We start from the raw sequence: 57671 nt of genomic DNA, 5'->3' as shown, positions 1-57671 counted from the left end.
GCTGCGGTTTAGGGGCCCCGGTGGCCTGCTCGGTCATCGTCTGTCTCTTCTCGGAGAGTGAGGGTTGACGCTCGTAGCGCGCGGTTGACGCTCGTTTCGCGCGGTCTGCGGTCTGGATAGCGGGTGGTGCTCGAGTGCTGGTGCAACAAAAAACCCCCCGTGCCGGATGGCAAGCGAGGGGAGCGCGCCGCTGGGGACGCGGGACTTCATGGGGTCCCGGTCAGCAGACGCGCTGTCCAAGTACGAGAATTCGGGTGCGCATGGCACTGACCTTCCTCCGGCAGGCCACAGGGTGTCAAGTGGGTGGGACAGTCGTCTCACTATTTGAGCGCAATGGGGGATGTGTCACAGGGTCGGGCCCGGACACTCCCCCGCGCCTGACCGGCAGCGATCCCGCCACCACGACCGAACGGCTGCCCGCCGCGCGCTCGGCGGCCACCCGGTCCGCCGCCACCCGTTCGGCACCGGCCCGTTCGGGCGCGGGGCGGTCGGCGGCTGGGCCGGCGGCGGCGCGGTCGGACGTGGAGCGGTCCGCGGCGGCCCGGTCCGCGCCGGCGGGCGCCGGCCCGTCGCCGGGCACGGGGAAGCCGCCGCGGGCCAGCGCCCGGCGCAGCCGGTGCTCGTCCAGCGCGCCGGAGAACGCCGCGCCCTGGCCGTGCGTGCAGCCCATCGCGCGCAGCACCGTGACCTGATCGGGCAGGTCCACGCCGTCCGCGATGGACATGAGCCCGAGGTCGCCTGCGATACGCAGCAACCCGGCGGTGATCTTGCGCAGCCGTACGGACTCGGCGATGCCGTCCACCAGGCCCCGGTCGAGGCAGAGGATGTCCAGCGGCAGCCGCCGGAGCGCGGCCATCGCGGCGTACCCGCTGCCGAACCCGTCCAGGGCGATGCGCACGCCGAGCTTGCGCAGGGCGTTCAGCCGCTGCTCCAGCTCGTCCAGCGGTATGCGCGGGTCGCTGTCGGACAGCTCCAGGATGAGCGAGCCGGGCGGCAGCCCGTGCCGGCCGAGCAGCTCCTCGACGCGGTTGAGCGCCAGCGAGCGGTCCGTGACGCGCCCCGCCGACAGCCGTACGGTCACCGGCGCCTCTATCCCCGCGCGGTGCCGGGCGGCGGCCTGCGAGACCGCCTCCTCCAGCAGCCAGCGGCTCATCTCGGCCGCCCGGTCGCCCTGCGGCTCGCCGCCGGCGCGGCCGCCGGCGCGGCCGTCGGCACGGAGGAACTCGGCGGGCGTGAAGAGGATGCCCTGCGCCGACCGCCAGCGCGGCTGCGCGGCGACGCCGGTGACGGTCCCATTGCCCAGCTCGACGATGGGCTGGTGGAGCAGCGCGAACTCGCCGCGGTGCAGCGCCCCGCGCAACTGGTCCGCCCGCTCGGTCCGTTGGGCCACGTCCGTCTGCATCTGCGGGGCGTAGAGCTCCACCCGCGCCTTGCCGGCCTGTTTGGCGCGGTACATCGCCAGATCGGCGTTGCGCAGCAGGTCGGCCGGGGAGATGCCCGGCTCGGCGAAGGCTACGCCGATGGACGCGGCGACCCGCATCTCGTTGCCCTCCACGCGGTACGGCTCGGACAGCGTGAGCCGGAGCCGGTCCGCGATCTCGCGGATACGGTGCTCGCGCGCGGCCGGGTCGCGCGGGCCCGGCTCGCCGAGGATCAGCGCCGCGAACTCGTCCCCGCCGAGCCGCGCCGCCGTGTCCCCGGCGCGTACGGACTCCTGGAGCCGGTGCGCGGCATGGATCAGCAGCTCGTCGCCGGCCTGGTGGCCGACCGTGTCGTTGACCGCCTTGAAGCCGTCCAGGTCGATGAAGAGGACGGCGGCCTCGCTGTCGCCGCCGCGGCGCCCGGAGAGCGCCTGCCGCACCCGCTCGGTGAACAGCGCCCGGTTGGGGAGGTCGGTCATCGGGTCGTGCGAGGCGTTGTGCTGCAACTGCGCCTGGAGTCTGACCCGTTCGGTGACGTCGCGGCAGTTGAAGATCAGCCCGCCTTGGTAGCGGTTGACGGTGGACTCGATGTTGAGCCAGTGCCCGGCTCCGTGCCGGAAGCGGCACTCGATACGGGTCGAGGGCTCCGCGCCGGGCGCGGCGGCGAGGAACCGGCGCACCTCGTGGAGCACGCGTGCCAGGTCCTCCGGGTGGATGAGCGCGGCCAGTTCGGACCCGATGAGCTCGTCGCTGTCCCGGCCGTAGACACCGGCGGCGGCGGGCGACACGTACCGCAGGGCACCAGTGGACGCGGCGATCATGATGACGTCGCTGGAGCCCTGCACCAGGGAGCGGAAGTGGTTCTCCTTGTGCGCCAGCTCCTGGGTGAGCGCGATGTTGTCGAGGAGCATGATGCCCTGCCGCACGACGAGGGCGAGCACGACCGTGCAGCCGGTGAACAGCACGACGCGGTCCAGCTCGCGGCCGTCCAGCGAGTTGTAGATGATCCCGAGGGTGCAGACCGCGGCGGAGAGGTACGGCGTGAGCGCCGCCAGCGAGCTCGCGATCGGACGCCCGTGGTGCGGTGTCGCCTGCCGCGCCTTCTCCTTGCCGGACATGCCGGCTTCGGGCCGTACGGGCGCGGGGGGCACCGAGCCGTCGCGGCGGCCGACCCAGGGCGCCCACGCCAGCAGCAGCGAGCCCGCGAACCAGCCTGCGTCCAGCAGGTGACCCGAGCTGTAACTCTCGCGCAGCAGCGGGAGGGTGAACAGCGCATCGCACAGCACCGTCAGACCGAGGGCGCTGACCGCCGTGTTGATGGCGGGCCGGCTGGTGCCGGCGCCCCGGAAGTGCAGCACGAGAGCTATGCTCACCAGCGCAATGTCGAGCATGGGATAGCCGAGGGTCAGCGCGGCGCGTGCCACGTTGCCGTCCTGCCAGGCGCCCGTGTGCGCCAGGGCGAGCGACCAGCTGAGCGTGAGCAGTGAGCCGCCGATCAGCCAGGCGTCCAGGCCGAGGCAGACCCAACCGGCCCGTGTGACGGGGCGTTTGGCCAGCACCAGCAGCCCGATCAGCGCGGGCGGCGCGAACAGCAGGAAGCAGAGATCGGCGGCGGACGCGGCCGGCACGGGCCGTCTGAGCACCACCTCGTACCAGCCCCAGATGCCGTTGCCGATCCCCGCCATGGCCGAGGAGAGGCCGAACAGGAACCAGGCGGGCCGAAAGCGGCTGCCGCGGTGCGTCTTCGCGTACCAGAAGCAGGACGCGGCGGCGAGCAGCGCCGAGGCGCTCAGCCCGAAGTCGCCCATGATGAGCGCCACCATCTCCGAACCCCAGCCGAACGCGGCCCCGGTGGCGTACGCCCCGCAGACGGCGACAAGCACGAGCTGCGGCACGGGACAGGCCCGCGCCTGTCCGTCCGCGCCGGCGTCGACTCGCTCGGCCCGCACCCGGAAGCCGAACCGGGAGCCGGGCCGCGCGCGGGCCTGCGCGCCCGTGCCGGGCCGGGCCTGGCGGGACCCCAGCTCCGTCCGCATGTCGGTCCGCCCCCAGCAGCTCTGCCGCGGAGTCGCTCCTTCAACGCTCATCGCACCCCCAGCAGGACGGCGGGCGCCGCACGGGCTCGCGGTGCACGTCGCACGGTGCGTGCCGCTTCCGGCGGATAGTCCTTTGGCCGCGCATTCGCCCGTCGCCCCCCTCGTGTCCTGGTTTCGCCCCGGTCGGGACGATACACCAGTTGGTCACACACCGGAATAGGTTCGATACAGACCGTGACGACCAGGGATAATGCCCCACTCAGTCCGCGACGGCGACCACATTCCCGACCGGATCGCCCGCCGCCCAGAGGTTCAACTGCCGCCGCAGCAGCCGCTTCGCGCGGGGCCGCAGCGCCGTCGTGGCACCGCCCACATGCGGGCTGATCAGGGCACCCGGGGCCTGCCAGAGCGGATGGCCGGGTGGCAGCGGCTCCGGGTCGGTTACGTCGAGCGCCGCCCGCAGCCGCCCGCTCTCCAACTCGGCGAGCAGCGCCTTCGTATCCACGACACCTCCCCGCGCGACGTTGACGAGCACCGCGCCGTCCTTCATCCGGGCGAGGAAATCCTCCCCCGCCAGGCCACGCGTGTCCGCCGTGAGCGGGGTGCAAAGGATCACGACGTCGGCGCACGGCAGCAGTCGGGGTAGCTCGGTGAGCGCGTGCACTCCGCCGCGCGCCGTCGTACGGGACGTACGTGCTACGCGCAGCACCTCCTCCACCTCGAAGGGGACCAGGCGGTCCTCAATCGCGCTGCCGATGGATCCGTAGCCGACGATGAGCACGGTCCGGTCGGCGAGCGCCGGATGGACGGCCTGCCGCCACTCGCCGTCCTGCTGGGCCCGCACGAACTCCGGGATCCGGCGGAGCGAGGCGAGCGTGAGGGCGAGGGCCAGCTCGGCGGTGCTGGCGTCGTGGACGCCCCGCGCGTTGCAGAGCCGGGCGCCCCGGGGCAGGTCCGGCAGGGCGGGGGTGACATGGTCGACGCCGGCCGTGAGAGTCTGCACCACCCGCACACCCGTCATGTGCCGGAGGGGGCGTACGGAGACTTCGGGACCCTTCATGTACGGCACGACGTAGAAGGCGCAGTCCGCCGGGTCGGCGGGGAAGTCGGTGTCGCCGTCCCAGTGGTGGTAGGTGAGGGATTCCGGAAGGCCGTCGATCTCGTCGGCGGGGATCGGCAGCCATACGTCCGCGGCGGCCCGTGGCGCGGTTCCTGCGGGGCCGGTTGTTGCTGAAGCCATGGCCCGAGGCTATGCGAAACGCTGTCAGAGGCACCCGTTACTTTGGGGACCTCGCGGGAGGGAGCACGTCCAGGTGGAGCGCAGGACTGTTGGTGCGGCGGCACTCGGAGTGGGGGCGATCGGGCTCGGCTGCATGCCGATGAGCTGGGCGTACTCCGCGTCGGAGCAGGACGGCGAGTCCTCGCTGCGCGCTGTCCACAGGGCGCTCGACCGCGGCACGACGCTGCTGGACACGGCCGACATGTACGGCCCGTTCACCAATGAGCTCCTGCTCGGCAGGGTGCTCAAGGAGCGCCGTGCGGACGCGTTCGTCGCCACGAAGGGCGGGCTGCTCGCCGGCGAGCAGCACATCGTGGCGAACGGCCGGCCCGGGTACATACGGCGGGCCTGCGACGCGTCGCTGCGCCGGCTCCAGACCGACTGCATCGACCTCTACCAGCTGCACCGCGCCGACCCCGAGGTGCCCGTCGAGGAGACCTGGGGCGCGATGGCCGAGCTGGTCTCCGCCGGGAAGGTGCGCGCGCTGGGGCTGTGCGCGCTCGGAGCGCGCGCCGACCGGCGTACGGGCGCGTCGATCCACGCGACGACGCTGCGGCAGCTGGACCGGGTGCAGCAGGTGTTCCCGGTCAGCAGCGTGCAGGCGGAGCTGTCGGTCTGGTCGCGGGAGGCGCTGGACGGGCTGCTGCCGTGGTGCGAGGCGCGCGGGGTGGGCTTCCTGGCGGCGATGCCGCTGGGCAACGGTTTTCTGACCGGCACGCTGACGCCCGGCGGCGGCTTCGAGCCGGACGACGTACGGGCGCGGCACCCGCGCTTCACGGCCGAGATGATGGCCGCGAACCAGCCGATCGTGGCGTGCCTGCGTCGGGTCGCCGAGCGGCACGGCGACGCCACCCCGGCCCAGGTGGCGCTGGCCTGGCTGCTGGCGCAGGGGCGGCACGTGGTGCCGGTGCCGGGCACCAAGAAGGAGACGTGGGCGGCGGAGAACGCGCGCGCCGCGGACCTCGTGCTGGCGGCGGATGACCTGGTGGAGATCGGCGCGCTGCCGGACGCCCAGGGCTCGTGGGACTGAGCGGGCCGTACGGGCCGCGCGTACACATACCTGCAAAGGCGCGGTTCCGGTACGGGTCACGGGTACGGGTCCCGGCTTCGGGTTCCGGTACGGGCTCGGGCGGGCGGATCCCGTTGCGGGCTCGGGCTGATGTGATGTGCTGAGAGGAACGGGTTCGGCCCGTCGTGGCGTGAGTTCTCATGCCTCGGTGGGGTGTTGGCGATTTCGGGAGGCGCTGATCGTGCTCAGGCATCCGCTGGCCGTACGGCCGGTCCGGGCGGCCGTCGTGACGCTCGTGGCGGGGTCGCTTTTCGCGGCCGGCTGCTCGTCGGACGGGGGCTCCGGGGACGGTTCGGAGAAGGAGTCGCGCATGCCGTCGGCGAGTGGCGAGGGCTCCGACGGTCCGGGCGGCAGCGCGAGCGGCCCGCCCCCGAAGGGCTCCGTGAAGGTGGAACGCACTGTCGCGACCGGACTCGACTCGCCCTGGGGCATGGCCCCGCTGCCGGACGGTGACCTGCTGGTCTCCTCCCGTGATTCGGGGAAGATCCTCCGGGTGGACGGCGAGAGCGGCAAGAAGACCGAGCTGGGCTCCGTGCCCGGCACGGCGCCCGGGGGCGAGGGCGGCCTGCTGGGCATCGCCGTCCCGGCGGGCGACGACGACATGGTCTACGCGTATCTGACGACGGCGTCCGACAACCGCATCGTGCGGATGCTGTACGACCCGCGGAAGAAGCCCGGCGGCCAGCTCGGCGCGCCCGACACCGTCTTCAAGGGCATCCCGAAGGGCTCGATCCACAACGGCGGCCGCATCGCGTTCGGGCCGGACAAGATGCTCTACGCGGGCACGGGCGAGGCCGGCGACCGCGAGCAGTCGCAGGACAAGGACTCGCTGGGCGGCAAGATCCTCCGGATGACACCGGACGGCGAGCCGGCCGGACACGGCAGCCCGGAGCCGGACTCGGTGGTCTACAGCTACGGGCACCGCAACGTGCAGGGCCTGGCCTGGGACGCGGACAAGCGGCTGTGGGCGTCCGAGTTCGGCCAGGACACCTGGGACGAGCTGAACCACATCCGGCCCGGCCGCAACTACGGCTGGCCGGAGGCCGAGGGCAAGGGCGGGGGCGACGGGAAGTTCACGGACCCGGTCGAGCAGTGGGACGTGGCCGACGCCTCACCGAGCGGCATCGCGGTGGCGAAGGGCTCCGTGTGGATGGCGGGGCTGCGCGGCGAACGGCTCTGGCGCATCCCGCTGAACGGCACGAAGCCGGTGGCCGGGCCGCAGGCGTTCCTGGAGGGCGAGTACGGGCGGCTGCGTGCGGTGGTCTCGGACGGCGGCGACGGGCTGTGGGCTGTGACGAACGAGACGGACTCTCGGGGCACACCGGAAAAAGGGGATGACCGTATCCTGAAGCTGAAGGTGAGCTGACACGGCGGAGCCGTTCCGCGGGCTCACCGGCGCGGTCGCCACCGCGCGCCGATCCGCTCCGCGCACCGTCCGCGGGCGGCGGGAAGAGGGGTCAGACGATGCTCGGTCCGGTCGATGAGCTGTTCAACCCCGCCGCCAAGCACGCCGACGACGAGCGGGAGCGGCTGGAGCACACCCGGGTCGTCGAGGGCGACCACGGGCCGGGGTGCGGCCCCGTGGACCTGGAGTCGGGGCGCATCCTGATCGTCCCGCAGCGGCAGGACGAGGCCGTCCTGCCGGCACGGCCGCGGGTCGAGGGCGCGCCCGAGGCGGACGAGCGCCGCACGGTCTGAGCCGCGGCCGGTTCGTACGGCCTGGGTCGCGTCAGCCGGTCGCCCCCGCACCTGCCTCCTCGACCAGCCGCAGCCGGTGCGCCATGGCCGCCGCCTCTCCGCGGCCCGTGACGCCCAACTTGGCCAGGATGTTGGACACATGCACGCTCGCTGTCTTCGGCGAGATGTACAGCGCCTGGGCTATCTGCCGGTTGGTGCGCCCGTCGGCGACCAGGCCCAGCACATCCCGTTCGCGTGCGGTGAGGCCGAAGACCTCGGCCGGCCCGGCCGCACCGCCGGCCGTGTCCGGCGCCGCGGCCCTCTCACCGCCGTCCGCCGTGGCCCCTGCCGCGCGCAGGTCGACGCGGGCCCGCGCCGCCAGCTGCTCGCACTCCTCCCGCAGCGGTGCGGCCCCGAGCCGTACGGCCACCGCGTGCGCCGCCGCGAGCAGCTCCGCCGCCCTGGCACGCGCGTCCGCCGCCGGCGGCCCGCCCGCGGAGGGGCCGGCGCCCGCGCCGGACAGCAGCGCCTCGGCCCAGCCGCACCGGGCCTGCGCCAGCTCGTGCGGCCGCTCCAGCGGCTCGAACTCCGCGACCGCCTCCGCCCACTTCCCCGGGTCCGACTCCCCCGCCGCACGCGACAGTTCGGCGGCGACCAGCCGCGCGTACGCCTGCCATACGGGCACGGGGTGCGGCAGCCGGCGGGCCGCCGCGCGGATCCGCTCCAGCGACGGCGCCCGCCCCGCCTCGGCGGCGGGCAGCCCGCGGAGCCGGGACTCGATGGCGGCCGCGGTGTGCAGCAGCGGCCACAGGTGGCTGTGCATGCCCTGTGGGAAGTCCAGATCGGTCTCGGCGACCCGTGCCAGCTCCGCCCGCGCCTCCTCGTACGCGCCCCGGCGCGCGGCCAGTGCCATCGTGAAGTGGTGCAGGGGGATGTCGCTCTGCGGCTGGCGCAGCCGCGGCGTGTGCTCCCGCACCCGCGCGTACGTCTCCTCCAGCGCCGTGAAGTCGCCGCGGCCCAGGGCGAGCTGGCCGGCCATCAGGTCCTGCCAGCCGCGGGTGACGGGCCAGGCCGCGAGGCGGCGCGCTTCCTCCAGCTTCGCGGCGGCTTCGTCCCAGCGGCCGAGTGAGCGCAGCGACTCGGCCTGGTTCCCCAGGGCGAACGCCTGCTGGTCACGGCGGCCGTGCTCGGCCGCTCTGCGGGCGCCCCGCGCCGCCTCCGCCACCGCCTCGGTGGAGCGGCCGACCAGCTCCAGCTCCGCGGCGAGGTTGACGTCGGCCCGCACCACGAGGGAGTACGCGCCCGTCTCCAGTGCGCGGGCGCGGGCCGTGGCGATCTCGTCGAGGCCGGCCTCGATGTCGCCGGAGTGCACCATCAGCACGCCCAGCGTGATCCGCGCGCTCATCTCCGTGTCCTCGGCGCCCACCACGCGGGCCAGTTCGACCGCGCGCTCAGCCGTGGCCAGTGCGTCCCTGCCGGGCGCGTGAATCATGCCCCAGCCGGCGGCGGCCGTCAGCACGGCGGCGTGCACGGGGGACGGTGCGAGGCCGCGGACCAGCTCCTGGGCGCGGCCGATCTCGTCCCAGCCGTCGCCCCGTCCGAGGGCGTCCTCGACCAGCGAGCGCTGCGTCCAGAACCAGGCGGCGCGCAGCGGGTCCGCGCGCTCGTCCAGCAGGTCGAGGGCGCGTCTGGCGATGGCCATGGCGCGCTCCATCTCGCCGCCGTAGCGCGCGGCGACCATCGCCTCGGCCAGCAGGTCCATGAAGCGGAGCGAGTCCTCGGCGGGCTCGCTGCCGCAGGCCGGATAGACCTCGGCGTGGTCGATGGGCCGCAGCCGGGCGCGTACGTCCTCCGGGACCTCGTCCCACAGCTCGATCGCCCGCTCCAGCAGCTGGTGCTGCTCGGCGTACGCGTGCTGGGCGCGCGCCTCCACCGAGGCGGCCAGCACGGCGGGCAGGGCCTTGGCCGCGTCCCGTCCGCGGTACCAGTGGTGCGCCACCCTGGTCGCCCGCACCTCGGCACGTACGAGCCCGGGGTCGGCCTCCAGCGCCTGTGCGTAACGCCGGCTGAGCCGGGCGCCCTCGCCGGGCAGCAGGTCGTCGCTGACGGCCTCGCGCAGCAACGCGTGCCGGAAGCGGTATCCGCCGTCGGGGCCGACGTCCTCGGCGGGCACCAGCACGTTCGCCCCCACGGCGGCGCGGAGGGCATCCAGCAGCTCGGTCTCGGGCAGCTCGCAGACGGTGGCGAGCAGCGCGTGCTCGACCTTCGAGCCGCCCTGCGCCGCGACCCGTACGACATGCTGCGCCGTCTCCGGCAGCGCCTCGACGCGGACCAGCAGGAGGTCCCGCAGCGTGTCGCTGATGCCGCAGGTGGCGCACGTCTCGGTGAGCTCCTCGACGAAGAAGGGGTTGCCCTCCGACCGTTCGAAGACGCTGTCCACGAGCCCGGCGTCGGGCTCGTCGACGCCCTGTATCCCGGCCATCTGGGCGCGCACCTCGCCGCGGCTGAGCCGGGGCAGCTCGATCCGGCGGACGGTGCGCAGCCGTTCGTGCTCGGCCAGGAAGGGGCGCAGCGGGTGCCGACGGTGGATGTCGTCGGCGCGGTACGTGGCGAGCAGCACCAGCCGGGACGACTGGACCGAGCGGTAGAGATAGCCGAGCAGCTCGCGAGTGGAGCGGTCAGCCCAGTGCAGGTCCTCGATGGCGAGGACCAGGGTGCGATCGGCGGCGAGCCGCTCCAGCAGCTGGGCGGTGAGCTCGAACAGCCGCACGCGGCCGTTCCCTTCGTCGTACGCCTCCCGGAACGCGGGCAGTTCGGGGGCGTCACGCGGGGCGAGGTCGGGCAGCAGCCGGGCCAGCTCGGCCTCGCGGCCCGGGATGGCCGCCGACAGGGCGGCGCCGCCCAGGGTGCGGTGGAGCGAACGGAGCGCGGTGGCGAAGGGCGCGAACGGCAGTCCGTCCGCGCCGAGCTCCAGGCAGCCGCCGAGCGCGGTGACCGCTCCGGCGTCCCGCGCCGCCGACAGGAACTCCTCCAGCAGCCGCGTCTTGCCGACCCCGGCCTCGCCGCCGACCAGCACGGCCTGGGGCTCGCCCGCTGCGGCGCGGGCGAGCCCGTCAGTGAGGGCGGCCAACTCCTCCGTGCGGCCTACGAAGACCGGGCTGACGGCGGTTCTGTTCTCCACGCCGGACAGCATGACACCGGCCACTGACATCAGTGCGGGGGTATTTCCCGCCGGCGGCCCCACCGGCGGGACTACCGGCAGCCCCGTCTGCCGCCCCACCGGACCCGCCTGCGCCACTGCCGACGTCACCGCTCTCGCCCCCGGCACCCTTCCCGGCACCTTCCGGCCGCCTTACGCGGCTCTGGCCCACCGGACGCGGTGCCGTCTCACCCGCCCTTCCGCTTCTTCCTCGCGCCGCTGCCGCCTGCCCTCGTCGACGGCCCGCCGCGCACGCCGCTCGGCGCCGGCCTCACGGCGCAGGTCGTCGATCTTCAGCAGGTGCGCCCGGTACTCGTTCTCGTACATCGCGGTCTCCCTCGAGAGTGGCGGGGCGCGTCCCCTGACGCGCTCCCTTGATGCCTCCACTCTCGTCGTCGAGGAGGGTCCGCCACATCGGGAGACTGACCGGTCTTCCTGGTCAGCGGGGCCTTAGACGCGCAGCCGTACGCCTTAGGGACCGGGCGTACGAACGTCCCCGCGCTGCTCCGGGACAAGGCCCCCTGCCGCGGTGTCCGCGGCGGAGTCCCCGTCAGCGGCCGCGGGCACCGCCGCAGGCACCGGCACCGGTTCCGGCTCGATGCTGAACCGCGGCAGCCGGCGTTCCAGCCAGCCCGGCAGCCACCAGTTCGCGCCGCCCAGCAGGTGCATCAGGGCGGGCACGAGCAGGGTCCGCAGCACGAACGCGTCCAGGGCGACGGCCACGGCCAGCCCGATCCCGAACATCGCGATGATCCGGTCGCCGCTGAGCACGAACGCGCCGAAGACCGCGATCATGATGGCCGCCGCCGAGTTGATGACCCGGCCCGTCTCCGCGAGCCCGACCCGTACGGCCCGGCGGTTGTCCCCGGTCAGCCGCCACTCCTCGTACATCCTGCTGACCAGGAAGACCTGGTAGTCCATCGAGAGCCCGAACAGCACCGCGATCATGATCACTGGCAGGAACGGTTCGATGGGCCCCGCGCCGCCCAGGCCCAGCAGTCCGCTGCCCCAGCCCCACTGGAACACGGCGATGACGACGCCGAACGACCCCGCCACCGCCAGCACGTTCATCACCGCGGCCTTCACCGGGATGCCGATGCTGCGGAACGCGACCAGCAGCAGCACCGAGCCCAGCGCGACCACCACGCCCAGGAACAGCGGCAGTTTGCCCAGGATCACGGTCGCGAAGTCGTCGTAGCTGGCGGTCAGTCCGCCGACCCGTACGTTCAGCGTGCTGCTCTCCGTCGCCTGCGGGACGACGTCGGCGCGCAGCCGTTCCACCAGCCGGGAGGTGGCGCGCGCCTGCGGGGAGGTCTCCGGGACGACGGTGATGACGCCCGTGTCGCCGCTGCCGTTCAGCGTCGCGTCGGTCACCGCGGCGACCCCTTTGGTGCCGCGCAACCGGTCCGGCAGGTCGTCGAAGGCGAGCTTGCCGGGAGCGCCGTCGATCTCCGCGACGAGCGTCAGCGGGCCGTTGGCGCCCGGCCCGAAGCCGTCGGAGAGCATGTCGTACGCCTGCCGGGTGGTGGCCGTCGCGGGCCCGTTGCCCTGGTCGGACGTGCCGAGGTGGAGGCCGAGCACGGGCAGCGCCAGCACCGCCATCACGGCGGCGGCGACGCCGCCCAGCAGCTTGGGGTGCCGTTCGAGGAACGCCGACCAGCGCGCAGTACGCCCGCCGCCCCCGCCCTCGGCCGCCTCCGTGTGCCCGGCGGCCAGCCGCGCGCGCTCGCGGCGGCTCAGCGCCCGCATGCCGATGGCGCCGAGCAGCGACGGCAGCAGCGTGACCGAAGCCAGTACGGCGAGCACGACGGTGAGCGACGAGGCGACGGCCACGCCGTTCAGGAAGTCCAGCCGCAGCACCAGCATGCCCATCAGGGCGATGCAGACCGTCGCGCCCGCGAACACCACGGCCCGGCCCGCCGAGGCCACCGCGCGCTCGGCGGCGACGGCCACGGGCAGCCCCTGCTTCAGGCCGCGCCGGTGCCGGGTGACGATGAAGAGGGCGTAGTCGATGCCGACGCCCAGCCCGATCAGGGTGCCGAGCATCGGCGCGAAGTCGGCGAGCGCCATCGCGTGCCCGAGCAGCCCCGTCCCGAGGTACGCGGTCCCAACGCTCACCAGCGCGGTGACCAGGGGCAGCAGCATCGCGGCGAGCGATCCGAACGCCAGCAGCAGCACCACGGCCGCGGCGGCCACCCCGACCAGCTCGCTCAGATGGCTCGTCGTGCCCTCCGTGAGCGCGACGCCCGCGCCGCCCAGCGCGACGTCCAGCCCGTCCACGTCGTCGGCGGCGGCACGCGCCGTGGCCACCACGGCCCCCACCTGGGCCTTGTCGAGGTCCTCGGCGGGCTCGGCGAAGTGCACGGTGGCGTACGCGGTGCTGCCGTCGTCGCTGATCCGGCCGCCCGCGGCGCCCGCCCCGTACGGGCCGGTGACCTGGGCGACGCCCGGCAGCTCCGCGATCTCGTCGAGGGCCTCGCCCATACGGTGCTGTACGGGACGGTCCGTGACGTCGCCGCCACCGCCCCTGCCCCCGTCCGCGTGCCATACGACGGTGCCGCTGTCCCCCGCCTGCTGCGGGAAGCCCTCGCTCAGCAGCTCGCGCGCCTCCACGGACTCGGTGCCGGTGACGCCGTAGTCGTTGGAGTAGACCGCGCCCGCGGACAGGACGGCGGCCCCCGCTCCCGCGAGCGCGGCGAGCCAGAGGGCCACGACGACGAGGCGGTGGCGCAGACACCACCGGGTGAGACGGGCCATAAGCAGCTTTCTGGGCTTCCCCGACCGCTACGGGGGTCGTGCCGTGGTCTTCCGGGCAGTCCCTGACCGGAAGAACGCCTGCCGACGAAGCCGGCAATGGGTGGCAGCCTGTCAGCGAACGGAGATCGTTCGGGCGTTTCGTGCCGATCCTCACACGGCAATTTGTTCACATCCGGGGCCGCTCGGCCGTGTACGGACCGACCACGGCGTACGTGAAAAGCGGCTCGTCAGACGACCGTCTGCCCCATCTGTTCGAGCAGCAGCCGTACTTGCTCCGTGGAGACCGTCTCGCCGGGGTCCTCGCCCGGACGGCGCTCCCGCAGCGGGTGCGCCCGCGTCACGGTCGGCCCGGCGGGGCGGCCGGGGTCCGCGAGCGCGGCCTGCTCCAGGAAGACGAGGTTCCCGGACATCTCGTGCCGCAGTGCGGACAGCAGCGCCGGCGAGTGCGTCGTGGCGAGCAGCTGCCGGAAGCCGCGTACGTGGGCGGCGCGGCCGGGGATGTCTGCGTAGTCGTCGACGCCGTGCCGCAGCAGCCGTACGAGCTCCGCGAGCGTCGTCGGGTGCAGGCCGTTCTCCAGCTCCTCCACCGCGAGCAGTCCGGCGCGCGCGTCGTCGCGCCAGGCGGCGAGCAGGGCGAGCACCCGCAGCGTGCCGCCGGCCAGCATGGGCGGGGACGTCCAGCCGAGGTGGCGGACGCGTACGTCGAAGTCGTACTCGCCGCGCCGGTCGTCGAACAGCGGCCGGATACCGGATGATTCGGGCACCAGCGCGGCCAAGTTCTGCTCCAGCCCCTCCTGTCCCTCCGTGCAGAGCCGGTGCAGTACGGCGGCGAGGTTGCTGCCGTCCGCCAGCAGCGGCGCCATCTCGCTGCCGCCGGACGCGCGGCGCATGGCCGCCGGGTCGAGGGTCACGGGCTGCCATGTCTCGCACTCGCGGTGCAGCAGCTCCAGCAGTTCGCCGTCGCCCTGCCCGTTGACCACCGGGCCGTGGCCGGCCGAGGGGGCGTGCGCGCCGTCGAGCGGCACCCAGTCCGTACCCGTGCGCCGTACGAAGCTCTCGCGCGCCTCCGCGAGCGCCGCCCGCAGCTCCGTCGGGAGGCCGAGCCGCCGCATCCAGCCCGTACGCTCCATGCTGCTGACCCACACGCTGCCGCGCAGCAGCGGAGCCGCCCCCGGCGAGCGCGGCGCCTCCGCGCGCTCCACCTCCAGCCAGACGACCATCGGCAGCGGGCCGTCGGCGGACGGGACGATCATTCCGACCTTGATGCTCATGACGGCGGCGGTACGGCCGTCTGCCCGGTGGAAGAGGTGGCGCGGCGCGAGGGGCGTGTCCGCGCCGGGCGTGACGGGGAAGCCGGTGGCGACCGTCTGCCGTACCAGGTCGAGGGCGCCGAGCAGGTTGGACTTACCCGCTCCGTTCCCGCCCACCAGGATCGTGCACGGCTGCACGTCCAGTTCGAAGCCCAGGAAGGACTTGAACCCGTCGATCTCGATACGGGTGATCATGATTCCCGCCTCCCCGGCGCGGCCCTGCGTACGGATGTGCCGGAGGCAACGGTAGTCGGAAGCGTGCCGTCCCGTCAGACCCCGCGCGGGGGGAACACGCTGGTGCGGGCAACGGGTACGGAAAAGGGCGGCACCACCACCGGCGGTGCCGCCCTTCCTCGCGTGCGGCGTCTCAGCGCGTACGGCCCCTGCGAACCGTACGGCCCGTACCGCGCGTCAGCCCTCGACGCCCAGCTTCTCCAGGATCAGTTCACGCACCCGGGCCGCGTCCGCCTGCCCGCGCGTGGCCTTCATGACCGCGCCGACGAGCGCGCCCGCCGCCGCTACCTTGCCGCCGCGGATCTTGTCGGCGACCGCCGCGTTCTCGGCGATCGCCGCGTCGACGGCCGCGCCGAGCGCGCCCTCGTCCGAGACGACCTTCAGGCCGCGCTTCGCGACGACGTCGTCCGGACCGCCCTCGCCCGCCAGCACGCCCTCGATGGTCTGCCGGGCCAGCTTGTCGTTCAGCGAGCCCTCCGCGACCAGTTCGCAGACGCGCGCCACCTGCTCGGGGCTGATCGGCAGCGCGGCGAGCTCGACGTCCTCCTCGTTCGCCCGCCGGGCCAGCTCGCCCATCCACCACTTGCGGGCCTGGTCGGCCGGGGCGCCCGCGTCGATCGTGGCGACGATCAGGCCGACCGCGCCCGCGTTCAGCGCGGACTGCATCTCGAACTGCGAGATGCCCCACTCCTCCCGCAGCCTGTTGCGGCGCAGCCGCGGCAGCTCCGGCAGGCCGGCGCGCAGCTCCTCGACCCACTCGCGGGACGGTGCGACCGGTACGAGGTCGGGCTCCGGGAAGTAGCGGTAGTCCTCCGCCTCCTCCTTGACCCGGCCCGAGGTGGTGGAGCCGTCCTCCTCGTGGAAGTGGCGGGTCTCCTGGACGATCGTGCCGCCCCCGCCGAGCACCGCGGCATGCCGCTGGATCTCGAACCGGGCGGCGCGCTCCACGGAGCGCAGCGAGTTGACGTTCTTGGTCTCCGAACGGGTGCCGAACCGCTCGGTGCCCTGCGGCCGCAGCGACAGGTTCACGTCGCAGCGCATCTGGCCCATCTCCATGCGGGCCTCGGAGACGCCGAGCGCCTTGATGAGCTCGCGCAGCTCCGCCACGTACGCCTTCGCCACCTCGGGCGCGCGGGCGCCCGCGCCGGTGATCGGCTTGGTGACGATCTCGATCAGCGGGATGCCCGCGCGGTTGTAGTCGAGCAGCGAGTGCGAGGCGCCGTGGATACGGCCCGTCGCGCCGCCGACATGGGTGGACTTGCCGGTGTCCTCCTCCATGTGGGCGCGCTCGATGTCGACCCGGAAGACCTCGCCGTCCTCCAGCTGGACGTCCAGGTGCCCCTCGTACGCGATGGGCTCGTCGTACTGCGAGGTCTGGAAGTTCTTGGGCATGTCCGGATAGAAGTAGTTCTTCCGGGCGAAGCGGCACCACTCGGCGATCTCGCAGTTCAGCGCGAGGCCGATACGGATCGCGGACTCGACGCCGGTCGCGTTGACGACCGGCAGCGAGCCGGGCAGTCCCAGGCAGGTGGGGCAGGTCTGGGAGTTCGCGTCGGCGCCCAGGCCGGTGGAACAGCCGCAGAACATCTTGGTCCTGGTGCCGAGTTCGACGTGGACCTCGAGGCCCATGACGGGGTCGTAGGAGCTCAACGCGTCCTCGTACGACACCAGTTCAGTGACGGTCACGGAATCTCTTGCCTCTCAGTCGTCCGCGAGGACATCGTCCACGTCCAGCCGCCGGAGCTCCCGTACGAGCAGCGCGACACCGGTGGCGATACCGGCGGCGGAGACGGCCACGTCCAGCAGCTGCAGCCGGTCGCCGTCCCGCCGGGCCTGCTTGCCCCGCTTCACCGTGCTGACCACGCCGAAGAGGGAGGTGGCGATGGACACGTACATGCCGGTCTTTGACTTCTTGAACCCCTTGGCCTTCTGCAGCTTGCCACTCACAGCGACGGTGCCTCCTCGATCAGCGGGTGACCCCAACGTGCCTGGAAGGCGGTCTCGACCGCCGCACCGACACGGTAGAGCCGGTCATCGGCCATGGCGGGGGCGATGATCTGCAGCCCCACAGGAAGTCCGTCCTCCGGCGCCAGCCCGCAGGGCAGCGACATGGCGGCGTTGCCCGCCAGGTTGGACGGGATGGTGCACAGGTCGGCGAGGTACATCGCCATCGGGTCGTCGGCGCGCTCGCCGATCGGGAAGGCGGTGGTGGGCGTGGTCGGCGAGACCAGCACGTCCACGCTCTCGAACGCCTTCGCGAAGTCGCGGGTGATCAGCGTCCGTACCTTCTGCGCCGATCCGTAGTACGCGTCGTAGTAGCCGGAGCTCAGCGCGTACGTGCCGAGCATGACGCGGCGCTTCACCTCGTCGCCGAAGCCCGCCTCGCGGGTCAGCGCGGTGACGTCCTCGGCGGAACGGGTGCCGTCGTCGCCGACCCGCATCCCGTACCGCATCGCGTCGAAGCGGGCCAGGTTGGACGAGCACTCGCTCGGGGCGATCAGGTAGTACGCGGCGAGCGCCTTCGTGAAGGTCGGGCAGGAGACCTCCACGACCTCCGCGCCCAGCTCGCGCAGCAGCTCGACGGACTCGTCGAAGCGCTGCATCACGCCCGCCTGGTAGCCCTCGCCGCGGAACTCCTTGACGACACCGACCCGCAGGCCCTTGATGTCGCCGTTTCGCGCGGCGGCGACCACGTCCGGCACCGGCTGGTCGATGGACGTCGAGTCCATCTCGTCGTGCCCGGCGATCACCGAGTGCAGCAGCGCGGCGTCCAGCACCGTACGGGCGCACGGCCCGGCCTGGTCGAGCGACGAGGAGAAGGCGACCATCCCGTACCGGGACACCCCGCCGTACGTCGGCTTGACGCCCACCGTGCCGGTCACGGCCGCGGGCTGGCGGATCGAGCCGCCGGTGTCCGTACCGATGGCCAGCGGCGTCTGGAACGACGCGAGCGAAGCGGACGAGCCGCCGCCGGAACCGCCCGGGATACGGGTGAGGTCCCACGGGTTGCCCGTCGGCCCGTACGCGCTGTTCTCGGTGGAGGAGCCCATCGCGAACTCGTCCATGTTCGTCTTGCCCAGGATGACCACGTCGGCCTCCTTGAGCCGGCGCGTCACGGTGGCGTCGTACGGCGGGATCCAGCCCTCGAGGATCTTCGAACCGGCCGTGGTCGGCACGCCCTCGGTGGTGAAGATGTCCTTCAGCGCGAGCGGCACTCCCGCCAGCGGGCCCAGCTTCTCGCCGCGCTCCCGCTTCGCGTCCACCGCGCGCGCAGTGGCGAGGGCGCCCTCGCGGTCGACGTGCAGGAAGGCGTGCACCTTCTCGTCGACGGCCTGGTTGCGGGCCAGATGCGCCTCGGTGACCTCGACGGCGGTGACCTCGCCGGAGGCGATCTTCGCCGCGGTCTCCGCGGCCGTGAGTCTCGTCAGATCGCTCATATCGGTCACTCCTCCCCCAGGATCTGCGGCACCTTGAAACGCTGCTGCTCCTGGGCCGGGGCGCCGGACAGCGCCTGCTCGGGGGTCAGGCTCGGACGGACGTCGTCCGGGCGCATCACGTTGGTCAGCGGCAGCGGGTGGGAGGTGGGCGGTACGTCCTCGTCGGCGACATCGGAGACTTCGGCGACGGCGCCGATGATGTCGTCGAGCTGTCCGGCGAAGTGATCGAGCTCTTCGTCCTTCAGCTCAAGACGTGCCAGCCGTGCGAGGTGGGCGACCTCCTCGCGCGTGATGCCAGGCATGCGGTCCTCGTGGGTGAGTGCGGGCGTTCTTCTCGGTTCGCCCGGCCGGGCGAACCGGGCGGCCCGGCGGCCGGGTTCCCGGCCAATCCTATGGGGCGGCGGCGCGTGGCCGCGAAGCGGTTTGCTTTTCGCCCGCGCCTGACCCTGCGCGTACGGTCCCGTGCGGTCCGGTCTCGGCCCGCGCGATCCAGCCCGTCCGGGGCCTGACCGACCGGCCTCAGCCCGCACAAACCAGCCTGTCCGGCGATTGAGGACGAACCGGGGCGGCCACCGTCAGCCAGTGGGCCAGCATGCCCGCGGCAGAGCGCGCCTCCGCCGTGGCCGAGGGCCGTCCTCAAACGCCGGACGGGCTGAAGATGTGGCTGAGGCCGTCCTCAAGCGACGGACCCGGTTTGGCGTGCGGCTCAGGCCTGGGTGCACGCCGCGCAGATGAGTGGTCGGCGAAAAGGCTACGTGACCGGCTGGTCCGCGCCCTCCTCCGCGGGGGCCGGGACCGCCCGGCCCGGCGGCTCCAGCGCGGCGGGGGCCTCCTCCCCCGCGGCCCCCGCCGTCCCCGCGGACCGTACCGGCGCGCGGCCCGCGGCGCGGGAGCGGAGCCAGGCCGTGGCCTCGTGCGGCGGCATGGCCGCCGCCACGAGCCAGCCCTGGACCGCGTCGCAGCCCAGGTCGCGGAGGCGTTCCCAGGTCTCGTCGTCCTCGACGCCCTCGGCCACCACCAGCAGGCCGAGGGAGTGCGCGAGGTCGACGGTGCAGCGGACGATCTCCGCGTCCTCGGCGTCCACCGCGAGCCGGGCCACGAACGAGCGGTCGATCTTCAGCTCGCTGACGGGCAGCCGCCGCAGGTGCACCAGCGAGGAGTAGCCGGTGCCGAAGTCGTCGAGCGACATCTTCACGCCGTGCCCGGTCAGTCCGGCAAGCGTGTCCGCGGCGCGCTGCGGGTCCTCGAGGAGGACGTGTTCGGTGATCTCCAGCTGGAGCGCTCCGGGCGGTACGCCGTGCCGGGCCAGCCGTGCGGCGACGGCGCCCGCGAAACCGGGGCTGTGGACGTCGCGGGGCGACACGTTCACCGCCACGGGAACGGTCAGGCCGTTCCGCCGCCAGTGTGCGACCTGTTCGAGCGCGGTCTCCAGGACGTACTCGGTGAGCTGCGGCATCAGTCCCGAGGTCTCGGCTATGGCGATGAACTCGTCCGGCGGCACCTTGCCGCGTTCCGGATGTGTCCAGCGCACCAGCGCCTCCAGCCCGGCGACGCGGCCGTCGAAGCCGACCTTGGGCTGGTAGTGCAGCTCCACTTCGCACGCGTCGAGCGCCCGCCGCAGGTCGGCGAGGAGACCCAGCCGGTCGGGCGTGTTGCCGTCGCGGGCCGCTTCGTAGACCTCGACGCCCGTACGGTCGCGCTTGGCCTCGTACATCGCGACGTCGGCGCGCCGCAGCAGGCCCTCCGCCTCCAGGGCGTGTTCGGGGAAGACGGCGACGCCCGCGCTCGCCTCCAGCACCAGCGTGAGCCCGTCGAGGTCCAGCGGGGAGCCGAGGGCGGCGACGAGCGTACGGGCGACGCGCTGCGCGCTGGTCGTCGAGTCGGTGGCCGGGAGCAGCACGGCGAACTCGTCGCCGCCCAGCCGCGCGGCCTCGGCGCCCCGCGGGAGCGCCGTACGCAACCGGTCCGCTATCTGCAACAGCAGCCTGTCGCCCGCGAGATGGCCGAGAGTGTCATTGACCGAACGGAACCGGTCGAGGTCGATCAGTACGAGGGCGGACCGCATACCGGCCCGGTCCGCGTCGTCCAGGGCCGACCAGGCCCGCTCCATGAGCCACAGCCGGTTGGGCAGCCCGGTGAGCGGGTCGCGCAGCTGCTCCTCGGCCCGCGCCCGGGCGATCCACAGCGTGGAGTCGAGGGCGATCAGCGGCACCGCGAACAGCGGGAGCAGCAGCGGCTTGTGCACGGCGACGACGGCGATCAGCGGGGAGATGCCGAGCAGCGCCACCGCGACCAGCGCCTGCCGTACGAGCGCGGTGCGGGCGACCGTCGACAGGGTGGCGGCGGGGCCGGCGAACGCGTACCAGATCAGCGTCCGCGTCAGCACGAGATACGTGAGGGCCGCCACGCCGATCTCCGGCAGCGAGGCGAGGGTCCAGGAGCCGGGCTCCCACGGGTTCTCGACGGAGGGCCGGGTGCCGAACGCCAGCAGCGTGAGCGCCGAACCTCCGATGCCCACGATGTCGACCGCGCCGTGCACGAGCGCCTGCCGCCACCGGCGCCGCCGCGCACCGCCGACGAGCACCACCACGGCGAGCGAGACGAGCGCGGCGGCCATCCAGCCGTACAGCAGCAGGATGGCCAGGGTTAACGCCGCGCCGGACCCGGTGCCGCCCCACCACCGGTCTCTGCCCAGTGCCACCAGATGTCCGACGATCACCCCGGTCAACACGGCGAACGACCAGCCCACCGTGCCGTCCGGGAAGAGCGCACGATTCTGATCGAGCGCCCTCAACGCCCCGGCCGCAAGCGCGATCGCGGCGAACGCAACGATCACCGCCCGCGTCCCGGGCATCCTGGCCGACACGAGCCGATGCAGCCATGGCGTCGCGTCGGCACCGCGGGTTTCCTGCATGCCCGTCCCTCTCACCACGTCCGCACCTGACGCCGCCACGACAGGCTCACACGTCAACAGTAGGCGGGGGCCGCTGCCAGGGGCAGCGATCGGCCGTGGTTGCCTCAATGCAAACCGGCCCCGTGTGGCCATCTGCTATGCGCCGTACGGGTGCTGGGCGGTGCCCACCGGGACCGTTCACGGAGGTGGACGGCGTACGGGCCCACCAGGCGTTCCCTGTACGGGCGTTCGGGCGGAGGCGCGTCCGAACGGGTGGCGGAGGGGCGCTATTCGGGTGGCTGAAGTGCGGCGTCCCGGGCCGCGTCCGGGCCCTGTGCCAGCAGCACTTCGAAGCCCTCATCGTCCAGAATCGGCACTTTCGCCTGCACTGCCTTGTCGTATTTCGAGCCAGGGTTCTCGCCGACAACGACGAATCCGGTCTTCTTCGAAACGGATCCGCTGACCTTCGCGCCCAGCCGCTGCAGCGCCTCCTTCGCACCGTCCCGCGTGTGCGACTGCAGCGTCCCGGTCACCACGACGGTGATGCCCTCCAGCGGTCTCGGGCCTTCCTCGCCTTCCGCCGGCTCCTCCTCCATCCGGACGCCGGCCGCCCGCCAGCGCTCGACGATCTCCCGGTGCCAGTCCTCGGCGAACCACGCCTTGAGCGACGCCGCGATGGTCGGCCCGACGCCCTCGGCCGCGGCCAGCTCGGCCTCGTCCGCCTCCATGATGCGGTCGAGCGAGCGGAACTCGCGGACGAGCGCCTCCGCCGCCACCGGTCCGACGTGGCGGATCGACAGCCCGGTGATGATGCGCGCCAGCGGCCGCTGCTTGGCGGCCTGGATGCCGTCCAGGAGGGCCAGCGTGTTCTTCTTGGGCTCGCCCTCCTTGTTGGCGAAGAAGGTGACGACCTTCTCCTCACCGGTCTCCGGGTCGCGCTTGGGCAGGCCGCTGTCCTGGTCCAGGACGTGCGACCGGATCGGCAGCAGCTGCTCCAGCTCCATGTCGAACAGCTGGCTCTCGTCCTTCAGCGGCGGCTCGGCGGGCTCGAGCGGCTGGGTCAGGGCGGCCGCCGCGACATAGCCGAAGTGCTCGATGTCCAGGCACTTGCGCCCGGCCAGATAGAAGATCCGCTCGCGCAACTGCGCCGGGCAGAACCGGGCGTTGGGGCAGCGGAGGTCGATGTCGCCCTCCTTCATCGGGCGCAGCTCCGTGCCGCAGTCCGGGCACTCGGCGGGCATCACGAACTCCCGCTCACCGCCGTCCCGCAGGTCCGCGACCGGGCCGAGGATCTCCGGGATGACGTCCCCGGCCTTTCTGAGCACGACAGTGTCCCCGATCAGCACGCCCTTGGAGCGCACCACCTCCTGGTTGTGCAGGGTCGCGAACTCGACCTCCGAGCCGGCCACCGTGACCGGCTCCACCACCGCGTACGGCGTGACGCGGCCGGTGCGGCCGACGCCGACGCGGATGTCCACCAGCTTGGTGTTGACCTCCTCCGGCGCGTACTTCCAGGCGATGGCCCAGCGGGGCGCGCGGGAGGTGGAGCCGAGCCGGCCCTGCAGCCGGATCTCGTCGAGCTTGACGACGACGCCGTCGATCTCGTGCTCGACGGAGTGTCTGTTGTCGCCGTAGTGCGCGATGAACTTGCGCACGCCCGCGAGCCCGTCCACCACTTTCGTATGCGTGGACGTCGGCAGGCCCCACTCGCGCAGCAGGTCGTACGCCTCCGAGAGGCAGTCGATGTCGAAGCCCTCGCGGGCGCCGATGCCGTGCACCACCATGTGCAGCGGCCGGGAGGCCGACACCTTGGGGTCCTTCTGGCGGAGTGAACCGGCAGCGGCGTTGCGGGGGTTGGCGAACGGCTTGTCGCCGGCCTCCACCAGCCGCGCGTTCAGCTCCTGGAAGCGCTCCATCGGGAAGAAGACCTCGCCGCGGACCTCGACCAGCTCCGGCACTCGGTCCCCGTGCAGCCGCTCGGGGATGTCCCCGATGGTGCGGATGTTCGGCGTGATGTCCTCGCCCGTACGCCCGTCGCCGCGGGTGGCCGCGCGGGTGAGCCGCCCGTGCTCGTACGTGAGGTTGACCGCGAGGCCGTCCACCTTCAGCTCGCACAGCAGGTGGTACTCCACGCCCTCCAGCTCGCGGGCGATGCGCTCGCCCCAGGCCTCCAGCTCCTCGTCGTCGAAGGCGTTGTCCAGGGAGAGCATCCGCTCCCGGTGGGCGACCTCGGTGAACTCCGTTTCGTACTGCCCCGAGACCTTCTGCGTCGGCGAGTCCGGGGTGCGCAGCGAGGGGTGCTCCTCCTCGAGCCGCTCCAGCTCGCGCAGCAACCGGTCGAACTCGGCGTCGCTGACGACGGGTGCGTCCTTGACGTAGTACCGGAAGCGGTGCGCCTCGATCTCCTCCGCGAGCTGGGCGTGCTTCTCACGCTGCTCGGCGGGCACCGCCGCGTCCTGTTCGCCAGCCACCGTCTCGTCCTCCCGTCACGCAGGGTTGTCAGCGAGGGATCTCGCGGCCCGGACGCAGTGGGCGAGCGCCGCGCGTGCGTACCCGGGCGAGGCGCCCGCCAGTCCGCACGCGGGGGTGACCACGACCGACTCCGCAAGGAGTGCCGGGGACAGCCCGAGCCTGCGCCACAGCGACCTGACACCCATGACGCTACCCGCAGGGTCTGACAACGCGCCCGGGTCCCGGCCGTCACCGGGCAGGACACCGGCGAACAGCGCGACGCCGCCCTCCACCGCCTCCCCGATCAGTTCGTCCTCACGCTCGGTGAGCAGGCCCGCGTCGAACGAGATCCCCGTGACCCCGGCCCGGCGCAGCAGCGCGAACGGCACTCCGGGGGCGCACGAGTGCACGACCAGGGGCCCGTCGTGTACGGCCGCCAGCTCGCGCAGCGCGCCCTCCGCCACGGTCCGGTCCACGGCCCCGTACGTGCGGTACCCGCTGGCCGTACGGACCTCGCCGCGCAGCACGGCGGTCAGCGCCGGCTCGTCGAGCTGCAGCACGGGCTCGGCGCCCGGCACCCGCCGCCGTACGTCCTCCAGGTGCGTACGCAGCCCCTCCGCCAGCGACGCTGTCAGGTCCCGGCAGGCGCCGGGGTCGCCCAGCATGGCCTCGCCGCCGCGCCGTTGGAGGCCGGCGGCCAGTGTCCAGGGGCCGACGGCGGAGACCTTGAGCGGGCCGCGGAAGCCCTGCGTGAACTCCTCCAGCGCGTCCAGGTCCTCCCGCAGCCAGGCCCGTGCCCGCCGCGTGTCGCGGCCCGGCCGGTCGGCGAGCCGCCAGCCGCTGGGCTCCAGTTGGGCGTACAGCTCGGCCAGCATCCCGGCCGTACGCCCCGTCATGTCCGCGCCGGGCCCGCGTGCGGGCAGCTCCGGCAGGTACGGGAGCGCCTCCAGCGACTCGGTGATGGTCCTCGCGGACTCGCGTACGTCCTCGCCGGGCATCGACCCGATTCCGGTCGCCGCCGCGGCACCCCAGCTGAACTCGTGCTTCTCCGTCACGCGGGCAAGCGTACGGCCGTACGGGAACCGGGCGCGCGGCCGCGGCGTCTCCTGCCGCACCACACACGTGCTCCATCGGATCGGGGGAACCGGTGCCACAGAGGGACATCTCGCCCAGACAGCGGGCCTGGGTCGTCGGCTGCTCGGTGATCAGCGCGGCCTGCACGATCGTCGTCGGGGTCCTCGAGTCGAATGACGTCGACGAGAGGAACGAGCGCGAGAAACGCAGCGAGTACGAGCAGTGTCTGAGCGAGGAGCGGGAGCGGATCGCGGAAGAGGGCAGCCTGCTGGAGCCCGAGGACTTCTGCGACATCTACGGCAGTCCGTGACGGGCCCGCGGGCAGGCCGTCCCGTACGCCCGCCCTCAGCCGCCCGGCCGCACGCTCAGGTCGGTGATCTCCGTGCCGCGCGGCAGGTCCAGCGCCGTGAGCAGCGTGGTCGCCACGGACTCGGGCGCGATGAAGCGGGCCGCGTCGTACTCCTTGCCCTCCTGCCGGTGCACCTTCGCCTGCATCGGGGTGGCGGTACGGCCGGGGTAGACGGAGGTGACGCGGATCCCGTTGCCGCTCTCCTCCCAGCGCAGCGCGTCGGCCAGCGCCTTCAGCCCGTGTTTGCTGGCGGCGTACGCGCCCCACTGGGCGTTGGCGCGCAGCCCGGCCCCGGAGTTGACGAAGAGGACGTGCCCGCGCGCCGAGCGGAGCTGCGGCAGCAGGAGGCGGGTGAGTTCGGCGGGGGCGACGAGATTGGCCGCCAGGGTGGCGTGCCAGACCTTCGGGGTGAGCTCGCCGATCTCGCCGAGGTCGACGACGCCCGCGATGTGCTGCAGGGAGTCCAGCCGGTCGGGCAGCGTCTGGTGGCCGAGCGCCCACGAGAGGCGGTCGGGCTCGGCGAGGTCCCCGACGACCGTACGGGCGCCGGGGAAGCGCTCGCGCAGCTCCTTCGCGCGTCCCGCGTCGCGGGCGAGGAGCCAGAGCTCGTCGCCGCGTTCGAGGAGGCGGGTGGCGACGGCGGCGCCGATGCCGGAGCCGCCGCCGGTCAGGAGATGCACGGCCGGTGCCGCCGGTGCGTCGGAGGCTTCAGGTGTCTCAGGTGTCTCTGGTGCCGTCATACGGGCATCTTCCCCCGGACGTCCGCCCGACCGTCCTCAGCCCCCGAGCCGGGCCAGCGCCTGGCCGGGGTCGTCGGCGAAGTGGACCAGCTCGGTCAGCGGGACCGGCAGGAACCGCTCCGCCTCCATGCGCTGCATCTGCTTCTTCAGCCCGTCGTAGAAGCCGGCGGTGTTCAGGACGACGACCGGCTTGCCGTGCATGCCGTGCTTCTTCAGCTCCAGGATGTCGGTGGCCTCGTCCAGCGTGCCGGTGCCGCCGACCATCACGACGACCGCGTCCGCGCGTTCCAGCAGGATGGCCTTGCGTTCGGCGAGGGTGGCCGCGACGATCATCTCGTCGGCGCCCTCCCGTGCCTTGCTCCGCAGGAACTCGACCGAGACGCCGACCAGCCGTCCGCCGGCGCCCTGCACGCCGTCCGCCACGACCTTCATCAGGCCGACGTCGGATCCGCCCCAGACCAGGGTGTGTCCGCGCTTCCCGATAAGCTCGGCGAACTCGCGGGCAGCGGCCGTGTACACCTCGTCGAGGTCGGCGGCCGAGCAGAAGACGCAGATGTTCAAGGGGGTGGCACTGTCCGTGGAGTCCATGGACGGCAGCGTAGGCGGGAATCACGCCGAACGTCCCCACATGGTGGTCTGCGGGGACAACGCGCTGGCCCAGCGGCTCACCAAGGAGCTCGCGACCGTCTACGGCCAGCACGTCTGCGTCGTGCTCCCCTCCCTGCGCGGTGGTGACCACGGGCCGCGGATCGCCGCGCTGGTGGGCGCGGAGGAGCTGTCCGTACGGGCGGTGGAGGCGCAGATCCCGGACGACGCGGCGCTCCGCGCGGCCGGCGTGCGGGAGGCGGCGGCGCTCGCCCTGACCTCGGGCGACGACCAGCTGAACATCCACATCGCGCTGCGCGCCCGGCGGCTGAACCCGCAACTGCGGCTGGTGATCCGGATGTTCAACCGGACGCTCGGCAGCTATCTGGAGAACCTCCTCGACCGGGCCGTCGAGGTCGCGCACCCGGACCTGGACGCGGCCGCCATCGACGCGTCCACCACCGTCCTGTCCGACGCGGACACCGCCGCGCCCTCGCTGGTGGCCGCGGCGGTGGTGGGCAGCGACAAGATCGTGTCGGCCGACGGCCTACTGCTGCGCGCCAAGGAGCGCACCATCGGCACCCGCGACCGGCACCGGCAGCCGCTGTGCACGCTCGCCGTGCTGCCGGACACCACCGACTCGGGTGCGGGCGAGGGCGACACGGACGAGGATCCGGACGGCGGCAACGCGCCCGTGCTGCTCCCGGACGACGCCGCGCTGCACGGCCTGCCACCGGACCGGGGCGCCGTCGTACTGGAGGCGATCACCCGCCGCCCCAGCGCGGGCGGCACGGCCGGGCGGCTGCCCAGACTGCTGCCGTTCCAGCCACTGAAGGAGCTGTTCTCGCGGCGGCTGCGCTACTCGCTGGCGGCCATGGGCGCGGTGCTGACGACGCTGGCCGCCGTCAACTGGTGGATGAGCGGCGGGAGTCCGGTGAACGCGGCGTACGTCGTGCTGCTGGACTTCTTCGCCATCAACGACCCGAAGGTGAACGAGCCTGCCGACGAGCAGCTCCTGCAACTCCTCGCCGGCATGGCCGGGTTGATGATGCTGCCGCTGCTGCTGGCGGTGGTCCTGGAGAGCTACGGCGCGTTCCGCAAGGCCGCCGCGTTACCGGATCCGCCGCGCGGCCTGTCCGGCCACGTGGTGCTGCTGGGTCTGGGCAAGGTCGGCACCCGGGTCCTGGACCGGCTGCTGGAGCTGGGCATTCCGGTGGTCTGCATCGAGCGGGACCACGAGGCGCGCGGCATCGCGTACGCACGCTCGCGGCGGGTGCCGACGCTGATCGCGGATGTCACGGAGAGCGGCGTCCTGGAGGACGCGAAGATCAAGCGGAGCCGCGCGCTGCTCGCGCTCACCAGCGACGACGGCATCAATCTGGAGGCGGTGCTCTACGCCCGCCAGGTGAAGCCCGAACTGCGCGTGGCGATGCGCCTGTTCGACGACGAGTTCGCGACGACCGTCTACCGCACGCTGCGCGACACGTATCCGCTGGCGCAGACCCGCAGCCGTTCCGTGTCCGCGCTGGCCGCCCCGGCGTTCGCCGGGGCGATGATGGGGCGTCAGGTACTCGGCGCGATCCCGGTGGGCCGGCGCGTGCTGGTCTTCGCGGCCGTGGACGTACGGGACAACCCGCTGCTGGAGGGCCGTACGGTCGACGAGGCGTTCCACGCGGGCACCTGGCGGGTGCTGGCCCTGGACGTGTCGGAGCCGGGCGGACGGCGGTCCGAGCTGTCCTGGATGACCTCGGCCGAGATGAGCGGTCTGGAGTGGGAGCTGCACCCGGGTTACGTGCTGCGGCCCGACGACCGGGTGGTGGTCGCCGCGACGCGGCGCGGCCTGGGCGCCCTGCTGGCCGCGGGCCCCGACGCGGGGCCGCCGCCGATCGCCGGCACCGGCCCGCACCGGATCCCGGCCCCGCCGCCACCCCCGGACAGCGGAGGGTGACGGCGGCCGGGCCCGTGCGGTGCGGTCCGCGCGTGGCGGGCCGCGGGCGTGCGGGCCCGGCGGCGGCGCTTACCGGATGAAGTGGAAGATGCCCCAGGTGAGGTGCTTCTGGCGGCCGCCGTGCACCCAGTCCCCGAGCCCCTTCTTCATCCTCTCGAGGTAGTCGGCGCTGACCTTGGAGCCCAGCCCCTCCGCCTCCTGCCGTTCGGTCTCCTGGAGCACCCGGCCGTAGTGCGTGGCCAGTTGCTCGCCGTGCTCCTCGAAGGCCCCGCCGGGCGCCTCGGAGAAGCCGAGCCGGGCCATCTCCCGCCGGTAGAAGGCGGGCGAGCCCATGTCGTCCAGGTGGATCCTGTCGAGGATGGGCTGCAGCACGTGCGTCGGGCAGCCGTCGACGGCCATCGGGTCCGTGAAGATCAGCTGTCCGCCCGGCTTCAGCACCCGCGCCACCTCCTCCAGCGTCCGGTGCCGGTTGCCGCTGTGCAGGAAGGCGTCCTGCGACCAGACGACGTCCACGCTGGCGTCCTCGTACGGGATCTTCTCGAACGAGCCGTCGACGACCTCGATGGCACCGGTCAGCCCGCGTTCGGCGTTGAGGTTGCGGTGCCGCTCGTTCTCCACCTCGCTGAGGTTGAGCGCGAGGACCCGGCAGCCGTGGTTCTCCGCCAGATAGCGGGCGGAGCCTCCGTAGCCGGAGCCGAGGTCGAGCACGACGGAACGTTCAGTCAGCTCCAGCTTGGCCGCCATGCGTGCGACGGTGCGCCGGCTGGCGTCCGGTATCGGCTCGTCCGGGCGCTCGTAGAGGCCGATGTGGATGTCCTCGCCGCCCCACACGGAGGCGTAGAACGTGTCGGCGTCCGACGAGTTGTAGTAGCTGCGGGCGGTGCTGACGGCAGCCGAGTACGCGTCTCCCTCCGAGTCGTCCATGATGTACTCCTTCTCCGCCACGTGGACGAAGAAGTCGGGCTGCTCATCACGGTACGTGTGCTGGAAGTCGCCGTACGTCTCGATGCGCTGGAAGCCCACCTCGGCCATGAGCCGCCGGGTGTAGTCCTTGCGCAGTGGATACATATTCAGGTGGTACACGGACTCGTCGGCGAAGCGGTACCGCATTCGGCACAGCCCCTCGTCCATGTACTCCGGCTCTACCGCGACATCCTCACCGCAGTAGTAGTAGGTGTGTTTGCTGGAGAATCCCCGGTCGAGGATCGCGTCGTAATTGCGCTGATCCAGAATGAGCACACCGTCGTGCTTCAGCATCGCGTAGAACTCCGCGAGCGCCTTTCTGCGGTCCCGCTCGGAGAAGAGATGCGTAAATGAATTTCCGAGGCAGACGATGGCGTCGTACTCGCCGTGCACATCTCGATTCAGCCAGCGCCAGTCGGCCTGGACGACACGCAGAATGTGCTCCCCGTACTTGACGCCGTTCTCAAAGGCCTGGGCCAGCATCTCGGCGCTGCCGTCGGCGCTCACGGTCTCGAACCCGGCGTCGAGGAGCTGCACCGAGTGGAAGCCGGTGCCGGTGGCGACATCGAGCACGCTCTTCACGCCCCGCTTGCGCAGCAGGTCGATGAAGAAGTTCCCCTCGCTCTGGGAGCGCTTCTCCCAGTCTATGAGCGAGTCCCACTTCTCGACGAAGCTGGGAACGTATTCCTCGGTGTAGTGCCCGGTCTCCCGGACCTCTACCGGGTTGTCTCCGAATTCCTGCACAGGTCGCGCTGAAATGACGAAACCTCCGGTCGTTGAGAGGGTGCGGCCTCGATGCGCGGCCACGCCCCTGCCAGTGGAGGTCTACGGGGAACCACGCATGGGCTCCAAACGCATCACTATCCAGAGCAGGCAGGAGTTATGCCACCAATCCTTGGCCAACGACCGCTCATTGCCCTCGAATATGCGCTCGACCAGCGCATTCATGCTTCAGAAATCTTTCTGAGCGGCACTGCGACAATTCAGCCCAGTACCGGCCGAACAGGACGAGCCCGCCGACCCCGCTCACCGGCGCGAATGCGGCACGCAGTGTCACGTGAGCACACCTGGGGACCCGTACGGCGCGAAGCGGCCGCCGGCCGCGGTCGGCGGTATCGTAGGGGGGCGAAAGGTGCATTCCCAGAGAAAGCGATCCCATCGTGTCGTACGCAGTGAAGAGCACGCTTCCGGAACAGGACTTGAAGATCGTCGGCGAGGCACTGCAGGGCTCGCTGGTCGATCTCGTGGACCTCTCCCTGGTCGCCAAGCAGATCCACTGGAACATCGTGGGGCCCCGCTTCCGGTCCATCCACCTGCAGCTCGACGAGGTCGTGAGCGTCGCGCGGCAGTACACGGACACCGTCGCCGAGCGCGCCTCGGCACTCGGCATCGCACCCGACGGCCGGGTCACGACCGTCGCCGCGAGCAGCGCCGTCGGAACGGTCAAGGAAGGCTGGCTGCAGGACTCGGTGGCCGTCGGAACGATGGTCGCCGCACTCTCCGCCATCATCGCCAAGGCGCGGGAACGCATGACGGCCGTCGGCAAGGTCGACCCCGTAACGGAAGACGTGTTCATCCAGCTCACCGGGGACCTGGAGAAGCAGCACTGGATGTTCCAGGCGGAGAACAACAGCTGAGCATCGCATTCCGCATCCACCGGTCCCTTTGCGCCGGCGCCGGCCGCCGTTTCGCGAATATGCCGGTGCGCTGCGTTAACGCGCTCGTAATGCGGCCCGCGGGGGTGCCGGACAGGGATAAACCGGCACCTCCGCTATACCCGCCGGACGGCTCTCGCTGACCCCTCCGCACGGCCCTGCCCGACCGGTGGACCGGGCCGCCGGGCGGGAATACGGGGCGCCTGTTACCGGTGGTTCGCACTCGCTGTTCTGTTCTGGCCATAGGTGACCCTCCGTGCCACCTCGGCCTGTGAGAGCGGCGTACGCGACGCACTTCGGCGTACGCGATGAGGGCCTGCGCGCCCGAGCGCCCACCGTGCGCCCCCGTGGCGGCTCGTAGAATCGACAGCACCATGGCAAATTCCGCCTACTTCGATCACGCCGCCACCACCCCGATGTACCCCGAAGCCGTCAGCGCGATGACCGGGCAGCTGACGGTCACCGGCAACGCCTCCTCCCTGCACAGCGCGGGGCGGCGGGCCCGCCGCACCGTCGAGGAGGCCCGCGAGGCGCTCGGCGCGGCGCTCGGCGCCCGGCCCAGCGAGGTGGTCTTCACCGGCGGCGGCACCGAATCGGACAACCTCGCGGTGAAGGGCCTGTACTGGTCCCGGCGCGCCGCCGACCCGTCCCGTACGAGGGTGCTGGCCAGTCCCGTCGAACACCACGCCGTGCTGGACGCGGTGCACTGGCTCGCGGACCACGAGGGCGCCACGGTGGAGTGGCTGCCCGTGGACACGTACGGCCGTGTGCACCCCGACGCGCTGCGCGCGGCCATCGAGCGGAACCCCGACGACGTGGCCCTGGCCACCGTGATGTGGGCGAACAACGAGATCGGCACCGTCCTGCCGGTACGCGAACTCGCCGCCGTCGCCGCCGGGTTCGGCATCCCGATGCACGCGGACGCGGTGCAGGCGGTCGGCCAGGTCCCGGTCGACTTCGGCGCCTCCGGGCTGGCCGCGCTCACCCTCACCAGCCACAAGATCGGCGGCCCGTACGGCATCGGCGCGCTGCTGCTCGGCCGCGAGCACGCGCCCGAACCGCTGCTGCACGGCGGCGGGCAGGAGCGCGACGTACGCTCCGGCACGCTGGACGTGCCCGCCATCGTCGGCTTCGCGACCGCCGCACGGCTGGCCACGGAGCGCCGCCCGGAGTTCGCCCGCGACGTCGGCGCGCTGCGGGACGCCCTGGTGACGTCCGTACGGGCGGCGGTGCCCGAGGCGGTGCTGAACGGCGACCCCGACCCGGACGGGCGGCTGCCCGCCAACGCGCACTTCTCGTTCCCCGGCTGCGAGGGCGACTCGCTGCTGCTCCTGCTCGACGCGCAGGGCATCGACTGCTCGACCGGCTCGGCCTGCACCGCGGGCGTCGCCCAGCCCAGCCACGTACTGCTCGCGGCGGGCGCCGATCCGGAACTCGCGCGCGGCACCCTCCGCTTCTCGCTCGGGCACACCTCCACCAAGGCCGAGGTCGAGGCGCTGGCCTCGGCGATCGGGCCGGCCGTGGAGCGCGCCCGCGCGGCGGGGCTGTCGTAGCCGTACGTCTCTGGCGGGGGCCGGCTCGGCGGCTCCGGGCTCAGCCGCCCGGGACTCGGCGGCTCCGGTCAGCCGCTCCCGGACGGCGAGGGCGACCCTGTGGCCGGTCCCGTCGGCGACGGCGTGGGCGGCGCCGTGGACGCCACGCGGACCAGGCGTATGTAGCGGTCCCAGTCCCAGTGCGGCCCCGGGTCGGTGTGGTCCGTGCCGGGGACCTCGTGGTGGCCGACGATGTGCTCGCGGTCGACGGGGATGCCGTGCCGCTTGCAGATGTCCGCCGTGAGCCGCGCCGATGACTCGTACATCACGTCAGTGAAGCCCCCGGGCCGGTCCACCCAGCCCTCGTGCTCGATGCCGATGCTGCGCTCGTTGTACGAGCGGTTGCCCGCGTGGAAGGCGACGTCCAGCTCGCGGATGCACTGCGCGATGTGGCCGTCGCGCGAGCGGACGACGTAGTGCGTGGCGGCGCCGTGGTCCGGGTCGCGGAAGACCTTCAGCGCGACCGCGTAGCTGCCCTGCACGACGTGGATGACCACGCGGTCGATGGTGTAGTCGGAGGGGCGGTCGGCACGGCGCCAGTTCTCCCCGTCGGCGGCCACCCACTCCGCGCCGCGGTGGTCGACGGCGCCGGGCGTGCGCGGCTTCTCGTTCCCCGGGACGCGCCACCACCAGCGGCTCAGCTCGTCCCAGGCCGCGTACGCGCCCGCCCCCAGGCCCACCGCGGCGGCGCCGCCGAGCAGCAGCGTGCGCCGGCTGAACCGCGGCCCGCCGCCCCCGGTGCCCTCGGGGCCTGGACCACCGGCGTCCGGCTCCGGCTCCCGCGCCCTCTCCCTCTCCCGCTCCGGCGGCTTGGTCTCGGGCTCGGGCTCGGGCGGTCCAGGCGCGCCTGGCCCCCGTTGTGCGTCGTCTGCCACGTGTCTCCCGTCGGTGTGCGCTGCCCGCCCCTACGGCCACGAATAACGCGCACGGCATCCGCGCCGTTCCCCGTACCCTGTAAGGGCTATGACTGCCACTCCTCTCGACCCCCCTCCCGACGACGCGACCCCCGCGCCCGACCTCGCCCCCGCGTCCGACGGCCGCCGCCTCCGGGTGCTGGCCGCCATGTCCGGCGGCGTCGACTCCGCCGTCGCCGCGGCCCGCGCCGTCGAGGCCGGACACGACGTCACCGGCGTGCACCTGGCGCTGTCCGCGAACCCGAAGTCGTTCCGCACGGGCGCGCGCGGCTGCTGCACCGTCGAGGACTCGCACGACGCCCGCCGCGCCGCCGACGTCATCGGCATCCCCTTCTACGTATGGGACCTCGCCGAGCGGTTCCGCGAGGACGTGGTGGAGGACTTCGTCGCCGAGTACGAGGCGGGCCGCACGCCCAATCCGTGCCTCCGCTGCAACGAGAAGATCAAGTTCGCCGCGCTGCTGGACAAGGCGCTCGCGCTGGGCTTCGACGCGGTGTGCACCGGCCACTACGCGACGGTCGTACGGCGCCCCGACGGCAGCCGCGAGCTGCACCGCGCCACCGACATGGCGAAGGACCAGAGCTACGTGCTGGGGGTGCTGGACGAGCGGCAGCTGGCGCACGCCATGTTCCCGCTCGGCGACACCCGCACCACCAAGGACGAGATCCGGGCGGAGGCCGAGCGGCGCGGGCTGGCCGTGGCCGAGAAGCCGGACAGCCACGACATCTGCTTCATCGCCGACGGCGACACCCAGGGCTTCCTCGCGGACCGGCTGGGGCGCGCGGAGGGCGACATCCTCGACGAGTCCGGCGCGCGCGTGGGCAGCCACGAGGGCGCGCACGGGTTCACCATCGGGCAGCGCAAGGGCCTGCGCATCGGCCACCCGGCGCCGGACGGGCGGCCGCGCTACGTGCTGGACATCTCGCCCGTGGACAACACCGTGACCGTCGGCCCCGCCGAGTCACTCGACGTGGCGGCCCTGAGCGCCGTACGCCCCCGCTGGTGCGGCACGCCGCCGAGCGGCGCGGGCACGTACACGGCGCAGCTGCGCGCGCACGGCGGCGAGACGGAGGTCACCGCGGAGCTGTCCGGCGACGAGCTGCGGGTGCGGTTCGCGGCGCCGGTGCGCGGAGTGGCGCCGGGGCAGGCGGTGGTGCTGTACGACGGGACGCGCGTGGTGGGCTCGGCGACGATCGCCACGACGGAACGCGCCCGCTCTCTTTTTTAGGCTCGGCTCGCCTCCGGGCCGGAACGGCGAGCCCAGCGCACACCTGCGAGCGAGCCAAAGGGCGCGCCGGTTCCGAAAGTGATGAGACCAAGTGAGCGAGGAACGAGCGAGCGCAGGCTCGAAGAGCGTCGGGACCGGGTATAAGCGCCCGGAGGCGAGCCGAGCCTAATGGGGCGCGCGGGCCAGTTGGCGGGCCTGGGCGACCAGGCGGTCCGTGGAGTCCCAGACCTCCGCGTCCTCCTCCAGGTAACCGCCCGCCATGTTCCGCGTGGTCAGCGCTACGCGCAGCGGGCCGGGGGCCGGGCGGGCGCGGACGTGGGCGGTGAGTTCGACGGTCGGCACCCAGCCCGTGACGCCCAGCTCGAACGCGGTCGGCGGCAGCGCGTCGACCGTCAGCAGCAGTGACAGCGGGTCGGACTCCCGCCCGTCCGCGAACGCGAACCACGCCCGCATCTCCCCGCTGCCCGAGGGCGCGCCGACCGCCCAGCCCACCGTCGCGGGGTCGAAGCGCATCGCGAACCGCCGGGCGAACTCGGGGATGAGCGAGGGGTCCGGGGCGTCGTTCGTGCTGACGCACTCCTCGTATGACGGCATGTGCGGCGGCTTGGCGGTCGTCCGCACCTCGCCGGTCAGGCTGTCCAGGTCGCCGTACGTCGCGAGCGCGCGGATCCGTTCGACCTCGATGCCGTTCTCGTCGGTCTGGACGAGCGACGCCGAGCCGGTCGACAGGCTGCGGCCGGTGCGGGCGGTGTCCGTACGGATGACGGCCGGGCCCGACGCCGTGGCCGTGAGGTAGTGGGCGCTGATGGTGAACGGGTCGCCGTGCGGCAGTGCGTCGGCGAGGGCGCGGCCGATGGCGCCGAGGAGGTAGCCGCCGTTGAGCACCTGCCCGAAGGACCACCTGGCGGAGAGATCCGTGGCGTACTCACCGGGCGAAAGCCGCCGCACGGCCGTGTCGCGGTCGAACTCACTGATGCTTGCGTCGGACATGCAGGCACAGTACACCGGCCTATTACCAGCAGGTATGCGGATTGTTCCGGGTGACCGCGTATCGGGGTCAACTCCCTTGCCACGTACGTAACATGGAGGATCCCGGCAGCACGTGTGCACGGTGTTCTACGGAGAGGCCAGCGATGTCGTATTTCTCGGAGTTGACGCTTCAGTACATCGCGGGTGAGTGGCGTCCGGGCTCCGGGGCGTGGGACATCATCGACTTCGACCCGTACAGCGGGGACAAGCTCGCCGCGCTCACCGTGGCCACCGCCGACGAGGTCGACCAGGCGTACTGGGCGGCCGACCGCGCGCAGCCCGGCTGGGCCGCCGCCGGGGGTTACGGGCGCCGGCCCGTCTTCGAACGCGTCCTGCGGCTGATCGAGGAGCGGGAGCAGGAGCTGACCGAGGCGATCATCCTGGAGGCCGGCGGCACGCACGCGAAGGCGGCCGTCGAGCTGCGGCTGGCGAAGGAGTTCCTGCGGGAGGCCGTCGGCCTCGCCATGCGGCCGTCCGACCGGATCCTGCCCTCGCAGACGGACGGCAAGGAGAACCTCGTACGCCGGGCGCCGGTCGGTGTCGTCGGGGTCGTCAGCCCGTTCAACTACCCGTTCCTGCTGTCCGTACGGTCGGTGGCCGCCGCGCTCGCACTGGGCAACGCCGTGGTGCTGAAGCCGCACCAGAACACGCCGGTGACCGGCGGCACCCTGGTGGGTCGGCTGTTCGAGGAGGCGGGGCTGCCGCCGGGCGTGCTGAACGTGGTGGTCACCGACATCGCCGAGGTCGGCGACGCCCTGCTGGAGCACCCGGTGCCCAAGGTCATCTCGTTCACCGGCTCGGACCGTACGGGCCGCCATGTCGCGACCGTGGCGGCGGCCCACTTCAAGCACGCGGTCCTGCATCTGGCGGGGAACAGCGCGCTCATCGTGCTGGACGACGCGGACCTCGGCCCGGCCGTCGACGCCGCGGTCTTCAGCCGCTTCGCGCACCAGGGGCAGAACTGCATGTCGGCGAACCGCATCCTGCTGCAGAGCGGCGTACGCCGGGAGTTCACCGAGGCGTTCACCGAACGGGTCCGCGCGCTGCGCGTGGGCGACCCGAAGGACCCGCGCACCCAGATCGGCCCGCTGATCAACACCTCGCAGGTCGAGGGCGTGCTCGCGGCCGTCGACCAGGCGGTGCGCGAGGGCGCGGTCCCGCTCGTACGGGGCGAGGCGAACGGCTGCCTCGTCGAGCCGAGCGTGCTGGCCGACGTGCCGGCGGACGCGGAGGTGCTGCGGCAGGAGGTGTTCGGGCCGGTGGCGCTGCTGGTGCCGTTCGACGGCGTGGACGACGCCGTACGGATCGCGAACGACACGCCGTACGGCCTCAGCGGCGCGGTGCACACCGGGGACGTGCAGCGCGGCGTGGAGATCGCGAAGCGCGTCGAGACGGGGATGTTCCACGTCAACGGCGGCACGGTGAACGACGAGCCGGTCATCCCGTTCGGCGGCGAGAAGCGCTCCGGGATGGGGCGGCTGAACGGCGACGCGATGGTGCAGGCGTTCACCACGCAGCGGTGGGTGTCGGTGCAGTACGGACGCAGCGCGTTCCCGTTCTAGCCGCACGGGCACGGCCCACGCGCACGGCTCGTACGCGCACGGCCGGGGCCGCCGGCGAACACCGAGAGGTGTCACCGGCAGCCCCGGCTCGGAACCCGGCAGGCTATTCCTTGCCGACGGCCTCCCGGTCGCGCTGGGCGACCGCCGTCTTCTCCAGGTCCTCCTGCTCGTTGGCCTTCTCCGTGGGGGTCAGCAGCTCCGTGTCCTCCGGGTGCTGGTCCTCGAAGTTCTCCGGGTGGTGGCAGGCCACCTCGTGCCCGGTGCGCAGGGCCACCAGCGGCGGCTCCTCGACCTTGCAGATCCGGGTCGCCTTCCAGCAGCGGGTGTGGAAGCGGCAGCCCGACGGCGGCTTGATCGGCGACGGCACGTCGCCCTGCAGCAGGATGCGCTCGCCGCCGCGCTTCGCCTTGCCGCGCGGGTCGGGCACGGGCACGGCGGAGAGCAGCGCCCGGGTGTACGGGTGCATCGCGCCGTCGTAGAGCGACTGGCGGTCCGTCAGCTCGACGACCTTCCCGAGGTACATCACCGCGATGCGGTCCGAGACGTGCCGGATGACGGACAGGTCGTGCGCGATGATCACGTATGTCAGGCCCATCTCCTGCTGGAGGTCGTCCAGCAGGTTGACGACCTGGGCCTGGATCGACACGTCGAGCGCCGAGACCGGCTCGTCGGCCACCACCAGCTTCGGCTTGAGCGCCAGCGCCCGCGCGATGCCGATGCGCTGCCGCTGGCCGCCGGAGAACTCGTGCGGATAGCGGTTGTAGTGCTCGGGGTTGAGCCCGACCACCTCGAGCAGCCGCTGGACCTCCTTCTTCACGCCGCCCTCGGGCTGGACGCCCTGGAGCTTGAACGGCGCGGCGACGATGTTCCCGACGGGGTGCCGCGGGTTCAGCGACGAGTACGGGTCCTGGAAGATCATCTGGATGTCCCGGCGCAGCGGCCGCATCCCCGCCACACCGAGCCGCGTGATGTCCCGGCCCTCGAACTCGATCTGCCCCGCGGACGGTTCCAGCAGCCGCGTGATCAGCCGCCCCATGGTGGACTTGCCGCAGCCCGACTCACCGACGACGCCCAGGGTCTCCCCCGACCGCACGTCGAAGTCGATGCCGTCGACCGCCTTGACCGCGGCCACCTGGCGCTTGAGCACACCCTTGGTCACGGGGAAGTGCTTCTTCAGTCCGGAGACCCGGAGCAGGGTCTCGCCGGGCGCGGGCGCTGCCCCGGCTTCCTGCTCCTTGCGAAGCTCCGGCGTGGAATCGGCTGCCGGCTCGGGCTCGCCCGCCCCTTCGGGGTTGGTCATCTGCTCGTCCTCGCTCACAGCTTCGGCTTGATCTCTTCGTTCCAGATCCGCTCCCGGTCCTCCTGCGACATGTGGCAGGCGGAGAAGTGTCCGCCGTCCACCTCACGCAGCTCAGGACGCTCGGTGCGGGTGACGTTCCCCTTGGGCACGTCCGCGTACGGGCAGCGCGGGTGGAACGCGCAGCCGTCCGGGATGTTGATGAGGCTGGGCGGGGAGCCCTTGACCGGCAGCAGGCGTTCCGTACGGTCCCGGTCGATCCGCGGCATCGAGCCGAGCAGCCCCCAGGTGTACGGGTGCTGCGGCTCGTAGAACACCTTGTCCGCGGCGCCGCGCTCGACGCACCGGCCGCCGTACATCACCAGGATGTCGTCGGCCAGCTCGGCGACGACGCCCAGGTCGTGGGTGATGATGATGACGGCCGAGCCGAACTCCTTCTGCAGGTCCCGGATCAGGTCCAGGATCTGCGCCTGCACGGTGACGTCCAGGGCGGTGGTCGGCTCGTCCGCGATCAGCAACTCGGGGTTGTTGACCAGGGACATGGCGATCATCGCGCGCTGCCGCATGCCGCCGGAGAACTCGTGCGGGTAGCTGTCCACCCGCTGGTGGGGCTGCGGGATGCCGACCCGGTCGAGCATCTCGATGGCACGCTTGCGGGCGGTCTTCTTGTCCACGTCGTGGTGGATCTGGTACGCCTCCACGATCTGCTTGCCGATCGTGAAGTACGGGTGCAGCGCCGACAGCGGGTCCTGGAAGATCATGGACATCTCGCGGCCGCGCAGCTTGCGCACGTCGTGCGGGTCCGCGCTCAGCAGCTCCTTGCCGTCCAGCCAGATCTCGCCGGACATCCGCGCCTTCTGGCGGCCGTACTGCCCGACCGTGTGCAGACCCATGATGCCGAGCGAGGTGACGGACTTGCCGGAGCCGGACTCGCCCACGATCCCGAGGGTCTCGCCCTTCTCCAGCTGGAACGAGAGGCCGTCCACCGACTTCACGACACCGTCATCGGTCGGGAAGTGGATGACCAGGTCACGGACGTCGAGGAAGGCGTCGGAGGGACGCTCCTTCACCGGTTCGCCGACGGCCGCTCCGGTCTTGCCGAGGTCTGTCATGCGAGCCTCACTCGTGGGTCGATCACGCTGTACAGAATGTCCACGACGAGATTCGCGACGACGACTGCGGTGGCCGTGATCAGCGTGACGCCGAGGATCAGCGGCAGGTCACGCTCGCCGATCGCCTTCAGCACGGCCTGGCCGAGGCCGGGCAGGCTGAACGTGGTCTCCGTCAGGATCGCGTTGCCCATCAGCATGCCCAGGTCGACACCCAGCAGGGTGATGATCGGCGTCATGGTGGACCGCATCGCGTGCTTGCGGATGACCACGGACTCCCGTACGCCCTTGGCGCGCGCCGTCCGGATGTAGTCCTCGCCCATCACTTCCAGCATGGTGGCTCTGGTGAGGCGGGCGTACATCGCGCCGAACAGGAACGCCAGGGTGATCCACGGCAGGATCATTCCGCTGAACCAGTCGGCGAAGTTCTCCTCGAACGGCGTGAACTCGTTGCTCACCCAGCCGAGTTGGTAGGAGAAGACCGCCAGCGAGATCAGACCGGTGAAGTAGATCGGCAGCGAGACGCCGGCCAGCGCGGCGGTCATCGAGAACCGGTCCCAGATCGTGCCGCGCTTGAGAGCCGAGAGGATGCCCGCGCTGAGCCCGATGAGCAGCCAGATCACGGCCGCACCGATGGCCAGCGCGAAGGTGACCGGGAACCGGTCGGTGAGCACCGGCCAGATGGCCTGCTCGGTCTTGAACGAGTAACCGAAGCAGGGCGCCTGGCACTTGATGGTGTCTCCGGCGCTCGTGTAGTCACGGCCGACGAAGATGCCTTTGAAGAACTCGAAGAGCTGGACCAGGATCGGTTCGTCCAGGCCGAGCTTCTGCCGGATGCCCTCCAGCGCCGCGGCGTCGGACGCCTTGCCGACGTACATCGTGGCCGGGTCCACACCCGTCCACTTGGGAATCAGAAAGAAGATGCTGAAGACCACCAGAATGATGACGACCAGCATCACTGCGGCGGCGAACAGCCGCCTGATCAGGTATGTGAGCACTGCTCTCGGCCCTGCGGCGGCCCGGGGCACTCCGGAGATCGTCCAGAGTGTCCCGGGCCACCGTCGCGGCCCTCACCTGCCCTTCGTGCCTATGTGGCGGGTGTGCCGGCGGTCGATTACTTCACGCCGAGGGAGGCGTAGTCGTACTGGCCGCTGTAGGCGCCGGTCGAGTAGACGTTGGTCAGACGGCTGGAGCGCCAGCTGATCATCTTCTCGAAGACGAACGGCAGGTAGTACGCGCCGTCGGTCACCGTCTTGTTGATCTCGGTGGCGATCTTGGCGGCCTTGCCCTTGTCCAGCTCACCCTCGAAGTCCGCGAACAGCTTGTCGACCTTCGGGTCGTCGATCTCCGCGAAGTTGTTGTTGCCGTTGGGGAGGATGTTCGAGCTGTGCCACAGCGGCTTGCCGTAGCCCTGGACGGAGTTGAAGTCCGGACCCCAGCCCATGATGATGATGCCGTAGTTCTTCTTCTTCACGACATCCGGGTTGCCGACGATGCCCGCGATCTGCGCGCCGTCGTACTCCGAGACCTGCGCGTTGATCCCGACCTTCTTCAGCGACGCCTGCATCGCCTCGGCCGAGTCGACCTCGACGTCCTTGTTGTTGCGGACGGCGATGGTGGTCTTGAAGCCGTTCGGCTTGCCGCACTTCTTGAGCTCGTCCTTGGCCATCTTCTCGTTGGCCTTGCCGTCGTTCTTCGTCAGACCGTACGGGTCGTACTTCGGGTCCGAGCCGGGCACCACGGACGGCAGCATGTTCGTGCCGATGTCACCGCCGGCCATCGGGCCGCCGCGCGCCGTCTGGATCGACTTGTGGTCGGAGCCGTAGATGACCGCCTTGCGGCAGTGGATGTTGTCGAACGGCTTGACCGACTGCGGGAACGCCGCGTAGCGGATGAAGCCCGTCTCCGGGTTGTCGACGTTGTCCTTGTGCTCCTTGAGAGCCGAGGCGCGGCCGGCCGGGCTGAGCCCGGTGGCGTTCAGGTCGAGGTCGTAGTCACCGCTGATGAGGCGCTTGTCGAGCTCGTCCGGGTTGGAGATCAGCGTGACGGTGATCTTGTCCGGAAGGGCCTTGCGCACGGTGTCCGTGGAGCGCTTCCAGTTCTTGTTCCGGACCAGCGTCAGCTTCTTGTTCGGCTGGTAGTCCTTGAACTGGTACGGGCCGCTGGAGTACGGGCTCTGGCCGTACTTCGACTTGGTGTCCTTGTCCTTCGGCACCGGCGCCGACGAGGTCATCGACATCATCTGCTCGAAGTCGCTGTTGGGCTTCGGCAGGTTGAAGACGATGGTCTTGTCGTCCGGTGTCTCGATCGCCTTCAGGCCGCCCTTGTCCTTGTACGGGCCCTTGTACTTGCCTTCCGGGTCCAGCGTGTTCTTCACGTGCACCGGGCCGCCGGAGAGGACGTCCTGCGCCCACTGCCGCTCGATGCCGTACTTGATGTCCTGGGCAGTGATCGGCTTCCCGTCCTGCCAGGTGATGCCGTCCTTGAGCTCGTACGTGTAGGTCTTGCCGCCGTTGGTGACCTTGGCGAGGCTCTTGGCCAGGTCGGGCTTGAGCTCCAGCGCCTTCTCACCCGGCGCCGCGGCGGGCGTCACCAGGGTGCGGGTGTAGTAGCGCATGAAGTTCCAGGCGAAGCCGTAGTAACCCCGGGTGGGGTCCCAGGAGTCGGCGTCCTGCACGCCGATGAACTTCAGCGTGCCGCCCTTCTTGTCGGACTTCTTGGCGACCTTGTCGAGCGCCGCGTTGAAGCCGGCGGCGTCGCCACCGCCGCCGTCGTCGTTACCGCCGCCGCCCCCGCATGCCGCTGTGGACAGCAGGGCCGCGACCACTACGGCTGACGCCGCGGCGCTTCCGCGCCTCGATGTGCCTAGGAATCTCACGATGTCGCATCCTTCGAGTTGTCACGGCCCGAACGTTCCGCCGGGCCGAGGTCGGGCATGGGGGAGGTCAGCGGGTCCCCTTCGGATCGAGCGCGTCGCGTACGCCGTCTCCGAAGAGGTTGAAAGCGAGGACCGTGACGAAGATGGCGACGCCGGGCACCACCATGTACATCGGGTCCGATTCGTAGTAGCGCACCGCCTGGTTGAGCATCTGGCCCCAGGAGGCGGTCGGCGGCTTCACACCGGCGCCGAGGAAGCTGAGCGCCGCCTCGGTCAGGATGTTCGTGGGGATCATGAGCGTCGTGTAGACGGTGATCGGCGCGATCAGGTTGGGCAGCAGCTCCTTGAACAGGATGTAGCGCTTGTTCGCGCCCAGGCTGCGCGCGGCCTCGACGTACTCCCGCTCGCGCAGCGAGAGCGTCTGGCCGCGGACGATCCGGCCGATGTACGGCCAGCCGAAGAAGCCGATCACAAGGATCATCACAAGCAGCCGGACGCCCGTGCCCTCCAGCCCGAGGAGCTTGTCCGGCATCACCGCGATCAGCGAGATGATGAAGAGGAGCTGCGGGAAGGCGAGCAGCATGTCCATCAGGCGGCTGATGAGCGCGTCGAGCCAGCCGCCGAAGTACCCGGCGAGAAGGCCGAGGACGGTGCCGAGGACGACCGCCACCACCGCGGAGAGGAAGCCGACCAGCAGGGAGATCCGGGCGCCGTGCACGATCCGGGCGAAGACGTCGCGCCCGTTGACCGGCTCGACGCCGAGGAGGTGCTCGGAGCTCATGCCGCCCAGCGCGCCCTTCGGCGTGCCGAAGAGCGGGTCGATCAGGTCCTGGTTGTACTTGTTCGGGTCCTGCCCGATGATGCTCGTGATCAGCGGCGCGAAGATCGCGACGAGGATCAGGAAGAGCACGATCACACCGCCCGCGACCGCCAGCTTGTCCCGCTTCAGCCGGGTCCAGGCGATACGGCCCAGCGAGCGGCCCTCGACGGATCTCTTCGCGACGTCAGCGGCGACATCGGTGTCGGCGTCATCGGCCTTGACCGCATCGTGCAATGGTGCCGTCATCGTGGTGAGGACCCCTCTCGGCCGGCGGTGGCCGGCCCACGCCCGCCGCGGTAGCGGCTAGTTCACAGCTGCTGCTCGTACAAAAGGCCGACGGCCTATGGATCGGGAGTCTCCATTGCGCTCGCGATCACTCGCCAGAGTTCCCGGCGAAAGGATGCGTAACTGTGATGCGACCAAGGGGTTTCCGTTATACGGACGGATCTCGCTGGTGAGCGGTGCACAGCCGGAAGGTATGTCCGCATCTGCTCCACCTTGGTGACACGGGAATCAGTACGCGCGCGGGTAACCGTACCCGTGCCCCGGCGCCATCCCGGGAGCCGCGCTCACCTGCGCGTCGCGGTCGAAGAAGGGCCGCGAGTGCGCCCGCAGCCACATGGTGACCGGATCGTGGTCGTCGGACATCGCGACGCTCGAGACCGGCAGCCCTTCCGGCACCGCCGCGACCGACTGCTGCATCATCTGCCGGACCGACTCGACCGACGGCCGCCCGGTGTCGTACAGATCCAGCCCGATGGCCAGATACGGCGTGCCGAGCGCGGGCTGCACCCAGGCGCGCCGCAGCGAGCGTACGGCCGGGGTGCGGTGCGCGTTCTGGGTCAGCAGCGCGTAGAACTGCGGCAGGTCGAGAGAGGGTTCGGAGATCCGGAGCGGTCCCGCGGGCAGCCGGTCGAGGCCGGAGACGATGCGCCGCAGATCCAGCCAGGGGATGCCGACGCCCCCGCCGGGAGCATGCGGATTCAGCCAGATGCCCCATCGGTCCGGGTAGAGGGCGGCGGCGATCTCGCGGCCGCCGACGACCTCGTGCGCGCGGTTCCAGCCGGAGGCGGCGAGCTCCTGTGCGGAGGTGACGCAGGGCGCGTAGCCGTGGCCGCCGACCTCCATGTTGCCGTACTGCGCGTCGGGGGAACCGGCCTGGCCGTTCCACAGCAGCATCCACAGCTGGGCGCCGGACAGAGTGTTCAGCAGCGCCTCGTAGACGTCGTACCGGCCGGGCGACACCTGACGCAGCAGCTGCTCGACGCTCTCACCCGCGCTCACGTGGCCGCCCCCTTCCCTCGGTCGGTTGCTCCGGGCACGCACCCGCGTCCCGCCCGACATCCAACCAGCTTACGAGTACCGGAAGACAGCACGCGCCGTACTCACCGGCCGGGTGCGGAGATACTCAGCCACCTCAGACGTTGTGCTCACGCGAGTAGAACGGGCGTACGCACTGCCGCATCCACTCCACGACCGGGTCCCGCGCCGCGTCCAGGAACACCATCTGCACCGGCCACGCCACCGGGTTGCGGGCCAGGGCGCGCGCGAGCGCGTCGTGCGACTGCTGCCGCGACTCCGGCTCCAGCAGGTCCAGTTCGACGCCGACGTACAGCGCCGGCGGCCGTCCCTCGGTGCTGGCCAGCGCGCGCCGCGCGGTCCGTACGGACGCCACGCCCGCGAACTCGCCCGCCACGTCTGCAAGGAAGTCCACCGGCTCGTCCTGCCAGTCCGGTTCGTACAGCCGCACCCGCGCGCCGCTGGCCACGCCGGGCACCCGGGCGCCGGGGGTGGCGCGGCACAACTCGGCCACCGCGTCCGGCGGGAGGGGCACCCCGACGGTGCCCTCCGGGTTCACGGCGAGGCCGACCTGCGGCGGCAGGCCGCGCGCGAACTCGGTCGCGGGCGCGACGGTGAACGCCATGTGGCCCCCGACCACCTGCAGGAACTGCTGCTCGGAGCTGAACACCGGGACGTACGGCGCCCCTTGGAGCTCCACGGTCGGCAGATCGAGGTTCGGGCTGTCGGGGCCGCCGCCCTCCGGGAGCGGCACCCACACGCTGCTGCGCCCGAGCACCTCCAGCAGACGGGCGGCGGCGTGCGGAGCGGCGAGCGAGGCCGCGAGGGTCTCCTCCAGCTCGTTGCCCGGCCAACCGCCGCCGTGGCCCGGTCCGTACTGCTGCGGAATGGTCATGCGGGCAAGCCTAGAACGTGCGGGGGCGGTGGCGGGCGGCTGGTAGGCGGTACGAGGGGCGGATCGCGGGGTGGCACACGAGGACGGGTTGCGGGGTGCCGTACGAGCGCGGCGGGCGGGGGCCCGTAACCCGGATGGTCACCCGTTGCGAGCGTCCGGTTGCGGTGCGCTGTCACGTCCCGAAAAGTGGTTCGCGTCCCGTTACACCCGCAAAAGAAGGATTTGTCCCCATGCGCGTCAACAAGACGACATCCATCGCCGTCGCCGCCGGTCTCGTTCTCGGTGGTGTCGGCACTGCCACCGCGGCGTTCGCCGCGGACTCCAAGCCGGCCCCGCACTCCGTCGAGGCGCCGGTGCCCGGTCTGCCCGGTGCCGAGCAGGTGACCCAGCAGACCCAGCTGCTGCAGAACACCGGCCTCGCGGTCAAGCCGGTCATCACGGCCGTACAGGAAGTCCTGAAGGCCCCCGAGGGCAAGCTGTCCGAGGCCCGTGCGGACAAGCTCTCCGCCTCGGTCCGCGAAGCCCTCGCGAACGTGCAGGAGCAGGCCGCCGTCGAGACGCCGGCCGAGGCTCCCGTCGCCGACAGCGCGCAGAGCAACAACGCCGAGGTCATCATCGACGACCGCGCCGCGCCGCTGCCCGCCGACCTGACCGCCAAGGCCGTCGTCGAGCTGCAGAAGCAGGTCGACGTACTGCTGAAGGCCTCGGTCGCCGGCGACCAGGCGAAGATCACCAAGGAGCTGAAGGCCACCGTCACGTCCGCCGTGAACCTGGTGACCTCGGTCGTGCTCGGCGGCGGCCTGCCCGCCCCGGACATGGAGGGCCTGCCGCAGCTGCCGACCCTGCCCGAGCAGGAGCAGCAGCAGGAGCAGCGTCAGCAGCAGGGGCAGCAGCAGGAGCTCCAGGAGCAGGCGCCGCAGTCGCAGACCGAGTCCGAGGTGCTTCAGTAACGCGAAGGCTCCGGCCACGCGTTCCACGCTGTCCTCGTACGCGGCCCGTCGTCCCCACCGGGACGGCGGGCCGTGTGCGTGTGGGGGCCTTTATCCGCGCTCGGCGCGCTGGGCGCGCCTTTCGGCTCGCTTGTCAGGCGTTGCGGTCGAAGGCCACTCCGCGCAGCGCGGCCGCCGCGTCGCGGTCCAGGAGGATCACCGAGACGCAGCCGTCCGGGAGTTGGCCCTCCTCCACGTCCGCGAGCAGCCGCTGTACGGCACGGCGGTGGCGGGCGAACGCGTACCCCGAGACGCCCCGCCCCCGCTCCGCCTGCCCGGCCAGCGCCGTGTCCGGCGGCACGTCCAGCAGCACGAGGTGCAGGCCGCGCCCGCGGCGCCGCGCGTCGGCGGCCAGCCAGCGGCGTACCCAGGTCTGCGTGCCGCAGTCGTGCACCACGACGCTGGCGCCGGAGGCGAGCGCGCCGCGCAGTCCGGCGTAGTGCGCGGCGCGTACGAGCGGGCGGTAGACGACGTACGGCATCCAGCGCGGCAGCCGGCGCTCCCAGCGCTCCCGCATGTCCTGCGAGTCGATACGGCGGACGGACTCGTGGTCGACGGCGACGGTGCGGCGGATCAGGGTGGACTTGCCGCTTCCGGGCAGCCCGGAGACGACGATCCGGTCCCCGGCGGGGAAGCGCAGCGTTCTGGCCACCGCCGTTCCGCGCAGGTCGCGCCCCGCCACGGGGACGGCCGTACGGGCGGGCAGGCCCGCCCCGGTCGGCGTCGCGTACGCACTGCCCAGGCTCTCCACCTGATGTCCTCCCCCAGTTGGCACCGCCCTGGCTCCGCGGTCTGCATCGAGAGTGTCAAGAAAAGGTAATGAGGGACAAGGCGATTGCCCGCCGACCGCGCCGTGCGATGATGTGGACGCCAACTCCATACAGGCCGCTTGAATCCGCGCGGGAGAGTCCCCGGCAGTACGCCGCCGGGGCGCCGAAGGAGCAAGATCCTCCCTTGAATCTCTCAGGCCCCGATACCGCGCAGGACGAGGCAGATCTGAAAAGCGGGCCGCCCTGGCGGTCCCACCCAAGGTGCAAGTCACCGTCCGTGCTCGCGGGCTCGTGGCGAACCTCTCAGGTTCCGATGACAGATGGGGAGGACATCAGTGTCGCCGTTTCCGGGAGCCTGACATGACGAGTACGCCCAGTACGCCCAGCAGTCCGCCGCGCAAGACCGCGCTCGACGCGACCCATCGCGCGCTCGGCGCCACCATGACCGACTTCGCGGGCTGGGACATGCCGCTGCGGTACGGCAGCGAGCGCGACGAGCACCACGCCGTACGCGACCGCGCGGGCCTCTTCGACCTCTCGCACATGGGCGAGCTCACCGTCACCGGGCCGCAGGCGGCCGAACTGCTGGACTACGCGCTGATCGGCAATCTCTCGGCGGTCAAGCCGGGCCGGGCGCGCTACACCATGATCTGCGACGAGCGGGGCGGCATCCTCGACGACCTGATCGTGTACCGGCTGGCCGAGGACACGTACATGGTCGTCGCCAATGCCGCGAACTCCCAGGTCGTCCTCGACGCGCTGAACGAGCGCCAGGCGGGCTTCGATGCCGCCGTACGGGACGACCGCGAGGCGTACGCCCTGCTCGCCGTCCAGGGCCCCGAGGCCGCCGGCATCCTGCGGGGCCTGACGGACGCGGACCTGGACGGCCTCAGGTACTACGCGGGCCTGCCCGGCACGGTCGCCGGCGCGGAGGCGCTGATCGCCCGTACGGGCTACACGGGCGAGGACGGCTTCGAGCTGTTCGTCGCGCCCGGCGACGCCGTGGCCGTATGGGAGGCGCTGACCGAGGCCGGCGAGAAGGCCGGGCTGGTGCCGTGCGGGCTGAGCTGCCGGGACACGCTGCGGCTGGAGGCGGGCATGCCGCTGTACGGGCACGAGCTGAGCCGGGAGACGACGCCCTTCGACGCGGGGCTGGGGCGGACCGTGAAGTTCGAGAAGACGGCGAACGACGGCCGCTTCGTCGGCCGCGCCGCGCTGGAGGCCGCCGCCGAGCAGGCGGCCACGGCGCCGCCGCGCAAGCTGGTCGGCCTGGTCGCGGAGGGCCGCCGGGTGCCCCGCGCGGGCTACCCCGTGGTCGTCGCGGGCGGCGCCGAGGCGCCCGCCGTCGTCGGCGAGGTCACCTCCGGCGCCCCGTCGCCGACGCTGGGCAAGCCGATCGCGATCGCGTACGTGGACGCGGCACACGCCGAGCCCGGCACGAGCGGCGTCGCGGTGGACATCCGCGGTACGCATGAACCGTACGAAGTCGTCGCCCTGCCGTTCTACAAGCGACAGAAGTAGAGAACCAGCCAGACCGGCAGACCCGGCAGAACCCGGCAGAAACTGCCAGAACCCGCCGGAATCAGCGTCCGGCGCCCGGTCCTCCCGGCCGCCGCCGGCGCGGCCGAGACATCCGTGCCTGGATCACCGCATGGAACACCGACCCCAAGCCCTACGTGTGGACCAAGACCGCAGACGAGATCCTCGAACGCCTCGCCAGCTATCTGAACAGAATTCCCGACTCAGAAGACTAGCGGGGTGGGGCGTCCCCGTCGTCGGGGTCGCTGCCGGTGGCGTCGGCGCGCGCATCGGGGGAGTCGCCGCCGTCGGGGGCGGCGCCCGCGGCGCCCCGCGCCTCGCGGGGGTCACCGCCGTCGCCGGGCCCGCGTCTTCCGGGCCCGCTCCCGCGGCGGCGCGGGCCCAGGCGGGCCGTGCCGTCGACCAGGGCCGCCACCAAGGCGAGGAGTACGACCGCGCCCAGCGCGATCCACCACCACGTGTCCACGCTCGCTCCCTCCGACCACACGGTTCGCGACCGGATGGCTGTACGAGAGTCCCCGGCCTCCGACCGTACCCCGGGCTGGTGATTCCGCCCACACCACAGCCCTGTGGAGGAGTCACCCGGCGCCACTCGCTTTACGCTCGGAAAACCCCCAGCCACTCGCCAGGGCATGGGGACCCCCACCGGCCGTAACCGGAGGTTCCCGCTCCATGAAGCTCACCGTCGTCGGCTGCTCCGGGTCGTTCCCGTCCGCGGACTCGGCCTGTTCGAGCTATCTCGTTGAGGCCGACGGCTTTCGACTGCTCCTCGACATGGGCAACGGCGCGCTGGGTGAACTCCAGCGCCACTGCGGCCTGTACGACCTGGACGCCATCGCCCTCAGCCATCTGCACGCCGACCACTGCATCGACATGTGCGGGTACTTCGTCGCGCGCTACTACCGCCACGAGGGCGGCCGTTGCGACGCGATCCCCGTATACGGCCCGGACGGCACCGAGAAGCGGCTGACCACCGCGTACGACGACACGCCCTCCGACAAGTCGATGAGCGAGGTGTTCGACTTCCGGTCGCTCACCCCCGGAGGGGCTTTCGAGCTGGGGCCGTTCGCGATCCGTACGGAGCAGGTCACCCATCCGGTGGAGGCGTACGGCTTCCGCATCGAGCACAGGGCCACCGGCCGGACGGTGACCTATTCGGGCGACACCGGTCCGTGCGCCGAACTGGGCACGCTGGCGCGGGGCGCCGACCTGTTCCTGTGCGAGGCGTCGTTCACGGACGGCAAGGAGGACATCCCCGAGCTGCATCTCAACGGCCGCCAGGCCGGGGAGTGCGCGGACCGCGCGGGGGCCGGGCGGCTCGTCCTCACGCACATCCCGCCGTGGACGGACCCGCAGGTCAATCTGCGGGACGCCAAGGCGGCGTTCAACGGTCCGGTGGAGCTGGCCCGCCCGGGAGCGGTCTACGAGCTGTGACGCGCGCGCCCGAACGCACCGCGGCCCCGGAGCACCAGGCTCCGGGGCCGCGTACGTATCCGCGTACGTATCCGCGTACGTGCCCGTGACACGTACGCGAACACGTACGTGCACGCCTCAGGCCTTGTACTGCGCCTTCTCCTCCTCCGCGATCTCCTCGTCCGTCTCCCGCCCCGGTGTCGGCAGGTTGAACTTGGTGATCGCGAACCGGAAGACCACGTAGTAGAGCGCCGCGAAGCAGAGTCCCACCACGACCAGCAGCCAGGGTTTCGTGGCGATGCCCAGGTTCAGCAGGAAGTCGATCGCGCCGGCGGAGAAGCCGAAGCCGTCCTTCATGCCCAGCGCCCAGGTCAGCGCCATGGAGACACCGGTCAGCACCGCGTGGATCGCGTACAGGACCGGCGCGATGAACATGAACGTGAACTCGATCGGCTCGGTCACACCCGTGACGAACGCGGTGAGCGCGATCGAGAACATCATGCCGCCGACGACCTTGCGGCGTTCCGGCCGCGCGCAGTGGTACATCGCGAGGCAGGCGGCAGGCAGGGCGAACATCATGATCGGGAAGAAGCCGGTCATGAACTGCCCGGCGTCCGGGTCGCCGGCGAGGAAGCGGGCGATGTCGCCGTGCTGGCCGTCGTACGTACCGGCCTGGAACCAGGGGAACGAGTTCAGCAGGTGGTGCATGCCGACGGGGATCAGCGCGCGGTTCGCGACGCCGTAGATGCCCGCGCCGACGGAGCCGGAGCCGACGAGCCACTCGCCGAAGTCGTGCAGCGCGGTGCCGAGAACGGGCCAGATGTAGCCGAAGAGGATGCCGATGAACAGGCCCGCGAAGGACGACAGGATCGGCACCAGGCGGCGGCCGCCGAAGAAGCCGAGCCAGTCGGGCAGCTTCTTGCGGTGATAGCGCTGGTAGAGGAGCGCGACGACGATGCCCATCACGACACCGCCGAGCACGCCCGCGTCGACCGGCGGCGCGACTTCGACGATCTTGCCGTCGACCACGCTGGGTTCCTTGGGGAGGCTGTCGTCGGTGAAGGCCTCGAGAACGTTCTTGAACACGAGGTAGCCGACGACGGCGGCCAGGCCCGTGGAGCCGTCCGCCTTCTTCGCGAAGCCGACCGCGATGCCGACGGCGAACAGCAGCGGCATGTTGTCGAGCAGCGCACTGCCGCCCGCCGCCAGGAACTCGGCGATACGGTTGAGGAAAGCCGGGAAGTTCTCGCGCCCGAGCATGTCCGTCTGGCCGAGCCGTACCATCAGCGCGGCTGCGGGCAGTGTGGCGATCGGCAGCATGAGGCTGCGGCCGATCCGCTGGGCGACGGCCATCACACCCGAGCCGCCGCCCTTCTTGCCGGGCTCGCCGGCACCGGCCGGAGCGCTAGCCGTGGACATAACTTCCTCCAGGTGCGTAGGGCGCCGCCGATTTTGGCAGCGGGCCCCGCGAGTGGTCTAATCCAGTGAGTGGTTTAGACCATTTTTAACATGGGCATGGCGGCCGGGGGAATCCGGCCCGGCGAGTGGGGTGGATCACATCGGCGACCGCCATCATTCGGCACCCGCCGGATGCCCGCCCGCGAGGATGGGCTGAACGTGGATTACCGTGAGCGCACCGCCTCACGGGCGCCCTGCGTCTTCAGGGCCGAGACATCGGGAGAAGCACATGGCCAGCAAGGCTGAGAAGATCGTCGCCGGACTCGGCGGGCTCGAGAACATCGAAGAGGTCGAGGGCTGCATCACCCGCCTCCGTACCGAGGTGGCCGACCCCTCGCTGGTCGACGAGGCCGCGCTGAAGGCCGCCGGAGCGCACGGCGTGGTCCGTATGGGCACCGCGATCCAGGTCGTCATCGGCACCGACGCCGACCCGGTGGCCTCGGAGATCGAAGACATGATGTGAGCCGCGGGCAGGGCCCGTTCCCCCCGGAACGGGCCCTACCGTTTTGCCTATAGGCTCGCCCCCATGTCTCACAGCGACGTCCCCCGCATCGACGGGAGGACACCGGATCAGCTGCGCCCCGTCACTCTCGAACGCGGCTGGAGCAAGCACGCCGAGGGCTCCGTCCTCGTGTCCTTCGGCGACACCAAGGTCTTCTGCACCGCGAGCGTCACCGAGGGCGTACCGCGCTGGCGCAAGGGCAGCGGCCAGGGCTGGGTCACGGCCGAGTACTCGATGCTGCCCCGCTCCACCAACACACGCGGCGACCGCGAGGCCGTACGCGGCCGCATCGGCGGCCGTACGCACGAGATCTCCCGGCTGATCGGCCGCGCCCTGCGCGCCGTCGTGGACTTCAAGGCGCTCGGCGAGAACACCGTCGTGCTCGACTGCGACGTCCTCCAGGCCGACGGCGGCACGCGTACGGCGGCGATCACCGGCGCGTACGCGGCCCTCGCCGACGCCGTCGCCTGGGCCCAGGAGAAGAAGCTGGTCAAGGCCAAGGCGCAGCCGCTCACGGGTGCCGTCTCGGCGGTCAGCGTCGGCATCGTCGACGGTGTGCCGCTGCTCGACCTCTGCTACGAGGAGGACGTGCGCGCCGAGACCGACATGAACGTCGTCTGCACCGACGACGGACGCTTCGTCGAGGTCCAGGGCACCGCGGAGGGCGCCCCGTTCAGCCGCGACGAGCTCAACGTCCTGCTGGACCTGGCGGTCAAGGGCTGCGCCCAGCTGGACGGCGCCCAACGGCAGGCGCTCGGCGGGGAGTAGACCCGTCGCCGCTTCGGCACGGCCGGCGGACGCCCGGCAACTTTGCGAGGGCTTTACGCGTCTGACAGGGTACGGGCCGTACGGGTCATGCCGTGCGGCTCGTCCAGCTCCTCAACGCTCGTCCGCCGTCTGTCCGTACCAACGGGAGGGGAACCACCTGTGCGTCGCTCTCTGGCCACCGCCGCCACCGCCACCGCCGTCGCGCTCACCGCATCGCTCGCAGTCGGCTGCGGGGCCCTCGACAAGGCGCTGGACTGCGCCGACACCGCGGTCACCATCGCCGGCACCGTGGGGGACCTGCAGGAGGCCGCGTCGAGCGCGGCCGAGGACCCCACCGAGGTGCGGCAGTCCCTGGAGAGCATCGACAAGGACCTCGACAAGCTCGCGGACGAGACGGACGACGGCGACGTCAGCAAGGCCGTGAAGGAAATGAACACGGCGGTCAAGGAAGCCCGTACGGACATCGACCAGGGCCGCGACCCGGACATCGGCGCCATCGGCGACGCGGCGGACGGGCTCACGAAGGTCTGCGAGCCGGGCTGACCCCGCCCGTGACCGCGGGCCGCCGCGGCGGCTGCGAGAATCGGGCGCCATGAGCCAGCGTCTGATTCTCGCCACCCGCAACCCGCACAAGGTCACCGAACTCCGCGCCATCCTCGCCGAGGCGGGCGTCACCCCCGACCTGGTGGGCGCCGACGCGTATCCGGAGGTGCCCGACGTCAAGGAGACCGGCGTCACCTTCGCCGAGAACGCGCTCCTGAAGGCCCGTACGCTCGCCTCCGCCACCGGAGTCCCCGCCGTCGCCGACGACTCGGGCCTCTGCGTGGACGTGCTGGGCGGCGCCCCCGGCATCTTCTCCGCGCGCTGGGCGGGCCGGCACGGCGACGACGCCGCCAACCTCGATCTGCTGCTGGCCCAGCTCGCCGACATCGACACCCCCCACCGCGCCGCCCACTTCGCCTGCGCCGCGGCGCTCGCGCTGCCGGACGGCGCCGAGCACGTCGTAGAGGGCCGCCTGTCCGGCGTACTGCGGCACGCCCCCGCGGGCTCCGGCGGCTTCGGCTACGACCCGATCCTCCAGCCGGACGGCCCGGAGGACCTCGTACGCGGCCGTACGTGTGCCGAGCTGACGCCGGAGGAGAAGAACTCCATCAGCCACCGGGGCCGCGCCTTCCGCGCCCTGGCCCCGGTGATCCGCGAACTGCTGGGCTGAGCACACCGGCCGGGCCGCGCGACGGCACCTGCCGCGTACGGCGGATGCGGCCGGGGCGTACGGCGAATGCGTCTGGGGCGTACGGGAAGTGCGCGAGGGGGGACTCGAACCCCCACGTCCGAAGACACCGGCACCTAAAGCCGTCCCGTCTACCAATTCCGGCACTCGCGCGCCTTCGTATCGTACTGCGGGGGTCAGAAGGCCGGGGTCTGGGCCTGTTCGCGTGCCATCTCCTCGGCCTCCTCGCGGGTGGCGACCGAGGGCGGCGAGCCCTCGAGCGGCTTGCGGGCCGTCTCCTTGAGGGTGGTGACGGCGATGATGCCGAGGACGGCGAACGCCGTGGTGTAGACGGCGGGGGCGAGGTTGCTGCCGGTGGCGCCGACGAGCGCCTCCATGATCACCGGGGTGGTGCCGCCGAAGATCGAGGCGGACAGGTTGTAGCCGATGGCCAGGGAGCCGTAGCGGACGTCCGTGGAGAACAGCGCGGGCAGCGTCGCGGACATGCTGCCGAGCAGCCAGACCAGGCAGGCGCCGAGCATCAGCATGCCGCCGAAGACCGAGGCGGTGCTGCCCTGCTGGAAGAGGGCGAACGCGGGCACGGTGAGCAGCAGGAAACCGACCATCCCGGTCATGAGCACCGGTTTACGGCCGATGTGGTCGCTGCGGATGCCGATCGGGATGATGACGGTCATCATCGCGAGCATCGTGACGATGGCGGTGACCAGCTCCAGCGACTCGCGCCGCCCCAGCTCCTCCGTGACGTACGTGGGCATGTACGTGAGCAGCATGTAGTGCGCGACGTTGTACGCGGCGACCAGGCTGATGCACTGGACCATGGTCCGCCAGTGGCTGCCGAAGATGTCCTTGAGCTCCTTCTGCGGCACCTCCTCGGACAGGTGCGGACCGCCGTCCTCCGCCGCGTGCGCGGCGCCGGTCTCGGCGCGGTGGCCCGGCTGCGCCTGGTCGGCCTCCAGCTTCTTGAACGCGGGCGTCTCGTCGAGCCGCAGCCGGAGGTAGAGGCCGACGACGCCGATGGGCCCGCCGATGAGGAACGGCACGCGCCAGCCCCAGGACTCCATTCCGGAGTCGCCGAGCAGCGTGGTGAGGACGAGCACGATCCCGGCGGCGAAGGTGTAGCCGGCGAGGGTGCCCAGTTCGAGGAAGCTGCCGTAGAAGCCGCGCCGCTTGTCCGGGGCGTACTCGGCGATGAACGTGGCGGCGCCGCCGTACTCGCCGCCGGTGGAGAAGCCCTGCACCAGGCGGCAGACGACGAGCAGGATCGGCGCCCAGACGCCGATCGTGTCGTAGCTGGGGATCACGCCGATGGCGAAGGTGCCGGCGGCCATCAGCATCATGGTGAGCGCGAGCACCTTCTTGCGGCCCACGCGGTCGCCGAGCGGCCCGAAGTACAGCCCGCCCAGCGGCCGTACGAGGAAGGACACCGCGAAGGTGCCGAACGACGCCAGCGTCTGCACGCCCTCACTCGCGCCCGAATAGAACACGTGTCCGATGGTGACGGTGAGATAGGCGTAGATGCCGAAGTCGAACCACTCCATGGCGTTGCCCAGCGCCGCCGCCTTCACGGCCCGCTTGACGACCCTCTCGTCGCTGACGGTGATGTCGCTGCGGCGGATCCTCGGGCGCAGGCGCCGGTTGATCGCCCTGAACAGGACGCGGTGCCTGCGGAGTGCCGCCGGGTCGGGCGCCTCGCTCTGCATGCAGTGATGGGTACCGCGGTGGCGGATCCTCAATCGGAGAGTTGATCTCCGTGGGGGATGCGGGTCACGCGGGCGTACGACCGCTCAGACGTCGAGATCCTTCAGCAGCTTGGCGACGTGGCCGGTGGCCCGGACGTTGTAGAGCGCCCGCTCGACCTTGCCGTCCGCGCCGACGACGACGGTCGAACGGATGACCCCGGTCACCGTCTTGCCGTACATCTTCTTCTCGCCGTACGCCCCGTACGCGTCCATCGTCTCCTTGGACGGGTCCCCGACGAGCGTCACCTTCAGGTTCTCCTTCTCGCGGAACTTCGCGAGCTTCTCCGGCTTGTCCGGCGAGACACCGATGACGTCGTACCCGGCGGCCGCCAGGACCTCCAGGTTGTCGGTGAAGTCGCAGGCCTGCTTGGTGCAGCCCGGGGTGAGCGCGGCGGGGTAGAAGTAGACGATGACCTTCCGGCCCGCGTGGTCGGCCAGCGAGACCTGCTTGCCGTCGGCGTCGGGCAGGGTGAATGCGGGGGCGGTGTCGCCGGGCTGCAGTCGCTCACTCATCGGTGCTCCTCGGGTGTCGGGCGGTACGCCGGTGCGGCGCTACGGTTCAGCGCCGCGGCCGGCAGTGTCGAGCGTAACGAGGTCTCCGATCGGGGGTGCCGCGGGGCGGGGCCGGTGCGGAGCTGACAGACTGTCGGTCGGCCAGAACAGTCCGGAACAGGTCGAGTTCCCCGAGCAGTGACGGAGGCGGCGCGGTGTCGGATGCCAGGACCCCCGCGGACATCGAGGCGGACATCGTCCGCAGGCGGCAGGATCTCGCCGTCGCGCTGGACGAGATCGCCGTACGGGTGCACCCGAAGACGATCGTGGGCGACGTCAAGGCGAAGGCGGCCGCGACGGTCGACCGTACGGCGGGCCGCGCGTACGTCGCGGCGAACCGCGGTGTGTCGAACGTACGGGCCCAGTTCGTCGACGAGGAGGGCTCGCCGCGGCTGGACCGCATCGTTCCGGCGGCGCTGGTGGCGGTCGCCGTGGTCGGCGGCGTCATCGCGCTCACCTCGCGGCGGGGCGGCGGCCGTACGGACGCGCGCCGCCGCTGACCGGCTGCGGCCGTGGGCCGTCCCGGCCTGTGCGGGGGCCCGGCCTGTGCGGGGGCCCGAGCGGGGCGGGGGTGCCGTACGGCGCCGGGGGCTGAGATACGGTCGTGCCGTGAGTTCCCAGACCCCCGTACCTGATTCCCCGCAGCACGACAAGCTGCCGATCCGGATGCTGCACGACCGTGTGCTGGTCCGTACGGACATCCCGGAGGGCGAGCGGCGCTCGTCGGGCGGGATCGTGATTCCGGCGACGGCCGCGGTCGGCCGGCGGCTGAACTGGGCCGAGGTGGTCGCGGTCGGGCAGAACGTACGCACGGTGGAGCCCGGGGACCGGGTGCTGTTCGACCCGGAGGACCGGGCGGAGGTCGAGGTCAGGGGCGTCGCGTACGTGCTGATGCGCGAGCGCGACCTGCACGCCGTGGCGGCCGAGCGGCTGCAGGGCTCCGACGACTCGACGGGGCTGTACCTGTAGCGGGCTGTGCCTTCGGCGGGCTGTACCCGCCGAAGGGCCCG

Annotated in this window: 49 protein-coding genes, 1 tRNA gene, 1 pseudogene and 1 riboswitch (1 of these 52 only partly in view); of the genes and pseudogenes, 19 read left to right on the top strand and 32 right to left on the bottom strand. The window is 71.7% G+C overall.

Annotated features, from left to right (window positions below; genetic code table 11):
* The 3 genes from DVA86_RS18480 to DVA86_RS18470 form a co-directional block, all read right to left on the bottom strand.
* Positions 1–37: the 5' end (the start) of an acetolactate synthase large subunit gene (locus DVA86_RS18480; protein WP_208879752.1), read on the bottom strand. 1832 nt of this gene lie to the left of the window's left edge; 37 of the gene's 1869 nt are visible here — the first part of the coding sequence; the start codon lies at positions 35–37; its stop codon lies beyond the left edge, outside the window.
* 258 nt (positions 38–295) lie between these two features.
* Positions 296–3457, bottom strand: a complete 3162-nt coding sequence (locus DVA86_RS18475; protein WP_208884869.1) for a putative bifunctional diguanylate cyclase/phosphodiesterase — start codon at positions 3455–3457, stop codon at positions 296–298.
* Positions 3458–3716: 259 nt separating this feature from the next.
* Complete coding sequence (locus DVA86_RS18470; protein ID WP_208879750.1) at positions 3717–4697, bottom strand: 2-hydroxyacid dehydrogenase; 981 nt, start codon at positions 4695–4697, stop codon at positions 3717–3719.
* Positions 4698–4770: 73 nt separating this feature from the next.
* On the opposite strand from DVA86_RS18470, the gene DVA86_RS18465 reads away from it, so the two are divergent.
* From DVA86_RS18465 to DVA86_RS18455, 3 genes are all read left to right on the top strand, one after another.
* Positions 4771–5766, top strand: a complete 996-nt coding sequence (locus DVA86_RS18465; protein ID WP_208879748.1) for an aldo/keto reductase — start codon at positions 4771–4773, stop codon at positions 5764–5766.
* Positions 5767–5986: 220 nt separating this feature from the next.
* Positions 5987–7171 carry a PQQ-dependent sugar dehydrogenase gene (locus tag DVA86_RS18460; protein WP_425470862.1) on the top strand — a complete coding sequence of 395 codons (1185 nt, stop codon included), beginning with the start codon at positions 5987–5989 and terminating at the stop codon, positions 7169–7171.
* A gap of 98 nt (positions 7172–7269) precedes the next feature.
* Positions 7270–7503 carry a DUF6191 domain-containing protein gene (locus tag DVA86_RS18455; RefSeq protein WP_208879747.1) on the top strand — a complete coding sequence of 78 codons (234 nt, stop codon included), beginning with the start codon at positions 7270–7272 and terminating at the stop codon, positions 7501–7503.
* Positions 7504–7534: 31 nt separating this feature from the next.
* On the opposite strand, the gene DVA86_RS18450 is transcribed toward DVA86_RS18455, so the two are convergent.
* From DVA86_RS18450 to DVA86_RS18400, 11 genes are all read right to left on the bottom strand, one after another.
* Positions 7535–10693: a helix-turn-helix transcriptional regulator gene (locus DVA86_RS18450; RefSeq protein ID WP_245996762.1), complete on the bottom strand. Its 3159-nt coding sequence runs from the start codon at positions 10691–10693 to the stop codon at positions 7535–7537.
* A gap of 141 nt (positions 10694–10834) precedes the next feature.
* On the bottom strand, positions 10835–11008 hold the full coding sequence (locus tag DVA86_RS18445) for a hypothetical protein (RefSeq protein WP_208879746.1): 174 nt from the start codon (positions 11006–11008) through the stop codon (positions 10835–10837).
* Positions 11009–11152: 144 nt separating this feature from the next.
* Positions 11153–13438, bottom strand: a complete 2286-nt coding sequence (locus DVA86_RS18440; protein WP_208879745.1) for an MMPL family transporter — start codon at positions 13436–13438, stop codon at positions 11153–11155.
* A 227-nt stretch (positions 13439–13665) separates the two neighbouring features.
* The gene (locus DVA86_RS18435) at positions 13666–14943 is read right to left on the bottom strand and encodes an AAA family ATPase (RefSeq protein ID WP_208879744.1); all 1278 of its coding nucleotides are present in this window, start codon (positions 14941–14943) and stop codon (positions 13666–13668) included.
* A gap of 216 nt (positions 14944–15159) precedes the next feature.
* The gene (gene gatB, locus DVA86_RS18430; protein WP_208879743.1) at positions 15160–16668 is read right to left on the bottom strand and encodes an Asp-tRNA(Asn)/Glu-tRNA(Gln) amidotransferase subunit GatB; all 1509 of its coding nucleotides are present in this window, start codon (positions 16666–16668) and stop codon (positions 15160–15162) included.
* A gap of 15 nt (positions 16669–16683) precedes the next feature.
* Positions 16684–16929 (bottom strand): hypothetical protein, encoded by a 246-nt coding sequence (locus DVA86_RS18425; protein ID WP_208879742.1) that lies wholly within the window; start codon positions 16927–16929, stop codon positions 16684–16686.
* A complete protein-coding gene (gene gatA / locus DVA86_RS18420; RefSeq protein WP_425470861.1) occupies positions 16926–18419 on the bottom strand; it encodes an Asp-tRNA(Asn)/Glu-tRNA(Gln) amidotransferase subunit GatA in 1494 nt (497 codons plus the stop codon). Before gatA ends, DVA86_RS18425 begins: the two co-directional genes overlap by 4 nt.
* 5 nt (positions 18420–18424) lie before the next feature.
* The gene (gatC, locus tag DVA86_RS18415) at positions 18425–18721 is read right to left on the bottom strand and encodes an Asp-tRNA(Asn)/Glu-tRNA(Gln) amidotransferase subunit GatC (RefSeq protein ID WP_208879738.1); all 297 of its coding nucleotides are present in this window, start codon (positions 18719–18721) and stop codon (positions 18425–18427) included.
* A 449-nt stretch (positions 18722–19170) separates the two neighbouring features.
* Positions 19171–21273 (bottom strand): putative bifunctional diguanylate cyclase/phosphodiesterase, encoded by a 2103-nt coding sequence (locus DVA86_RS18410; protein ID WP_208884865.1) that lies wholly within the window; start codon positions 21271–21273, stop codon positions 19171–19173.
* A 326-nt stretch (positions 21274–21599) separates the two neighbouring features.
* A complete protein-coding gene (gene ligA / locus DVA86_RS18405; RefSeq protein ID WP_208879736.1) occupies positions 21600–23783 on the bottom strand; it encodes an NAD-dependent DNA ligase LigA in 2184 nt (727 codons plus the stop codon).
* A gap of 15 nt (positions 23784–23798) precedes the next feature.
* Positions 23799–24761, bottom strand: coding sequence for a methionine synthase (locus DVA86_RS18400; protein ID WP_208884863.1), 963 nt, complete (start codon positions 24759–24761; stop codon positions 23799–23801).
* Between the two features lie 149 nt (positions 24762–24910).
* Here DVA86_RS18400 and DVA86_RS18395 point away from each other — a divergent pair, with 149 nt between their 5' ends.
* Positions 24911–25147, top strand: coding sequence for a hypothetical protein (locus DVA86_RS18395; RefSeq protein ID WP_208879734.1), 237 nt, complete (start codon positions 24911–24913; stop codon positions 25145–25147).
* A 35-nt stretch (positions 25148–25182) separates the two neighbouring features.
* Here the strand turns inward: DVA86_RS18395 and DVA86_RS18390 are convergent, their stop codons facing one another.
* Positions 25183–25926, bottom strand: coding sequence for an SDR family oxidoreductase (locus tag DVA86_RS18390; protein WP_208879732.1), 744 nt, complete (start codon positions 25924–25926; stop codon positions 25183–25185).
* Between the two features lie 36 nt (positions 25927–25962).
* Positions 25963–26487 (bottom strand): LOG family protein, encoded by a 525-nt coding sequence (locus DVA86_RS18385; RefSeq protein ID WP_208884861.1) that lies wholly within the window; start codon positions 26485–26487, stop codon positions 25963–25965.
* A gap of 67 nt (positions 26488–26554) precedes the next feature.
* Here DVA86_RS18385 and DVA86_RS18380 point away from each other — a divergent pair, with 67 nt between their 5' ends.
* Positions 26555–28459 carry an NAD-binding protein gene (locus DVA86_RS18380; protein WP_208884855.1) on the top strand — a complete coding sequence of 635 codons (1905 nt, stop codon included), beginning with the start codon at positions 26555–26557 and terminating at the stop codon, positions 28457–28459.
* A gap of 69 nt (positions 28460–28528) precedes the next feature.
* Here DVA86_RS18380 and DVA86_RS18375 read toward each other — a convergent pair whose 3' ends face one another.
* Positions 28529–30166 carry a glycine/sarcosine N-methyltransferase gene (locus DVA86_RS18375; protein ID WP_208879730.1) on the bottom strand — a complete coding sequence of 546 codons (1638 nt, stop codon included), beginning with the start codon at positions 30164–30166 and terminating at the stop codon, positions 28529–28531.
* A 416-nt stretch (positions 30167–30582) separates the two neighbouring features.
* On the opposite strand from DVA86_RS18375, the gene DVA86_RS18370 reads away from it, so the two are divergent.
* Together DVA86_RS18370 and DVA86_RS18365 are read left to right on the top strand one after the other, a co-directional pair.
* Positions 30583–31059 (top strand): Dps family protein, encoded by a 477-nt coding sequence (locus DVA86_RS18370; RefSeq protein WP_208879728.1) that lies wholly within the window; start codon positions 30583–30585, stop codon positions 31057–31059.
* 392 nt (positions 31060–31451) lie between these two features.
* Positions 31452–32630: a cysteine desulfurase family protein gene (locus DVA86_RS18365; protein WP_208879726.1), complete on the top strand. Its 1179-nt coding sequence runs from the start codon at positions 31452–31454 to the stop codon at positions 32628–32630.
* A 68-nt stretch (positions 32631–32698) separates the two neighbouring features.
* Here DVA86_RS18365 and DVA86_RS18360 read toward each other — a convergent pair whose 3' ends face one another.
* Positions 32699–33373: an N-acetylmuramoyl-L-alanine amidase gene (locus tag DVA86_RS18360; protein WP_245997661.1), complete on the bottom strand. Its 675-nt coding sequence runs from the start codon at positions 33371–33373 to the stop codon at positions 32699–32701.
* Positions 33374–33632: 259 nt separating this feature from the next.
* Here DVA86_RS18360 and mnmA point away from each other — a divergent pair, with 259 nt between their 5' ends.
* Complete coding sequence (gene mnmA, locus DVA86_RS18355; RefSeq protein ID WP_281279307.1) at positions 33633–34811, top strand: tRNA 2-thiouridine(34) synthase MnmA; 1179 nt, start codon at positions 33633–33635, stop codon at positions 34809–34811.
* Positions 34812–34976: 165 nt separating this feature from the next.
* Here the strand turns inward: mnmA and DVA86_RS18350 are convergent, their stop codons facing one another.
* The gene (locus DVA86_RS18350; RefSeq protein ID WP_208879723.1) at positions 34977–35801 is read right to left on the bottom strand and encodes a thioesterase family protein; all 825 of its coding nucleotides are present in this window, start codon (positions 35799–35801) and stop codon (positions 34977–34979) included.
* 143 nt (positions 35802–35944) lie between these two features.
* On the opposite strand from DVA86_RS18350, the gene DVA86_RS18345 reads away from it, so the two are divergent.
* Entirely contained in the window at positions 35945–37402 is a 1458-nt protein-coding gene (locus DVA86_RS18345) for an aldehyde dehydrogenase family protein (RefSeq protein ID WP_208879722.1), read from the top strand.
* A gap of 103 nt (positions 37403–37505) precedes the next feature.
* Here DVA86_RS18345 and DVA86_RS18340 read toward each other — a convergent pair whose 3' ends face one another.
* The 7 genes from DVA86_RS18340 to DVA86_RS18310 form a co-directional block, all read right to left on the bottom strand.
* Positions 37506–38720: an ABC transporter ATP-binding protein gene (locus tag DVA86_RS18340; protein ID WP_425470860.1), complete on the bottom strand. Its 1215-nt coding sequence runs from the start codon at positions 38718–38720 to the stop codon at positions 37506–37508.
* Positions 38717–39811, bottom strand: coding sequence for an ABC transporter ATP-binding protein (locus DVA86_RS18335; protein ID WP_208879719.1), 1095 nt, complete (start codon positions 39809–39811; stop codon positions 38717–38719). The genes DVA86_RS18340 and DVA86_RS18335 overlap by 4 nt, the downstream gene beginning before the upstream one ends.
* On the bottom strand, positions 39808–40806 hold the full coding sequence (locus DVA86_RS18330) for an ABC transporter permease (protein WP_208879718.1): 999 nt from the start codon (positions 40804–40806) through the stop codon (positions 39808–39810). The genes DVA86_RS18335 and DVA86_RS18330 overlap by 4 nt, the downstream gene beginning before the upstream one ends.
* 116 nt (positions 40807–40922) lie before the next feature.
* Positions 40923–42686 carry an ABC transporter substrate-binding protein gene (locus tag DVA86_RS18325; protein ID WP_245996760.1) on the bottom strand — a complete coding sequence of 588 codons (1764 nt, stop codon included), beginning with the start codon at positions 42684–42686 and terminating at the stop codon, positions 40923–40925.
* A gap of 67 nt (positions 42687–42753) precedes the next feature.
* Positions 42754–43752, bottom strand: a complete 999-nt coding sequence (locus DVA86_RS18320; RefSeq protein ID WP_208879716.1) for an ABC transporter permease — start codon at positions 43750–43752, stop codon at positions 42754–42756.
* A gap of 267 nt (positions 43753–44019) precedes the next feature.
* Positions 44020–44790: an enhanced serine sensitivity protein SseB C-terminal domain-containing protein gene (locus DVA86_RS18315; RefSeq protein WP_245996757.1), complete on the bottom strand. Its 771-nt coding sequence runs from the start codon at positions 44788–44790 to the stop codon at positions 44020–44022.
* Positions 44791–44923: 133 nt separating this feature from the next.
* The gene (locus DVA86_RS18310) at positions 44924–45700 is read right to left on the bottom strand and encodes an enhanced serine sensitivity protein SseB (RefSeq protein ID WP_208879714.1); all 777 of its coding nucleotides are present in this window, start codon (positions 45698–45700) and stop codon (positions 44924–44926) included.
* 230 nt (positions 45701–45930) lie between these two features.
* On the opposite strand from DVA86_RS18310, the gene DVA86_RS18305 reads away from it, so the two are divergent.
* Positions 45931–46650 (top strand): hypothetical protein, encoded by a 720-nt coding sequence (locus DVA86_RS18305; RefSeq protein WP_208879713.1) that lies wholly within the window; start codon positions 45931–45933, stop codon positions 46648–46650.
* A gap of 133 nt (positions 46651–46783) precedes the next feature.
* Here DVA86_RS18305 and DVA86_RS18300 read toward each other — a convergent pair whose 3' ends face one another.
* On the bottom strand, positions 46784–47440 hold the full coding sequence (locus tag DVA86_RS18300; RefSeq protein ID WP_245996756.1) for an AAA family ATPase: 657 nt from the start codon (positions 47438–47440) through the stop codon (positions 46784–46786).
* 139 nt (positions 47441–47579) lie between these two features.
* Positions 47580–47678, top strand: a riboswitch (glycine riboswitch).
* A 141-nt stretch (positions 47679–47819) separates the two neighbouring features.
* Here DVA86_RS18300 and gcvT point away from each other — a divergent pair.
* Together gcvT and DVA86_RS35355 are read left to right on the top strand one after the other, a co-directional pair.
* Positions 47820–48980 (top strand): glycine cleavage system aminomethyltransferase GcvT, encoded by a 1161-nt coding sequence (gene gcvT, locus DVA86_RS18295; RefSeq protein ID WP_208879711.1) that lies wholly within the window; start codon positions 47820–47822, stop codon positions 48978–48980.
* 92 nt (positions 48981–49072) lie between these two features.
* Positions 49073–49213: pseudogene (locus DVA86_RS35355) on the top strand (IS630 family transposase); the annotation flags it as partial.
* Here the strand turns inward: DVA86_RS35355 and DVA86_RS35350 are convergent.
* Positions 49210–49464: a hypothetical protein gene (locus DVA86_RS35350; RefSeq protein WP_245996752.1), complete on the bottom strand. Its 255-nt coding sequence runs from the start codon at positions 49462–49464 to the stop codon at positions 49210–49212. The pseudogene DVA86_RS35355 and the gene DVA86_RS35350 overlap by 4 nt on opposite strands.
* Before the next feature lie 206 nt (positions 49465–49670).
* On the opposite strand from DVA86_RS35350, the gene DVA86_RS18285 reads away from it, so the two are divergent.
* Entirely contained in the window at positions 49671–50432 is a 762-nt protein-coding gene (locus DVA86_RS18285; RefSeq protein WP_208879710.1) for an MBL fold metallo-hydrolase, read from the top strand.
* A gap of 117 nt (positions 50433–50549) precedes the next feature.
* Here DVA86_RS18285 and DVA86_RS18280 read toward each other — a convergent pair whose 3' ends face one another.
* Entirely contained in the window at positions 50550–51830 is a 1281-nt protein-coding gene (locus DVA86_RS18280) for a PTS transporter subunit EIIC (RefSeq protein WP_208879709.1), read from the bottom strand.
* A 268-nt stretch (positions 51831–52098) separates the two neighbouring features.
* Here DVA86_RS18280 and DVA86_RS18275 point away from each other — a divergent pair, with 268 nt between their 5' ends.
* The 4 genes from DVA86_RS18275 (at position 52099) to rdgB (ending at position 54352) form a co-directional block, all read left to right on the top strand.
* Complete coding sequence (locus tag DVA86_RS18275; protein WP_208879708.1) at positions 52099–52332, top strand: PTS sugar transporter subunit IIB; 234 nt, start codon at positions 52099–52101, stop codon at positions 52330–52332.
* Between the two features lie 63 nt (positions 52333–52395).
* Positions 52396–53139 (top strand): ribonuclease PH, encoded by a 744-nt coding sequence (rph, locus tag DVA86_RS18270; RefSeq protein ID WP_208879707.1) that lies wholly within the window; start codon positions 52396–52398, stop codon positions 53137–53139.
* A 159-nt stretch (positions 53140–53298) separates the two neighbouring features.
* The gene (locus DVA86_RS18265; RefSeq protein WP_208879705.1) at positions 53299–53682 is read left to right on the top strand and encodes a hypothetical protein; all 384 of its coding nucleotides are present in this window, start codon (positions 53299–53301) and stop codon (positions 53680–53682) included.
* A gap of 49 nt (positions 53683–53731) precedes the next feature.
* Positions 53732–54352 (top strand): RdgB/HAM1 family non-canonical purine NTP pyrophosphatase, encoded by a 621-nt coding sequence (rdgB, locus tag DVA86_RS18260; protein WP_208879704.1) that lies wholly within the window; start codon positions 53732–53734, stop codon positions 54350–54352.
* A gap of 89 nt (positions 54353–54441) precedes the next feature.
* On the opposite strand, the gene DVA86_RS18255 is transcribed toward rdgB, so the two are convergent.
* The 3 genes from DVA86_RS18255 to bcp all read right to left on the bottom strand — a co-directional run bounded on the left by DVA86_RS18255 (position 54442) and on the right by bcp (position 56622).
* Positions 54442–54523 (bottom strand) — tRNA-Leu (locus DVA86_RS18255).
* Between the two features lie 23 nt (positions 54524–54546).
* Complete coding sequence (locus tag DVA86_RS18250) at positions 54547–56070, bottom strand: MFS transporter (protein WP_208879702.1); 1524 nt, start codon at positions 56068–56070, stop codon at positions 54547–54549.
* Positions 56071–56154: 84 nt separating this feature from the next.
* Positions 56155–56622 (bottom strand): thioredoxin-dependent thiol peroxidase, encoded by a 468-nt coding sequence (gene bcp, locus DVA86_RS18245; protein WP_208879700.1) that lies wholly within the window; start codon positions 56620–56622, stop codon positions 56155–56157.
* A gap of 194 nt (positions 56623–56816) precedes the next feature.
* On the opposite strand from bcp, the gene DVA86_RS18240 reads away from it, so the two are divergent.
* Together DVA86_RS18240 and DVA86_RS18235 are read left to right on the top strand one after the other, a co-directional pair.
* Positions 56817–57161: a DUF3618 domain-containing protein gene (locus tag DVA86_RS18240; RefSeq protein ID WP_208879698.1), complete on the top strand. Its 345-nt coding sequence runs from the start codon at positions 56817–56819 to the stop codon at positions 57159–57161.
* A gap of 166 nt (positions 57162–57327) precedes the next feature.
* On the top strand, positions 57328–57630 hold the full coding sequence (locus DVA86_RS18235) for a GroES family chaperonin (RefSeq protein WP_208884852.1): 303 nt from the start codon (positions 57328–57330) through the stop codon (positions 57628–57630).
* Positions 57631–57671 lie beyond the last annotated feature (41 nt).

The sequence above is a fragment of the Streptomyces armeniacus genome (assembly GCF_003355155.1).
Taxonomy (GTDB): domain Bacteria; phylum Actinomycetota; class Actinomycetes; order Streptomycetales; family Streptomycetaceae; genus Streptomyces; species Streptomyces armeniacus.
The sequence above is the reverse complement of the archived record's forward strand: the minus strand, read 5'-3'. Positions and strand labels throughout refer to the sequence as shown.

Coding starts and splice junctions, on each gene's coding strand:
- DVA86_RS18475 (WP_208884869.1), bottom strand. CDS start 3,457: ATGCGGACGGAGCTGGGGTCCCGCCAGGCCCGGCCCGGCACGGGCGCG.
- DVA86_RS18470 (WP_208879750.1), bottom strand. CDS start 4,697: ATGGCTTCAGCAACAACCGGCCCCGCAGGAACCGCGCCACGGGCCGCC.
- DVA86_RS18455 (WP_208879747.1), top strand. CDS start 7,270: ATGCTCGGTCCGGTCGATGAGCTGTTCAACCCCGCCGCCAAGCACGCC.
- DVA86_RS18450 (WP_245996762.1), bottom strand. CDS start 10,693: ATGTCAGTGGCCGGTGTCATGCTGTCCGGCGTGGAGAACAGAACCGCC.
- DVA86_RS18445 (WP_208879746.1), bottom strand. CDS start 11,008: ATGTACGAGAACGAGTACCGGGCGCACCTGCTGAAGATCGACGACCTG.
- DVA86_RS18440 (WP_208879745.1), bottom strand. CDS start 13,438: ATGGCCCGTCTCACCCGGTGGTGTCTGCGCCACCGCCTCGTCGTCGTG.
- DVA86_RS18435 (WP_208879744.1), bottom strand. CDS start 14,943: ATGATCACCCGTATCGAGATCGACGGGTTCAAGTCCTTCCTGGGCTTC.
- gatA (WP_425470861.1), bottom strand. CDS start 18,419: ATGAGCGATCTGACGAGACTCACGGCCGCGGAGACCGCGGCGAAGATC.
- gatC (WP_208879738.1), bottom strand. CDS start 18,721: ATGCCTGGCATCACGCGCGAGGAGGTCGCCCACCTCGCACGGCTGGCA.
- DVA86_RS18410 (WP_208884865.1), bottom strand. CDS start 21,273: ATGCCCGGGACGCGGGCGGTGATCGTTGCGTTCGCCGCGATCGCGCTT.
- DVA86_RS18400 (WP_208884863.1), bottom strand. CDS start 24,761: ATGCCCGGCGAGGACGTACGCGAGTCCGCGAGGACCATCACCGAGTCG.
- DVA86_RS18390 (WP_208879732.1), bottom strand. CDS start 25,926: ATGACGGCACCAGAGACACCTGAGACACCTGAAGCCTCCGACGCACCG.
- DVA86_RS18380 (WP_208884855.1), top strand. CDS start 26,555: ATGGTGGTCTGCGGGGACAACGCGCTGGCCCAGCGGCTCACCAAGGAG.
- DVA86_RS18365 (WP_208879726.1), top strand. CDS start 31,452: ATGGCAAATTCCGCCTACTTCGATCACGCCGCCACCACCCCGATGTAC.
- mnmA (WP_281279307.1), top strand. CDS start 33,633: ATGACTGCCACTCCTCTCGACCCCCCTCCCGACGACGCGACCCCCGCG.
- DVA86_RS18350 (WP_208879723.1), bottom strand. CDS start 35,801: ATGTCCGACGCAAGCATCAGTGAGTTCGACCGCGACACGGCCGTGCGG.
- DVA86_RS18345 (WP_208879722.1), top strand. CDS start 35,945: ATGTCGTATTTCTCGGAGTTGACGCTTCAGTACATCGCGGGTGAGTGG.
- DVA86_RS18335 (WP_208879719.1), bottom strand. CDS start 39,811: ATGACAGACCTCGGCAAGACCGGAGCGGCCGTCGGCGAACCGGTGAAG.
- DVA86_RS18320 (WP_208879716.1), bottom strand. CDS start 43,752: ATGACGGCACCATTGCACGATGCGGTCAAGGCCGATGACGCCGACACC.
- DVA86_RS18310 (WP_208879714.1), bottom strand. CDS start 45,700: ATGACCATTCCGCAGCAGTACGGACCGGGCCACGGCGGCGGTTGGCCG.
- DVA86_RS18305 (WP_208879713.1), top strand. CDS start 45,931: ATGCGCGTCAACAAGACGACATCCATCGCCGTCGCCGCCGGTCTCGTT.
- gcvT (WP_208879711.1), top strand. CDS start 47,820: ATGACGAGTACGCCCAGTACGCCCAGCAGTCCGCCGCGCAAGACCGCG.
- DVA86_RS18285 (WP_208879710.1), top strand. CDS start 49,671: ATGAAGCTCACCGTCGTCGGCTGCTCCGGGTCGTTCCCGTCCGCGGAC.
- DVA86_RS18280 (WP_208879709.1), bottom strand. CDS start 51,830: ATGTCCACGGCTAGCGCTCCGGCCGGTGCCGGCGAGCCCGGCAAGAAG.
- DVA86_RS18275 (WP_208879708.1), top strand. CDS start 52,099: ATGGCCAGCAAGGCTGAGAAGATCGTCGCCGGACTCGGCGGGCTCGAG.
- rph (WP_208879707.1), top strand. CDS start 52,396: ATGTCTCACAGCGACGTCCCCCGCATCGACGGGAGGACACCGGATCAG.
- rdgB (WP_208879704.1), top strand. CDS start 53,732: ATGAGCCAGCGTCTGATTCTCGCCACCCGCAACCCGCACAAGGTCACC.
- DVA86_RS18250 (WP_208879702.1), bottom strand. CDS start 56,070: ATGCAGAGCGAGGCGCCCGACCCGGCGGCACTCCGCAGGCACCGCGTC.
- bcp (WP_208879700.1), bottom strand. CDS start 56,622: ATGAGTGAGCGACTGCAGCCCGGCGACACCGCCCCCGCATTCACCCTG.
- DVA86_RS18235 (WP_208884852.1), top strand. CDS start 57,328: ATGCTGCACGACCGTGTGCTGGTCCGTACGGACATCCCGGAGGGCGAG.